The sequence below is a fragment of the Marinobacter sp. es.048 genome, from assembly GCF_900188435.1.
Lineage (GTDB): Bacteria > Pseudomonadota > Gammaproteobacteria > Pseudomonadales > Oleiphilaceae > Marinobacter.
Genome location: NZ_FYFA01000002.1, coordinates 345,514 through 401,768 on the forward strand (window position 1 = coordinate 345,514; position 56,255 = coordinate 401,768).

At 56.5% G+C, this 56,255-nt stretch carries 55 protein-coding genes, 3 tRNA genes and 1 riboswitch (2 of these 59 only partly in view); of the genes, 28 read left to right on the plus strand and 30 right to left on the minus strand.

Features of this window, described 5'->3' with window-relative positions; all coding sequences use genetic code 11:
- The 10 genes from CFT65_RS12625 to CFT65_RS12670 all read right to left on the minus strand — a co-directional run.
- Positions 1-440 carry the 5' portion of an SOUL family heme-binding protein gene (locus CFT65_RS12625; RefSeq protein ID WP_088828490.1) on the minus strand. It extends 139 nt beyond the left edge of the window, so only the first 440 of its 579 coding nucleotides appear in the window; its start codon is at positions 438-440; the stop codon falls past the left edge of the window.
- Between the two features lie 183 nt (positions 441-623).
- Positions 624-1,970: a DUF3883 domain-containing protein gene (locus tag CFT65_RS12630; RefSeq protein WP_088828491.1), complete on the minus strand. Its 1,347-nt coding sequence runs from the start codon at positions 1,968-1,970 to the stop codon at positions 624-626.
- Positions 1,928-2,323: an HIT family protein gene (locus CFT65_RS12635; RefSeq protein ID WP_088828492.1), complete on the minus strand. Its 396-nt coding sequence runs from the start codon at positions 2,321-2,323 to the stop codon at positions 1,928-1,930. Before CFT65_RS12635 ends, CFT65_RS12630 begins: the two co-directional genes overlap by 43 nt.
- Entirely contained in the window at positions 2,313-4,958 is a 2,646-nt protein-coding gene (locus CFT65_RS12640; protein ID WP_088828493.1) for an AAA family ATPase, read from the minus strand. Before CFT65_RS12640 ends, CFT65_RS12635 begins: the two co-directional genes overlap by 11 nt.
- The gene (locus CFT65_RS12645; RefSeq protein ID WP_088828494.1) at positions 4,955-6,079 is read right to left on the minus strand and encodes a metallophosphoesterase family protein; all 1,125 of its coding nucleotides are present in this window, start codon (positions 6,077-6,079) and stop codon (positions 4,955-4,957) included. Before CFT65_RS12645 ends, CFT65_RS12640 begins: the two co-directional genes overlap by 4 nt.
- A 115-nt stretch (positions 6,080-6,194) precedes the next feature.
- Complete coding sequence (gene fdhF / locus CFT65_RS12650; RefSeq protein WP_088828495.1) at positions 6,195-9,080, minus strand: formate dehydrogenase subunit alpha; 2,886 nt, start codon at positions 9,078-9,080, stop codon at positions 6,195-6,197.
- 10 nt (positions 9,081-9,090) lie between these two features.
- Positions 9,091-10,806, minus strand: a complete 1,716-nt coding sequence (locus CFT65_RS12655; RefSeq protein ID WP_088828496.1) for an NADH-ubiquinone oxidoreductase-F iron-sulfur binding region domain-containing protein — start codon at positions 10,804-10,806, stop codon at positions 9,091-9,093.
- A 242-nt stretch (positions 10,807-11,048) separates the two neighbouring features.
- Positions 11,049-12,743, minus strand: coding sequence for a S8 family serine peptidase (locus CFT65_RS12660; protein WP_088828497.1), 1,695 nt, complete (start codon positions 12,741-12,743; stop codon positions 11,049-11,051).
- A gap of 9 nt (positions 12,744-12,752) precedes the next feature.
- On the minus strand, positions 12,753-13,625 hold the full coding sequence (locus CFT65_RS12665) for a hypothetical protein (protein WP_088828498.1): 873 nt from the start codon (positions 13,623-13,625) through the stop codon (positions 12,753-12,755).
- 69 nt (positions 13,626-13,694) lie between these two features.
- Positions 13,695-14,165, minus strand: coding sequence for an outer membrane protein assembly factor BamE (locus tag CFT65_RS12670; protein WP_088828499.1), 471 nt, complete (start codon positions 14,163-14,165; stop codon positions 13,695-13,697).
- 683 nt (positions 14,166-14,848) lie between these two features.
- Here CFT65_RS12670 and CFT65_RS19060 point away from each other — a divergent pair.
- Positions 14,849-14,989, plus strand: coding sequence for a hypothetical protein (locus CFT65_RS19060; protein ID WP_172408493.1), 141 nt, complete (start codon positions 14,849-14,851; stop codon positions 14,987-14,989).
- A 155-nt stretch (positions 14,990-15,144) separates the two neighbouring features.
- Here the strand turns inward: CFT65_RS19060 and CFT65_RS12675 are convergent.
- Both CFT65_RS12675 and CFT65_RS12680 read right to left on the minus strand, forming a co-directional pair.
- Positions 15,145-15,218, minus strand: a tRNA-Cys gene (locus CFT65_RS12675).
- Positions 15,219-15,278: 60 nt separating this feature from the next.
- Positions 15,279-15,354: transfer RNA gene (locus tag CFT65_RS12680), tRNA-Gly, on the minus strand.
- 134 nt (positions 15,355-15,488) lie between these two features.
- Positions 15,489-15,590, plus strand: a riboswitch (TPP riboswitch).
- 47 nt (positions 15,591-15,637) lie between these two features.
- Between CFT65_RS12680 and thiB the strand changes: the two genes are divergently transcribed.
- The 7 genes from thiB to CFT65_RS12715 are packed head-to-tail and all read left to right on the plus strand — an operon-like array spanning position 15,638 to position 22,560.
- Complete coding sequence (gene thiB / locus CFT65_RS12685; RefSeq protein WP_088828500.1) at positions 15,638-16,642, plus strand: thiamine ABC transporter substrate binding subunit; 1,005 nt, start codon at positions 15,638-15,640, stop codon at positions 16,640-16,642.
- Complete coding sequence (gene thiP, locus CFT65_RS12690) at positions 16,642-18,309, plus strand: thiamine/thiamine pyrophosphate ABC transporter permease (protein ID WP_088828501.1); 1,668 nt, start codon at positions 16,642-16,644, stop codon at positions 18,307-18,309. Before thiB ends, thiP begins: the two co-directional genes overlap by 1 nt.
- The gene (locus CFT65_RS12695; protein ID WP_088828502.1) at positions 18,302-18,916 is read left to right on the plus strand and encodes an ATP-binding cassette domain-containing protein; all 615 of its coding nucleotides are present in this window, start codon (positions 18,302-18,304) and stop codon (positions 18,914-18,916) included. The genes thiP and CFT65_RS12695 overlap by 8 nt, the downstream gene beginning before the upstream one ends.
- Before the next feature lie 53 nt (positions 18,917-18,969).
- Positions 18,970-20,133, plus strand: a complete 1,164-nt coding sequence (locus CFT65_RS12700) for an MlaE family ABC transporter permease (RefSeq protein ID WP_088828503.1) — start codon at positions 18,970-18,972, stop codon at positions 20,131-20,133.
- Between the two features lie 11 nt (positions 20,134-20,144).
- Complete coding sequence (locus CFT65_RS12705) at positions 20,145-20,969, plus strand: ABC transporter ATP-binding protein (protein WP_088829551.1); 825 nt, start codon at positions 20,145-20,147, stop codon at positions 20,967-20,969.
- Positions 20,970-20,971: 2 nt separating this feature from the next.
- Positions 20,972-21,910: an MlaD family protein gene (locus CFT65_RS12710; RefSeq protein ID WP_088828504.1), complete on the plus strand. Its 939-nt coding sequence runs from the start codon at positions 20,972-20,974 to the stop codon at positions 21,908-21,910.
- Entirely contained in the window at positions 21,907-22,560 is a 654-nt protein-coding gene (locus CFT65_RS12715; RefSeq protein ID WP_141103820.1) for an ABC-type transport auxiliary lipoprotein family protein, read from the plus strand. The genes CFT65_RS12710 and CFT65_RS12715 overlap by 4 nt, the downstream gene beginning before the upstream one ends.
- Here the strand turns inward: CFT65_RS12715 and pgsA are convergent.
- From pgsA to CFT65_RS12735, 4 genes are all read right to left on the minus strand, one after another.
- A complete protein-coding gene (gene pgsA / locus CFT65_RS12720; RefSeq protein WP_088828506.1) occupies positions 22,493-23,071 on the minus strand; it encodes a CDP-diacylglycerol--glycerol-3-phosphate 3-phosphatidyltransferase in 579 nt (192 codons plus the stop codon). The two genes, CFT65_RS12715 and pgsA, sit on opposite strands and share 68 nt — an antisense overlap.
- 7 nt (positions 23,072-23,078) lie before the next feature.
- Positions 23,079-24,941 (minus strand): excinuclease ABC subunit UvrC, encoded by a 1,863-nt coding sequence (uvrC, locus tag CFT65_RS12725; protein ID WP_088828507.1) that lies wholly within the window; start codon positions 24,939-24,941, stop codon positions 23,079-23,081.
- Positions 24,925-25,587 carry a UvrY/SirA/GacA family response regulator transcription factor gene (gene uvrY / locus CFT65_RS12730; RefSeq protein WP_088828508.1) on the minus strand — a complete coding sequence of 221 codons (663 nt, stop codon included), beginning with the start codon at positions 25,585-25,587 and terminating at the stop codon, positions 24,925-24,927. The genes uvrC and uvrY overlap by 17 nt, the downstream gene beginning before the upstream one ends.
- A gap of 100 nt (positions 25,588-25,687) precedes the next feature.
- Complete coding sequence (locus CFT65_RS12735; RefSeq protein WP_088828509.1) at positions 25,688-25,939, minus strand: hypothetical protein; 252 nt, start codon at positions 25,937-25,939, stop codon at positions 25,688-25,690.
- Between the two features lie 147 nt (positions 25,940-26,086).
- On the opposite strand from CFT65_RS12735, the gene CFT65_RS12740 reads away from it, so the two are divergent.
- Complete coding sequence (locus CFT65_RS12740) at positions 26,087-26,791, plus strand: AzlC family ABC transporter permease (protein ID WP_088828510.1); 705 nt, start codon at positions 26,087-26,089, stop codon at positions 26,789-26,791.
- Positions 26,784-27,113, plus strand: a complete 330-nt coding sequence (locus CFT65_RS12745; RefSeq protein WP_088828511.1) for a branched-chain amino acid transporter permease — start codon at positions 26,784-26,786, stop codon at positions 27,111-27,113. Before CFT65_RS12740 ends, CFT65_RS12745 begins: the two co-directional genes overlap by 8 nt.
- 11 nt (positions 27,114-27,124) lie before the next feature.
- Here the strand turns inward: CFT65_RS12745 and CFT65_RS12750 are convergent, their stop codons facing one another.
- A complete protein-coding gene (locus CFT65_RS12750) occupies positions 27,125-27,529 on the minus strand; it encodes a DUF1330 domain-containing protein (protein ID WP_088828512.1) in 405 nt (134 codons plus the stop codon).
- Positions 27,530-27,690: 161 nt separating this feature from the next.
- Between CFT65_RS12750 and CFT65_RS12755 the strand changes: the two genes are divergently transcribed.
- The 3 genes from CFT65_RS12755 (at position 27,691) to CFT65_RS12765 (ending at position 31,579) form a co-directional block, all read left to right on the plus strand.
- Positions 27,691-28,152 carry a (2Fe-2S)-binding protein gene (locus tag CFT65_RS12755; protein ID WP_088828513.1) on the plus strand — a complete coding sequence of 154 codons (462 nt, stop codon included), beginning with the start codon at positions 27,691-27,693 and terminating at the stop codon, positions 28,150-28,152.
- On the plus strand, positions 28,149-30,482 hold the full coding sequence (locus CFT65_RS12760; RefSeq protein WP_088828514.1) for a xanthine dehydrogenase family protein molybdopterin-binding subunit: 2,334 nt from the start codon (positions 28,149-28,151) through the stop codon (positions 30,480-30,482). Before CFT65_RS12755 ends, CFT65_RS12760 begins: the two co-directional genes overlap by 4 nt.
- 149 nt (positions 30,483-30,631) lie before the next feature.
- Positions 30,632-31,579 carry an AEC family transporter gene (locus CFT65_RS12765; RefSeq protein WP_088828515.1) on the plus strand — a complete coding sequence of 316 codons (948 nt, stop codon included), beginning with the start codon at positions 30,632-30,634 and terminating at the stop codon, positions 31,577-31,579.
- Here the strand turns inward: CFT65_RS12765 and CFT65_RS12770 are convergent.
- On the minus strand, positions 31,576-32,349 hold the full coding sequence (locus CFT65_RS12770; RefSeq protein WP_088828516.1) for a fructosamine kinase family protein: 774 nt from the start codon (positions 32,347-32,349) through the stop codon (positions 31,576-31,578). The genes CFT65_RS12765 and CFT65_RS12770 overlap by 4 nt on opposite strands.
- Before the next feature lie 85 nt (positions 32,350-32,434).
- On the opposite strand from CFT65_RS12770, the gene CFT65_RS12775 reads away from it, so the two are divergent.
- Both CFT65_RS12775 and CFT65_RS12780 read left to right on the plus strand, forming a co-directional pair.
- Complete coding sequence (locus tag CFT65_RS12775) at positions 32,435-32,710, plus strand: acylphosphatase (RefSeq protein WP_088828517.1); 276 nt, start codon at positions 32,435-32,437, stop codon at positions 32,708-32,710.
- Between the two features lie 111 nt (positions 32,711-32,821).
- Complete coding sequence (locus CFT65_RS12780) at positions 32,822-33,427, plus strand: DUF938 domain-containing protein (protein WP_088829552.1); 606 nt, start codon at positions 32,822-32,824, stop codon at positions 33,425-33,427.
- Positions 33,428-33,512: 85 nt separating this feature from the next.
- On the opposite strand, the gene CFT65_RS12785 is transcribed toward CFT65_RS12780, so the two are convergent.
- The 4 genes from CFT65_RS12785 to CFT65_RS12800 form a co-directional block, all read right to left on the minus strand.
- Positions 33,513-34,943: a peroxidase family protein gene (locus tag CFT65_RS12785; protein ID WP_216360441.1), complete on the minus strand. Its 1,431-nt coding sequence runs from the start codon at positions 34,941-34,943 to the stop codon at positions 33,513-33,515.
- A gap of 176 nt (positions 34,944-35,119) precedes the next feature.
- A complete protein-coding gene (locus CFT65_RS12790) occupies positions 35,120-35,722 on the minus strand; it encodes a cytochrome b/b6 domain-containing protein (protein WP_088828518.1) in 603 nt (200 codons plus the stop codon).
- The gene (locus tag CFT65_RS12795; RefSeq protein ID WP_228705851.1) at positions 35,719-37,482 is read right to left on the minus strand and encodes a tetrathionate reductase family octaheme c-type cytochrome; all 1,764 of its coding nucleotides are present in this window, start codon (positions 37,480-37,482) and stop codon (positions 35,719-35,721) included. Before CFT65_RS12795 ends, CFT65_RS12790 begins: the two co-directional genes overlap by 4 nt.
- A gap of 139 nt (positions 37,483-37,621) precedes the next feature.
- On the minus strand, positions 37,622-38,248 hold the full coding sequence (locus tag CFT65_RS12800) for a peroxiredoxin (protein ID WP_008176637.1): 627 nt from the start codon (positions 38,246-38,248) through the stop codon (positions 37,622-37,624).
- 334 nt (positions 38,249-38,582) lie between these two features.
- Between CFT65_RS12800 and CFT65_RS12810 the strand changes: the two genes are divergently transcribed.
- Together CFT65_RS12810 and CFT65_RS12815 are read left to right on the plus strand one after the other, a co-directional pair.
- Positions 38,583-39,230: a c-type cytochrome gene (locus CFT65_RS12810; RefSeq protein WP_216360442.1), complete on the plus strand. Its 648-nt coding sequence runs from the start codon at positions 38,583-38,585 to the stop codon at positions 39,228-39,230.
- A 14-nt stretch (positions 39,231-39,244) separates the two neighbouring features.
- Positions 39,245-40,270 carry a c-type cytochrome gene (locus CFT65_RS12815; protein WP_088828520.1) on the plus strand — a complete coding sequence of 342 codons (1,026 nt, stop codon included), beginning with the start codon at positions 39,245-39,247 and terminating at the stop codon, positions 40,268-40,270.
- Positions 40,271-40,333: 63 nt separating this feature from the next.
- Here CFT65_RS12815 and CFT65_RS12820 read toward each other — a convergent pair whose 3' ends face one another.
- Positions 40,334-40,645 (minus strand): NifB/NifX family molybdenum-iron cluster-binding protein, encoded by a 312-nt coding sequence (locus CFT65_RS12820; RefSeq protein WP_088828521.1) that lies wholly within the window; start codon positions 40,643-40,645, stop codon positions 40,334-40,336.
- A 277-nt stretch (positions 40,646-40,922) separates the two neighbouring features.
- On the opposite strand from CFT65_RS12820, the gene CFT65_RS12825 reads away from it, so the two are divergent.
- The 7 genes from CFT65_RS12825 (at position 40,923) to CFT65_RS12855 (ending at position 48,244) form a co-directional block, all read left to right on the plus strand.
- The gene (locus CFT65_RS12825; RefSeq protein ID WP_088828522.1) at positions 40,923-41,789 is read left to right on the plus strand and encodes an MBL fold metallo-hydrolase; all 867 of its coding nucleotides are present in this window, start codon (positions 40,923-40,925) and stop codon (positions 41,787-41,789) included.
- A gap of 13 nt (positions 41,790-41,802) precedes the next feature.
- Positions 41,803-42,219: a TIGR01244 family sulfur transferase gene (locus tag CFT65_RS19295; protein WP_088828523.1), complete on the plus strand. Its 417-nt coding sequence runs from the start codon at positions 41,803-41,805 to the stop codon at positions 42,217-42,219.
- 63 nt (positions 42,220-42,282) lie between these two features.
- Complete coding sequence (locus CFT65_RS12835) at positions 42,283-43,545, plus strand: NAD(P)/FAD-dependent oxidoreductase (RefSeq protein ID WP_088828524.1); 1,263 nt, start codon at positions 42,283-42,285, stop codon at positions 43,543-43,545.
- A 12-nt stretch (positions 43,546-43,557) separates the two neighbouring features.
- Positions 43,558-45,318, plus strand: coding sequence for a SulP family inorganic anion transporter (locus CFT65_RS12840; protein ID WP_088828525.1), 1,761 nt, complete (start codon positions 43,558-43,560; stop codon positions 45,316-45,318).
- A gap of 34 nt (positions 45,319-45,352) precedes the next feature.
- A complete protein-coding gene (locus CFT65_RS12845) occupies positions 45,353-46,786 on the plus strand; it encodes a cytochrome ubiquinol oxidase subunit I (protein WP_088828526.1) in 1,434 nt (477 codons plus the stop codon).
- Between the two features lie 2 nt (positions 46,787-46,788).
- Entirely contained in the window at positions 46,789-47,790 is a 1,002-nt protein-coding gene (gene cydB, locus CFT65_RS12850) for a cytochrome d ubiquinol oxidase subunit II (RefSeq protein ID WP_088828527.1), read from the plus strand.
- 73 nt (positions 47,791-47,863) lie between these two features.
- Complete coding sequence (locus CFT65_RS12855; RefSeq protein WP_088828528.1) at positions 47,864-48,244, plus strand: cupin domain-containing protein; 381 nt, start codon at positions 47,864-47,866, stop codon at positions 48,242-48,244.
- A gap of 216 nt (positions 48,245-48,460) precedes the next feature.
- Here CFT65_RS12855 and CFT65_RS12860 read toward each other — a convergent pair.
- Positions 48,461-48,551: transfer RNA gene (locus CFT65_RS12860), tRNA-Ser, on the minus strand.
- A 205-nt stretch (positions 48,552-48,756) separates the two neighbouring features.
- Between CFT65_RS12860 and CFT65_RS12865 the strand changes: the two genes are divergently transcribed.
- Together CFT65_RS12865 and CFT65_RS12870 are read left to right on the plus strand one after the other, a co-directional pair.
- Positions 48,757-49,287, plus strand: coding sequence for an isochorismatase family protein (locus CFT65_RS12865; RefSeq protein ID WP_088828529.1), 531 nt, complete (start codon positions 48,757-48,759; stop codon positions 49,285-49,287).
- Between the two features lie 66 nt (positions 49,288-49,353).
- Positions 49,354-50,013, plus strand: coding sequence for a cupin domain-containing protein (locus CFT65_RS12870; RefSeq protein ID WP_088828530.1), 660 nt, complete (start codon positions 49,354-49,356; stop codon positions 50,011-50,013).
- Positions 50,014-50,041: 28 nt separating this feature from the next.
- Here the strand turns inward: CFT65_RS12870 and CFT65_RS12875 are convergent, their stop codons facing one another.
- From CFT65_RS12875 to CFT65_RS12900, 6 genes are all read right to left on the minus strand, one after another.
- Positions 50,042-50,407: a DUF7352 domain-containing protein gene (locus CFT65_RS12875; RefSeq protein ID WP_088828531.1), complete on the minus strand. Its 366-nt coding sequence runs from the start codon at positions 50,405-50,407 to the stop codon at positions 50,042-50,044.
- Between the two features lie 110 nt (positions 50,408-50,517).
- Positions 50,518-51,417 carry a LysR family transcriptional regulator gene (locus CFT65_RS12880; protein WP_088828532.1) on the minus strand — a complete coding sequence of 300 codons (900 nt, stop codon included), beginning with the start codon at positions 51,415-51,417 and terminating at the stop codon, positions 50,518-50,520.
- Between the two features lie 19 nt (positions 51,418-51,436).
- A complete protein-coding gene (locus CFT65_RS12885) occupies positions 51,437-52,054 on the minus strand; it encodes a flavin reductase family protein (protein WP_088828533.1) in 618 nt (205 codons plus the stop codon).
- A complete protein-coding gene (locus CFT65_RS12890) occupies positions 52,054-53,250 on the minus strand; it encodes an MFS transporter (protein ID WP_088828534.1) in 1,197 nt (398 codons plus the stop codon). Before CFT65_RS12890 ends, CFT65_RS12885 begins: the two co-directional genes overlap by 1 nt.
- A gap of 3 nt (positions 53,251-53,253) precedes the next feature.
- The gene (locus CFT65_RS12895) at positions 53,254-54,081 is read right to left on the minus strand and encodes a CheR family methyltransferase (protein ID WP_088828535.1); all 828 of its coding nucleotides are present in this window, start codon (positions 54,079-54,081) and stop codon (positions 53,254-53,256) included.
- 37 nt (positions 54,082-54,118) lie between these two features.
- Entirely contained in the window at positions 54,119-55,048 is a 930-nt protein-coding gene (locus tag CFT65_RS12900; protein WP_088828536.1) for a chemotaxis protein CheV, read from the minus strand.
- A 188-nt stretch (positions 55,049-55,236) separates the two neighbouring features.
- Between CFT65_RS12900 and flgA the strand changes: the two genes are divergently transcribed.
- Positions 55,237-55,938 carry a flagellar basal body P-ring formation chaperone FlgA gene (flgA, locus tag CFT65_RS12905; protein ID WP_088828537.1) on the plus strand — a complete coding sequence of 234 codons (702 nt, stop codon included), beginning with the start codon at positions 55,237-55,239 and terminating at the stop codon, positions 55,936-55,938.
- Between the two features lie 175 nt (positions 55,939-56,113).
- A protein-coding gene (gene flgM / locus CFT65_RS12910; protein ID WP_064228116.1) for a flagellar biosynthesis anti-sigma factor FlgM crosses the window boundary here: on the plus strand, positions 56,114-56,255 show its 5' end (the start). It continues 185 nt past the right edge of the window; the window shows 142 of its 327 coding nt (coding positions 1-142); the start codon lies at positions 56,114-56,116; the stop codon falls past the right edge of the window.

Here is a 56,255-nt window from a genome sequence, read left to right on the forward strand (position 1 = left end):
TTGTTCTTTTCATAGCCTGATTTGCTCCAAAACCCGGAGTACTCGATGGCTGCCATAGTCCGTTCTGGCACCTGGCGTATGGTGATCCTCTCGTCCCTGGGTGTCGGAGTAGTCTGCATCGTAAATGATCCCGGCATCATAAAACTGACGACCCATTTTCCATCAACCTGGGTCTGCCCTACCGGTGCCGTCATGTCGATTTCCTGCCCCTCAATTTCCTGACCCCCAGCCACCTGGCCAACGGGCGCGGTCATGGCGATTTCCTCTTGGGATTGGTTATTGCCGGAAATGTATTTAAACAAACGACCAAACGCTTCACTGCCCGCGTCTTCGAATTCTTTGTCAACGACTGTCTCTGCAACAATATGCGGCTCGTAAAGACGTACTTCCAGGTTCTCCTCCTTCAGGAGGACTGTGTATTCCGCTTTTTCTGTCGCCATGGTGGTTGCCGATATGAAGATTGAGCAAAGGGAGATTAAGAGCGCTGCGTTCCGTCTAAGCATAATGTTTCCTTTCATATTTGCCTTCAGGATCGAGGTCTATCTGTAACTATTCCTTTGGAATCAGCACATGGCTAATAGACTTTTCTATCTTCGAATAAAGCGACCGGAAAATGTCTCGCATTAAAACCGAGCTCTGTAATTTTGCGGCAACAAATGCACATGCTGTTCGATTGCTCCCGGCAAAATGAAAAATCTCGGGGCGGTGGTAAATTCGTAGACGCGGTACAAGCGGAACGCGTCTGAATAGTCATTGGAAAACGCCCGCTCGTTTTCACTAATAAAAAACGGCAGATACTTCCCAGAGTTAGTCGCCTTCACCTCAAGAAAGCGCTCTTCATCGCCAGTCGAGTCAAAAGAGCGAATATCAAAGCCCAACCCGTCGCCCCGATCCTTACTGGACCACTCAACCGCTGCGGCCAAATCAGGCCGGCCTTGAGCAGTAAGCCTCTGCCGTTCCATGCGAAGAACAAATTCCTCAGCGCGCTCCCCCAACTGACGATTGCGCCGTTCCCTTTCCGAGAAGTCGATGCGTTTTGCCAAGTAGCTCGGTCTGCTCTCGGCCACATGAGGAATTCGCTCTGGCGGTTCCGGATCAAACACCGAATCCCAAGCCCGATCACTATGATCCGGCTCTTCGGCGACCTTATCCGCAACGAGATTAACGTCGTCCACGACCTTCTGATGGCCTGCAAGATAAGACAGAACTACCTGTCTGAGTTGTTGCTGATAGTTGAAAGCAGGTTTGTAGCCGGGGATGTATGGAAGTCCCAATTCCAAGAGCACAGCGCTGACGTTCTGGTGCTTGTATTCGATCGATCCCTCGGAGCGATTATTCAAACGCGGCTGCAGTGCCCTGCGGTGTGCTGCCTTACTGTAGGGAGCGCCGACAAGGCGTTTCTCCAACATCGTCACGTAATCATTGACCAGGAACTCACATTCCAACCAGTCCCAGCCGCCGCGTTCAGGTTGAAGAAGGTCAAGGATCGACTTATCGTCGAGGCTAGTCAGCAGCGCAGATCTTAGAAGCTCTCGGGCAATCCGGTTCCCGAGCAGTTCGAACAGCTCATCGTCCAGAAACGCGTAATCAATGTGAGCATCAATGGCGCCCTGCGATGTTGCCTTTGTCAGTTGCTGATATTGCTCTTGCTGACCAGGCCTGACTTTGTGGTGCCAAAATCCTTCGCTTCGAAGATGGAAGAACGGTAAGTGGGGATTGTTCCGATCCGAGGGAGACGCCAGTTCTTGAAAACGTTTGGTGAAATGGCCCTTGAGATCATCGTCAAAATAAAACCGATTATTCGTAACTTCTCCCAACTCAACGAGGTCCATCACAGCCTGCAACATGGCCACTTTGTGAGGGCTCTTATTAGCACCACCACTGTTCACTCGAAGCGTCGAGAAGCGCTTCTCGTAATCAAGCAAACTCACCGGCCACTCCAGTAATTCGCTTTCTCCGGGATGACCCATCGCACACCACCACGAGGATCTGGCTGATCGCCCGCATACCTCGGGATCAGGTGACAATGCATGTGCATAACCGTCTGACCTGCTGCTGCTCCACAGTTCATACCGATATTATAGCCATCCGGCTGGTAACGCTCTTCAAGCCATTGTTTGCCTTGTTCGACAAGCTCCATGATGGCTTGTTGTTCAGGAGCGCTTAGGTCAAACCATTCGGCGGCATGACGATTGGGTACGATCAATAAATGGCCTTGAGAAACTGGAAAACCATCCAAGCGAATATGGGCCAACGCATTGGATGGCATGGGACCATGCTCTGAATCCTGATTGACGGCGCAAAATGGGCAGTCACGTTCCATTATGATTTCCCTTCGATGCCTGAATATCCACAGGCGGCACACCCAGATCTTGCCACTTCTCCGGATGGCAGGTAAACAGCAGTATCTGATGGCGGCTGGCCGCATCGAACAGAATGCGCTTCATATCTTCCAGGCGCCCGCTGTCACTATGCACCAGGGTGTCATCCAGTATCACCAGCGTCGGTCTTCCGGCTTCCCGAAGCAGATCGGCATAGGCCAGGCGGCTGATCAGTCCCATCTGTTCCCTGGCACCAAAACTCAGTTCGGTGACCTGCCCCAGTTCGCTGCCCCGGCTGAAGGTGCCAGGCCGTAGCTGTTCGTCGACTTCCAGGGAGGCTTCCGGGAACAGCACCGACAGGTAATGGTTGAGGTGCTTTTGCAGCGGTGCCTGCAGGCGGCGAGTGAGGGCCTGGCGTTTTTCGGTGAGCAGGTTGAGCAGCAGATCCAGTGCCTGGGCGCGTCGGTGGAGTTCCTGGTAGCGGCGATTGCACTGGTCTAGCTCCGCCTCTTTCTCGTTGAGCTGTTCTTCCAGCCCTTCGGCACCCCAGGCCTCCAGCCGGACTTTGATATCGCGGAGTTCACGCCCGCGATTCTCCTGGGTCTGGCGCAGGTGATTGACCGCATTCTGGTAGCGTTCGATGTCCTGCTTGAGAAAGTCCGGGCGGGCTTCGCGGATCTCCCGTTCGCGGCGCTCGAGGCTGGCTTGCAGTTGGGTCTGTTGTTTCTCGAGGTTCGCCAGGTCGGTGGTGATTTGCTGAAGTTGCTGCTGTCGTTCCGGGCTCTTTTCTTCATCCGCCAGCCGCTGCCATTCGGTTCTGGCGTTATCCCGGGCCTGTTTTAGTGCCGACAGCGTCGCCTGATGCTCACGTTCGTCCGATTCCGCCTTATCCAGCGCGGTGCCGGCCTGAACAAAAGCGGCCTCCGCCTCTTCGAGGGCGGGTACGTTCTCCTTCTGGTCCGGTTCTGGCGTGGCCTGCAACTGGCTTTTGGCTTTCTCCAGTTCGCTTTTCGCCTCGCTCTGCTGGGAAACCAGTTGCTCAATGCCGGCCGGTGCCACGGATTTCAGCAAATCTTCCGCGTGCTTCTGGGCTCTTCCGGCACTTTCAAAGGCTGAGAGCCGGTCTTCGGCCTGTTCCACGGATGCCACGCCTAGAGTCTTCAGCTGTTCTGCAAAGCTGTCCTCAAGGGTTTTGAGCTTCCGGCGGGTGCTGGCCAGCTCTTCGCCGCCGGGGGTTATGCCAAGGGTGCCCATGCCCGGGATAACCAGGGTGGATTCTTCCAGGAGTTGCTGCTCGCCTTGCCCGGTCAGTTGCTCGTTGTTCAGCGTTAACGACGCGCTGGCTTCCAGCTGCCAATTCAACCGGGTCGCAATGGTTCGTGAACGGATGGTTTCTTCGTTCAGCTGGTTCGCGGTGGCTTTCAGGTTTTTGACTGCGGCGGAATCAATCCGGTTGTCTCTGGCCTGCTGTCTGGCCTGCTCCAACTGCTGGTGGTATTCCTTTGCTTTGGCAAGATTCTGGGTTAGAACCTGTTTCTGTTGCTCAAGCCGCCGGACATCCTGCTCCAGCCGTTCCCGGGTTTGCAGCAAACCGGCAAGCTTGCGTTGCTTTTCAGCCTGCTCGTAGGCAGTTCTGGCTTCCTGCAAACGGCCTGTAATCATCGGCGTTTGCGCTTGTGCGGTGGCGAGGTCTCGCTCCGCACGGTCCAGTTCGGCTTTTCGGCCCTCGAGCTGGCGGCTCAGGCCTTCCAGGTGTTCCTTGTTCTGTTGCAACAATCGGTAATTCTGCTGCAGCTGGGCGAGCGTGGCCTTCTCCTGGGCTTGCTGCTGCTCCAGGCGTTCTACCTGCTGATACTGCGCCCGGGCTTGCTCCAGTTGTCGCTGGGCCTCTTCCCAAGGGCGCTCGGCCTCCGCCTGATCATAGTCCTGGGCCAGTTTGCCCAGTCGGTCGACCTGCTCCTGGTATTTGTGCACCCGCTCCTTCAGCTCTTCGATTTCGGCCTCATACAAGGCGCGGTCTTTCTCCAGCTTCAGGTAGTCTCCCCGGGGCTTGCCGGTGCCGGTCAGCAGGGTGTCCCGCTGGCTGCGGACGGTCTCGATCAGGTCATCGCCGCCGGAACTGGCCACCTCTCCGACCATGGAGTTCAGGGCGGATTTGAGGTGGTCGCCGGCGTGTTCGATGGCCTGCTCGATGTCCTGCCCGGTGCCCTGCTCCACCCACAGCAATCCCGGTATGCCCCAGTGCTCGGCTTTGCTGGCGCCGCGTTTCGGGTACTGGTAGCCCAGCAACTCGGCCAGTTTTTCTTCGGCGTCGTCTTCGCTGTAGGTCTCGGTGCCGACTTTCAGGTCACAGCGTTTTCGTTGCAGGAAGCTCTTGGTGAGATGCCAGGAACGGCCCTCGTGCTCGAAATCCAGTTCAATGGTGGGCGCCGCGGCGGAGTCGCCCCAGGGGCGAAGGTCGTCAACGGCGGTTGAGCGATAGCGCTCGAAAAAGGCCGCCCGGATCGAGCGCACCAGGGTGCTTTTGCCGGATTCGTTGGGGCCGTGAATCAGGTTGAGGCCGGGTTGCAGGTTGTCCAGAACAAAGGGTTTGCAGAACTGGCGTAGCTGCTCAATGCGCATGCGCTGCAGTTTCATTGGCTGGCCTCCTGTTCCCGCTCTCTGAGCATGCCCGCAAGAATGGCCAGCGCGTCTCGGGCGGCGTCATCCTGCGCGCCCTCTTGTTGACGCTCGCGCAGGCTCTCGACGACTTCGCCCACGTATCCGTCCGCTTTCAGGGCGGCGATGTCCTCGTCGGTCGGCGCAAGCTGAAGCCCACTCCGTTCGCATCGCAGGCTACGGAATCGGGCTTCAGCCACCGAGAGCGCCTTCATGAGCGTTTCCTCCCCGGCGAGTGTTATCGAACCCTCAAGCCGAAGGTCTACAACGGCGGATTCGGGCAAGGCGTTCAATCGATCCAGCAGTTGGTCCAGATCAGACTGCACTGCCAGGGTTTCCCGCCACTGGTGCCACTGATACCGGCCGGTGGGTAGTCGGGTTACCGTCGGCGTTACCCCTGCCTCGGGCACTTCAACGATCAGGGCGTTGCCGGCTTCGTTGTTACGGAAGCGTTCCGGCTCGGGGGTTCCGCTGTACCAGGTGCGCTCATCAATCTGTTTGGTGCCGTGCCAGTCACCCAGCGCCAGGTAATCGAGCCTGCTGGCTTCGGCACGGTTCGGCGCTATGGGGTTGGTGGAATCAATCTCGTCCGGCAACAGGCCCTGGACACTCCCGTGGGCCAGGCCGATCCGGAGGAAACCTTCCGGTGACTCGTAGCCGCTGAACGGCTCGGTGAGATCGCCATAGGTATGGCGCTGAGTCAGCGGTGCGCAAAGTATGCTCAGGCGCTGGGGTTCCAGATCAATGACGCGGGGCTGAAGCGCAAGGTGTACGTTCTCGGGCACCGCACCCAGGCGTTGGGCTCGCGTCCAGACACTCTCTGCCAGGGCGGCATCATGGTTGCCGGGCAGCATCACCCAGGGGCCGGTAAAGCCCTTGGTGGCGTTGAATACCCTGCGAATGGTGCGGTCGGAGACCGTTTGTGCATCGAAGACATCACCGGCCACCAGTACTGCATCGCACTGGTGTTCGTTGGCCAGTTGAGCCAGCTTTTCGATGGCTTCAAACCGGGCCTCGACGAGCGCCGCACCGTCTTCGGTTTCAAAACGGGTAAACGCCCGGCCCATTTGCCAGTCTGCCGTATGCAATAACTTTGGCATTTTATGTCCCTGAGAGATCTGGAAATTTTGGCGTTATTCTAGACTACACGCCAAGACTTTACAGACGCGATGCGACAATGAACGTCGTTCTGGAGGAGATGCTTTACTCGGGACGCTATACAGAGCTCAGCCGGCACGCTGCGTACTTGAACTCCGGAATCTTCCCGTAGGGGTCCAGGGCCGGGTTGGTGAGCAGGTTGGCCGCCGCCTCGGCAAAGGCGAAGGGTATGAACACCATACCCTCGGGCATGGCCTGATCGGCCCTCGCTGTGAGGGTGATGCTGCCACGCCGGGTGGCAACCTGGATGGCATCACCGGGCGCGACGCCCAAATGAGCCAGCTCGGCGGGTGCCAAGTAGGCAGCCGCTTCGGGCTCTCGCTCATCCAGTACTTTGCTGCGACGGGTCATGGCGCCGGTGTGCCAGTGTTCCAGCAGTCGCCCGGTGGTTAGCACCATCGGGTAGGCGTCATCCACTGGCTCATCCGGTGGCAGCGGCCGGGTTGGCGATAATTTCGCACGTCCCCCGGCCCGGGGGAAAGCATCGGAGAAGACCACGTCGTGCCCTGGCGCGTCGTCGGCCGGGCATGGATAGGTCACGGACCCTTCGCGTTCCAGTCGGGACCAGGAGATATGATCGAGTGAATGCATGCCCTGCTTCATCTCGGCGAACACTTGCTCGGGGCCGGCGTAGTCCCAACCCAGACCGAAACGCCGGGCGATTTCCTGAATGATCCACCAGTCGGGCTTTGCCTGCCCCGGCGGCGCCAATGCGGCGCGACCCATTTGCACCTGGCGGTTGGTGTTGGTAACGGTGCCGAATTTTTCCGACCAGGCGGCGGCCGGCAAGAGGACGTCAGCAAACTGGGCGGTCTCGGTAACGAACAGGTCCTGGACCACCAGGTGTTCCAGCGCGCCAAGGGCGGCCCGGGCGTGGGTCAGGTCCGGGTCGGACATGGCGGGGTTTTCGCCAAGGATGTACATGCCCTTGATGGTGCCTGCGGTGATGGCGTCCATAATCTCCACAACCGTAAGCCCAGGCTCGGGATCCAGCTCGGTGCTCCAGAGTTCTTCGAAGGCGGCGCGCAGCTGAGAATCTCCTACCGGTTGGTAGTCGGGCAATACCATGGGAATCAGGCCAGCGTCGGAGGCGCCCTGAACGTTATTCTGGCCACGCAACGGATGCAGGCCAGTGCCTGGGCGGCCGGTGTGGCCGCAGGTCAGGGCCATGGAGATCAGGCAGCGGGCGTTGTCGGTGCCGTGCACGTGTTGGGAGATGCCCATGCCCCAGAAAATCATCGCGCTTTCGGCACCGGCGTAGGCCCGGGCCACTTCGCGGATGGTGTCTGGTTCAACGCCGCAGATCGGGCTCATTGCCTCTGGCGTCATATCCGCGACACTGGCGGCCAGCGCCTCAAAGCCTTCGGTGTGGGCATCAATGTAGGCCTGATCGTAGAGACCTTCGCTGATGATCACGTTGAGCATGGCGTTGAAGAGCGACACGTCGCCACCCGGCGAGAAGCGAAGGCTGCGCCAGGCATAGGCGTCCAGAGCCTGGCCCCGGGGATCGATGATGATCAGCCTGGTGCCGTTGCGGGCCGCCTGTTTGAAGTAGGTGGCGGCGACCGGGTGGTTCACGGCCGGATTGCAGCCGGTAAGGATGACCACATCGGCCTGAAGCGCTTGCATGAACGAGGCAGTCACCGCGCCGGAGCCCAGGCATTCCATCAGTGCCGCCACTGAACTGGCGTGGCAGAGCCGAGTGCAGTGGTCCACATGGTTGGAGCCAAAACCGGTGCGAACCAGTTTCTGGAACAGCCAGGCTTCTTCGTTGGAGCACTTGGCGCTGCCAAAGCCGGCGAGCGCACTTGGGCCGTGTTGGCCTTTGAGTTCCGTCAGCCCGGTGGCGGCAAATTCCAGTGCTTCTTCCCAGCTTGCCTCGCGAAAATGCGTTAAGGGATTGGCCGGATCAAAGTCGGGGTCGATGCCCTTGGATACGCCCTCCTTGCGGATGAGCGGCCGTGTAAGCCGTGCCGGGTGCGAAGGATAATCGAAGCCGAAGCGGCCCTTTACACAAAGCCGGCCCTGGTTGGAGGGGCCGTCTTTGCCTTCCACGAAAAGAATACGCCCCTGCTGTTTCCCTGCCCCGTTGTGGGTCGGTTCGTCTTTGACGTGATAGGTGAGCTGGCAGCCCACGCCACAATAGGGGCAGACGGAATCCACAGTGCGGTCGGCTTGGGCGGAATCGCCACGACCTTCCGCATCAATCAGGTTGGCAGGCATCAGCGCCCCTGTGGGGCAGGCCTGCACGCATTCGCCACAGGCAACGCAGGTGCTGTCGCCCATGGGGTCGTCGAAGTCGAAGACAACTTTGGATTCGGCGCCACGGTGGGCCAGGCCGATCACATCATTGCCCTGCACTTCGCGGCAGGCCCGCTCGCACAGCCCGCAGGTGATGCAGGCATCCAGGTTGACGTTCATGGCAGAGTGACTGGCGTCATGGCCCCGGGCGTGGGCCAACGAATCAGACCGAGGCTCGACATGGTGCACCGTAGGCTCATTACGTTCTGAATGAGCCGGGAGGCGCTGGCGCACGGCACTGGCATCAATGGCCAGTTGATCCGCCGTTTGCCACAGATGGCTGGACTGGTCCGGGCTGTTATCTCGCTCAGGCTGATCGGCCAGCAGCAATTCGAGTACGCCTTTGCGGGCCGCCTGAACACGTGACGAGCCTGCGCTGCGAACAACCATGCCGGGCGCGGCCTCGCGAATACAGCTTGCGGCGAGTACCCGCTCACCCTCCACTTCCACCATGCAGGCCCGGCAATTGCCATCCGAGCGATAGCCTGGGGCGTCTTTGAAACAAAGGTGAGGGATGGTCTCACCGGCGCGTTTAGCGACCTGCCACAGGGTTTCGCCGGGGTAGGCCTGAACTTCGACATCGTCCAGGGTCAGGGTAAAGCTGGCGGTTGCATCGTTCATGGCTCTTTTTGAATGGCTCATGGCTGCCTCCCTACCCTTTGGCGATCAGGTTTTGGCTCGCAAGTTCACTACGGAAGTCCCGCAGCAGGCTCAGCACCGGATTGGGTGCAGCCTGGCCCAGGCCGCAGATGGAAGCATCCATCATCACACCCGCCAGCTGTTGGAGCGTTTCCTCATCCCAGGTACCCCGTTCCAGCAACGTCAGCATTTTCTCGGTGCCGACACGGCACGGGGTGCACTGCCCGCAGGACTCATCCGCGAAGAAGCCTAAAAGGTTTGCGGCGGCGGCTTGCAAATCGTCCTGATCAGACAGGACGATCACCGCGGCGGAGCCGATAAAACAGCCGTGCTCCTGCAGGGTATCGAAGTCCAGGGGAATGTCGGCTTTACTAGCCGGCAATATCCCGCCCGAGGCCCCGCCGGGCAGATAAGCCAGCAGGCGATGCCCTTCGGCCATGCCGCCGCAATATTCTCCAATTAGCTCATTGAGGGTGATGCCCGCAGGCGCAACGTGCACACCGGGCCGGGCGACCCGCCCGGACACCGAAAAGCTGCGAAGCCCCTTACGACCATGGCGCCCCTGGCTGGCGAACCATTCCGCACCCTGGGCGTGGATGCGCGGGATCCAGTAAACGGTCTCGACGTTGTTAACCAGGGTGGGCTGGCCAAACAATCCTTTCTGCGCAACGAATGGCGGGCGATGGCGTGGCTTGCCGGGCTTGCCTTCCAGAGACTCAATCAGGGCGGATTCCTCACCGCAGATATAGGCTCCAGCGCCACGGCGCAGGATGATAAAACCCGGCTCGACGATGTCGGCCGCTTCCAGCTCGGCCATGGCCTCTTTCAGAACACTGTGCAGGCCGGGATACTCATCCCGGAGGTAGATGTAGAGGGCTTGAGCCTCGACAGCCCAGGCACTGACCAGGGCCCCCTCCAGGAAAACATGGGGTTCTCGCTCAAGGTAGTAACGGTCCTTAAAGGTGCCCGGCTCGCCTTCGTCGGCATTGATTACCGCATACCGGGGCCCCGTCTCGGCTCGCACGGCCTGCCACTTGCGGAAGGTGGGGAATCCGGCGCCGCCGAGACCGCGCAGGCCGGCGAGCTCCAGTTCCTTGGCCAGCGATTCGACGCTCACCCAGCCTTCGCGGCAATCCTTCAGTAACTGATAACCACCGGCTGAGTTGTAATCCGCAAGTCCTTGCCAGTGGATTTCTTCCGGCTGAATCTGCCCCTGCTCTACCGCCGCACCCACAGCCTGGGCATTGGCATGGCAAACGTGATGATGGCCGACTTCTACCACTGGCGCCGTGTCGCAGCGCCCCATGCAGGGTGCTCGCCTCACACGCACCTGGGCGGGATCCGCTCCGTCAGATAGCGCCTGATGCAGCGCCTCTGCTCCGGCCAGTTGGCACGAAAGCGAATCACACACCCGCAAGGTTATTGCCGGTGGTGGCGTTTGTTCGTCGTGAATGACGTCGAAATGGGCGTAAAAGGTGGCCGTTTCATAAATAGCGGCCATGGGCAGATTCATGAAAGACGCGAGGGCCCGGAGGCGAGGCATGGAGAGGTAGCCGTAGGCATCCTGAATCAAATGCAGATGCTCGATCAGGCGATCGCGGTGTCGCAATGACGAATCAACGCGTTCGTCACCGATCAGGTCCCGAAGCTCCGACAGTACAGCGGGTTCCAGCTGTCGGCCACGAAGGCCGGAACGACGGCGTTTGACCACTTCTCCTTCTGTATTCATTGTTTTTGACCAGGCGCCGAGGGTCCAGATACAGCCTTATTGGCTGGCTTGACTGCTTTCGAGTCATTGAAGCATATCCAGACGGGGTGGCGCCAGCATGTGCCGAAGCCAAAGCACCAGCAATCGAAAATGCAGAAGCCCATTAGATGAAGCTCATCGACACGCTATTTTCCTGAGCTGTTATGAAAAAGCCGGAAGCGATCAATGATCACCTCCGGCTGCAAACTCACCGAGGAGTTAAATCAATTGCAGTAAACGCTCGTAAACGCCTTTTCTGCGTTCAGGTTCACTGGAATGGGCGATCCACAATGGCTATTGTCCGTGTTGCAGACAGCGAGCCCGTAGTCGCTAACACTTGGATCGATGTTCTTCAGAAGAACACGAGAGCCCTGGCTACTGGCCACCTCAACACCATTGGCAACTTCAAAGCGAGCACTGTCTGACACCTCAAACACCTTGAAGAACTTGTCTTCAACAGGAATCTGATCCTCTTCGTTCTCAAAAATCTTGTTAGAGCGATCAATGTCCAGCTTTGTCGTGTCGACCTCATAGAGGTTGCATACGTGCAGGCCAGCCGCAGGCTGAGTGTATGCTTGGGTATTCGGCCGATCTTCGTTGAGCAAGGCATGGCTCAGTGGCCTGGCAACATAAGTCTCACCAGAGACGGCCTTCGCCAGCTCCAGGCTATCAATAATGCCCTTGTCGAGTACCTGGGTGGATTCACCGGTCAAGCCGTCGTTCTTCGTGCCGGTAAGGAGGCGGATGATTCGACGCTCATCGGCTTCGGGTTCAGCAGCTTTGATCAACGCAGCGTGCCCAGACACGATCGGCGCTGAAAAGGAAGTCCCATACACATATCTATAGTCCTCAACATCGTTCGTAGTGAAGACGGAGCTACCGGTCGCATAGATGTCAACAAGCTCCCCAAAGTTGGAGAAGCCTGACTTCTGCCCATCCAGCATGTTGGCACCGACAGACACGACACCCTCGCAGTTAGTGGGGTAGGTGTTGGAAGCATCCATATTTTCGTTACCTGCTGCACCGACAACTAGGATGCGTTTGGATCGAGCGATGTTGAGTGCGTCCTGCAAGTAGCGTGGACACGTGGTTATCGCACCAAGAGACAGATTGATTACATCCACAGGCTCACTTAGCGTTGCTACCCCCTCAACGGGCTCGCCAGCCAACCACAAAATGGCATCGGCAACGTCGGTGGTAAAGCCACTGCCAGTGCACCAAAGTGCACGTGCTGCGATAATGTCAGCATCGACGATACCGGCCATGCCTTTGCCATTATTAGTTGTTGCCGCAGTTATATGCGCACCATGGGTGCCGTGACGGTACTCGCAGGTGGGGTCCAGGACATTCTCACGAAACTCAGGACCACGCTCCCCAGTAACGACATTGGCGCCAGATGAGTAGGTAATGTCGCCGGTTTCTGCAAAGCCACTATCAACGAAGCCGATACGCATACGCTCTGATCGATCGTAGATGGCCTGAGCCCGGTTAATGTTCAGGCGACCGGGTGTGGTCTCAGAAGAATCATCCCAGATTCTTTGGTCAATAAGCCTCGGGTCATTGTAAACCTGATCGCCAACCGCGCTTCCGCGTACAGTAGATGGTACCGGAATTTCTTTGACCGGCTTGATGTTCTCTATTTTTCGGGCGATCTCAATGTCACCAATGGTGGCATCGTTCTCCAGTCGCTCTATGGTTTCCTCAACCTCATCTCCGGATACGACAAGACGCTTCCAACGATATTCCAAAGTATCACCTTGAGTTGAGCCTTCCTCGCTACCAATAACCTTGTAGACAATGATGGCTTTTTCGCTGTCCGAAGATTCCGGAACAGATTTCATGGGAGTTGGCTCATCAGCAAGGGCCAGACAGTGAGCGCTGACGAAAAACGCTGCTGCGAGTACATTCTTGATCGACATAGCCGCTCCTTAAAGACCGGTCAGGGGGGTCAGAATTTCGAATCCGGCAACGTAGTACACTTGCCCTGTTTCTGGATCAGTTTTCAGCATTGAGTCTGCGAAGTAACGGCTGAAACGAGCCTGGGACTCAACATATTCAAGACCGGAATTGGGCAGAGTCGACATCACAGCACTCGATGTAGCGTCCAATTTACGAATCATCCCGTAACCGTAGTCGTCGTGACTAGCCACCTCAGAAAGCGCGGTGTTGAGATAGCTTTGAAGAGCGCTCTCGCCAATGATGCCAGCCTGGTAGTCATCATAAGCCTGGGAAAGCTGCTTGAAACTCGATCGAGCCGATGCGTATGTGGGCTGACCCGTTGCATCGAAATCATCAATTAATTCGTCCCGCTGGGCCGGGGTCAGATCTTCACGCAGATACCCAAGGTCGATCAGGTATTCGTAGACCTTTCTGTCTTCCGACAGGGCGAGAATCTCGTCAGCATTTTGCTGGATATTAAAAGCCCGGGACTCGACTGCCTGTGCAGACGTATTGATGCCCATGATTTCATAGCGTTGGATCAGAGTGTCATTACCCTTTGACATATACACGTCGTAAGTGCCCAGAACCGGCTGCTCTAATTCGGAAGCAACGATAGAGATATCGGAACCAGTGAAAGATAGAGTAAAGCTTTCACTGGGCTGAACCGGCTCGATTCTATCGATGGTGTTGCGAGCAGGGACACTGTCAGTTGTGTCCTCCGCGATAGAAAATTCAACTTTTTCGTTAATACGGACAGTCTGCGGTTTGTCACTGCCACTGCCACTGCCACCGCCACCGCCACAACCTGTGGCGAAAAGCGCTACTGCTATGCATGATGCAAACGCTTTGCTAGATCTCATTCAATTTCCTTATTTTGCGAACTCTTCATCTGCTAATGCTTTTTGGTAACTTTTTTGTTCAGCAACTTTTTAATTAACGCCATTGGAGGCATCTACGAGGGGGTTCCCAGTGGGGCTATTTCGAGAATTGGTTTTGTATGCCTTGACTAATTCCCCGTTGGTATCGAAGCGGACAATGGTTGTTTCGTTCGTATTTCCACCAAAATGACGGATTTCTGTATACGGGTAGGACCAAATTTCTTGGCCATTGCTCTCATTGATTTCGGGCGGGAATCCCAGAATTTGCTCAACTTCAGCCGAAGTCATGCCAGACTGCAGGCGATCCAGATCTTGATCGGACACTTTCACTCCGTTCGTATACGGCTGGAACAACCCACCTACGGCATTGCCAACACCTTCCGCAACGGCCCCAACCCCCTCCTTTACACCTTCTGCGGCATTCGAAAATGCGCTCTGGTTTCCACCAGAGGTTGCACAACCAGAGAGCGCAATAGAAGCCAAAACGACCGCGCAAAAAAGCTTTACGTGTTTCTCATTCACTTTGAGATCCTTTTATTTGGTTCCATGAAAAAAACCCAGCAAAGAGGAGCCGGGCTAAGAATAGGAACCTATCACTTCCCTCCCTAAGAAGCTGTACAGTGTTTAGTCAAATGGACCAAAAAAACTCCGTTTAACAACCTTTTACACATATCATGATCATAACCCCCTCTTTGACTGATGTTGCTCGCACAGAGAACCGTTCTTTTGAATTGCAGGCCAAAACGCACAGATCACTCTTGAACAAAATGGCCCGGATACCTTCTACAATCTACAACTATCGGAAGCTCGACGACGGAAAAGGGAGTACTGGAATGAAGGCGATTATCGGCGCTGCAGGTCGAATTCTTCCACTCGTGAATACAACCGCAAATACCACGTATACGGACAAGGGCTCGCTCAATACCTGTACTGACAACAGAGGCAACAACCATAGTTCGGCAACCAGACCTACGTGACATGGCACAGAGGCCGAAACCGATGCAGCAGGTCATGGAACCCGGCAAAGTAATGAGTCCAGGCGCTGCTAGCCGATTTACCGGACACGCTTGAGTCTGGAATTACGCCGTAGAATGGCCAAGCTAGTAAGACATCTATGCATGCATAGTATGTGGCAAGGGCCTATTAATCGGCCAGATACAAGGGTAACAATCTGTTGTGAGACCTGAGGATGAAGGGCTTAACTGATGAGTTATTGCTCCCGGGGTTGGAGCAAGAAAGATATGCACGAGAGCGAGGCAATTCGCAAACACTACCGTCTGGTGGTGCCACCGAAGCGGGCTCGATCCACGCTGACGTGCATCAACCAGTGCAAAGCCGAGTCGTAAGGTTCTCAAAATATGAGTATCGGAAGGGATAGGATCGAGGTTTTTGGTGCCCAGGAAGGGCCGTTTCAGGCCTCGAAAAGTTTTCTCAGAATTTTCTCGGTGCAGAATGCAACTATTTTGGTGTGCTGCAAACCGTTGGAATTACTGGGGAAAATTGGAGGCGCGGGTCGGAATCGAACCGGCGTACACGGAGTTGCAGTCCGCTGCATAACCACTCTGCCACCGCGCCGGAAAAGATCGAAGGGATCAGATCTTTGTGCTCTCAGGTGGGCATTGAGAGACTTGATATTGGAGCGGGAAACGAGATTCGAACTCGCGACCCCAACCTTGGCAAGGTTGTGCTCTACCAACTGAGCTATTCCCGCTCTTTGTTTCCGGGGCATTGCCTCGTCAACGGCTGGGTATTCTACGGATTACGCTTCTGCCGTCAATACTTTTTTTCAAGTTTATGTTTTATAGGGATTTGTTGGTTAAATAATGTTCGGGTCGGTATAATGCACATAACTCAACGGGGTGCCCGGTTTATTCATCAGGGGCTGAGACCATACCCGCGGAACCTGATCCGGCTCGTACCGGCGAAGGGATTGAGTGCTCACCGTACCGGTGACGCCGCGGCATGGTTCCCTGACCGACATAAGGACTCGAACCATGCCAAAGCTTATCCTCTTCCTGCTGGCGGGCGTTGCCCTGCCCCTCCTCGCGCATGCACAGGGCAACGAGACTCTGACCGTCTACACGCACCCATCCTTCGCGGCCGAATGGGGGCCTGGTCCGGGCGTTAAGGCGGCCTTCGAGCAACAGTGTGACTGCACTCTCGACTATGTAGTGCTGGAAAGCGGAGGTGACATACTTCAGAGGCTCCGTCTGGAAGGCAGTTCTACCGGGGCGGACGTTGTTCTTGGGCTGGATACGGGCACCATGGAGACCGCTCGCCAGACCGGTTTGCTTACCCCCCATAAAATCGGGCTTGATGCGCTCGATCTGCCGGTGGACTGGGACGACTCGCTTTTCGTTCCATATGACTGGGGCTACTTTGCCTTCGTCTACGATACCGAACAGCTGCCCAACCCGCCGGAAAGCCTGGAAGAACTGGTCAATTCGCCGGACGACGTCCAGATCATTATCCAGGACCCGCGCACAAGCACCCCGGGTCTCGGCCTGTTGCTCTGGATGAAAGCGGTCTACGGCGACCAGGCCGGCGAGAAATGGCAGGCGCTGAGCGACAACATCCTGACGACCACCAAGAGCTGGAGTGACGGCTACTTTTCGCTGTTTATGAACGGGGAGGCACCCATGATCCTCTCCTACTCAACTTCGCCCGCCTATCACATGGCCATCGATAAGACCGACCGGTATCAGGCGGCACAATTCAAGGAAGGTCATTATCTGCAGGTGGAAGTGGCTGCGCTGGTGGAACCCTCTGATCAGAAAGCGCTCGCGCGGGAGTTCCTTCAATTTATCCTGACACCGGACTTTCAGCGTCATATTCCGCTCAAGAATGTGATGTACCCGGCCATTGATCTCGGCGATGAGTTACCTGCGGTGTTTGATCGATTGATTCAGCCAGAGGCAACCCTGTTTATTGATCCGGCCGAGGTGGCCGAGCAACGCAAAGCCTGGCTCGATGAATGGCTCAACGCCATGATTCCGTGATGCAACGATCCTTATCGGCGCCACTCAGTCGCCCTGCCTGGCAGGTCGTGCCAGGCCTGATTATCGCGCTTGTTCTGCTGGCACTGACCCTGGCCGGTCTGGCGGCGCTGGTGTGGCGGGCTCCCTTGCCTGCGGTGTCCGAGCTCTGGGAGAATCGATACCTGGCCAACGTTATTCGATTCACTGTCTGGCAGGCCACGCTCTCGACCGTCATAAGCCTGAGCCTGGGGCTGGCAATCGCGCTGGCTCTGGTCCGGCAACCTCGGTTTCCGGGCCGTAGCCTGCTGTTGCGTATCATGGAACTGAGCCTGGTTTTGCCAACCATCGTGGCAGTATCGGGCCTGATTGGTATTTATGGCCGCCAGGGCTGGCTGACCACTCTGGTGGGCGACTGGACGTCCGCTAGCTGGAATCTTTACGGGCTGAAAGGGATCTTACTGGCACACGTCTTTTTTAATGCGCCACTGGCCGGCCGCATTCTGCTTCAGGCACTGGAATCAGTGCCGTCGACTCAGCGGCGCGTGGCCAGCCAACTGGGTCTCAGAGGCTGGTGGCTATGGCGAACGCTGGATTGGCCCGCGGTACGAAGCGTGTTACCAGCACTCTGTGCCCTTGTATTTACCCTGTGTTTTACCAGCTTCGCCATTGTTATGACGCTCGGAGGTGGGCCGGCATCCACCACACTTGAAGTGGCCATATACCAATCCCTCCGTTTCGAGTTCGATTTTGGCCGTGCCGCCCAGCTCGCCATGGTGCAATTGTCAATCTGTGGGGCACTTTGGTTACTTGTCGTGCGACGAGGCGTGACGCATGATTTCGCACCAAATCGAAGGTTCGCGGAAATGATCCGCCGTCCCGATTGCCGGGGTGCGACCCGGTTCAGGGACAGAGTTTTACTGTTCACTTTTTCCCTGTTTTTAATGCTACCACTGGCCGCAATCCTGCTTCGTGGCCTGCCTGGGTTGGCCACTGTCGCCCTCGAAGCTGGCAATCCGCTACTCGATCTGGCGAATGCGACGCTGCGCAGTTTTGCCATTGCCCTGCCTGCCGGTGTCTTTTCTGTGATGTCCGGCCTCTTGATTCTGACGCTTGCCAGCCGAGGCAAAACATTTTCAAAAATTTCCTCCATAGCGTCAGCGTTGCCCCTGATGGTGCCACCCATTGTTCTGGGGACGGGGCTGTTTCTGCTGCTTCGCCCGGCCCTTGGGCAACCCTCCGAGGGGTTGGCACTGGTGGCGCTGATAAACGGGCTGATGGCCCTGCCCTTTGTAACGCAGTTACTGAAAGGTCCTCTGACCGCACTGGATGAGAACACCGTGCGCCAGGCAGACCAGTTGGGATTGCTTGGCTGGTATCGCTGGCGCTGGCTGCACTGGCCGCGGCTGAAGCGCCCGATGGCCCTGGCAATGGCCTACGGAACCGCACTCTCTCTCGGGGATTTCGGCGTCATCGCCTTATTCGGAACGCCGGGCCAGCCTACCCTCCCGGTACTGCTATACCAGCAACTTGGCAGTTACCGTATGGAATTGGCGGCCGGCACTGCCCTATGGCTCATTGCGATGTTGTTACTGGTGTTTGCCGCCTTCAATCTTGCCAGCCACGAGCGCGGACACCGTAAACATTCGAAAAGTACCATCGAGACCCTCGCGGAGGCCCGTCATGCTTGAGGTAAAGGATCTGACCTTCCGCTATCCCGGCACGGATGCCTCCTGGAACTTTACGTTCCAGGTTAACCCATGCGAATGCATTGCCATTCAAGGTCCGAGCGGTTCGGGAAAATCCACGCTTCTGAACCTTCTGGCAGGGTTTCTGACGCCTGAATCCGGCTCTGTTCACTGGAACGGTGAGTGTCTGGAAGATCGCCCCCCATGGGATCGCCCCATCACCAGTCTGTTTCAGGAACATAATCTGTTCGAGCATCTGGATGTTCAGACCAATATCGGCCTGGGCATCCACCCCGGATTAAAACTCAGCACGGATCAAAAAAGGGCAATCTCCCGAGGGCTTGCCAACGTTGGCCTGGCGGGCTTCGAACGGCGGATGCCGGGCGATCTCTCCGGCGGTCAGCGCCAGCGAGTCGCCTTGCTGCGCGCGCTTCTTCGAGATCAACCCATCCTTCTGCTCGATGAACCTCTCACCGGGCTGGACGCCGAGGCACGAAATCAACTGCGTGAGTTACTGAAGAACCACAAGGCGAAAGGCAAAGTGCTGATACTTGCCAGCCATGACGCGGAAGACAGAAAGATACTGGCGGATAAGCAGCTGAATCTCTAAGCTGTCGTTAGCTTGATATTCAATAACTTCCCGAGTCCCGGACGCATCTGCAGATGGCATCACCCCCTTCCCAGTCCCAGGCATCTGAGCAGGCCGGTTCGCCAACCGGCAGGGTCCGATTCCATTCGGGCCGCCTGACCATTCAGGGTGATTGGACACTTGCGTGCTTTTATTCCCTGAAGCACCAATTGGCCGCACTCACTGACGATGCTCGTGCACCCGAAAACCTGGACCTAACAGGTCTGCAGAAGATTGATACAGCAGGCGCATCGCTGATCGGCTCCTTCCTGGGGCCCGATACCCTGAAACACCATGTGGCCAGTGATGACAGCCTCTCCAGGGAAAAGGCTGCCCTGCTTATGGCGGTTGCCGATTCTCTGACACGCGTGGCAAAACCCGAGAGACCCAAGGGTTCGTTAATACGCCGATCTCTTGGCAACACCGGCCAGAAAGTGGAATCAATTGCTCTTCTGCTGTGGGTGTTAACGGGATTTATCGGCCAGACACTCGGCACCCTGGCCTGGAACCTTCCGAGGCCCTGGCGCTGGCGCATGACCCCCTTCGTCGCGGCCGTTCATGATACGGGCCTGAATGCCCTGCCCATCGTGGCATTGCTCACATTCCTGGTGGGCGCTGTGGTGGCGTTTCTGGGGGCAACGGTTCTGGATGATTTTGGCGCGACCATTTATACGGTCAACCTGGTGGCATTCTCGTTCCTGCGGGAATTTGGCGTGCTTTTGGCCGCGATCCTTTTGGCGGGTCGGACTGCCAGCGCCTTTACCGCCCACATTGGCGCCATGAAGGTCAACGAAGAGCTTGATGCCATACGCACCCTGGGCCTGAATCCCATTGAACTGCTTGTTCTGCCCCGGGTAATGGCAATGATGGTGAGCCTGCCCATTCTCACCTTTGTGGGCATGATCTCGGGCATGGTTGGCGGCGCCATGGTCTGCGCCCTGGTGCTGGACATCTCCCCTACCCAGTTCACGGCCATAGTGCAGCGGGACATTGCTCTGCAGCATTTCTTCGTAGGCATCGTCAAGGCACCGATCTTTGCATTTCTGATTGCCGTGATTGGCTGCCTGGAGGGATTCAAGGTGGCTGGCAGTGCACAATCGGTGGGCGAGCACACCACCTCCAGCGTGGTTCAGTCCATCTTCATGGTAATTCTGCTGGATTCCATTGCTGCACTATTCTTTATGGAAATGGGCTGGTAAGCATGGCGGTTATGGCAGTATCCCCGAACCCTGAATCAAGAAACGAGCCGGTGATTTCCGTACGGGATCTTTGCAACCGCTTTGGCGAACACATTGTGCACGAAAACCTTGACCTGGATCTGCTTCGGGGGGAAATACTGGGTGTGGTTGGCGGGTCAGGAACCGGCAAAACCGTGCTTTTGCGCAGTATCGTCGGGCTGAACACGCCCGCCTCGGGCCATATCCGGGTGTTTGGCGAGGATCTTATCCAGCTTTCGGCGCGGGCACGTTCCCGCATAGAGCAACGCTTTGGTGTTTTGTTCCAGGGTGGCGCCCTGTTTACTTCGCTGAACCTGCAGGAGAATATCGCCGTTCCGCTGATAGAACACGCCGGCCTGAAGCGGCCCGAAGCGGAGCAGCTGGCTCGTATGAAGCTGGCTCTGACCGGCTTGCCCCCTGATGCGGCGGTACGCTATCCGTCTGAGCTTTCCGGCGGCATGGTAAAGCGGGCAGGCCTGGCCCGGGCCCTGGCCCTTGATCCGGAAATCCTGTTTCTGGATGAGCCCACAGCCGGACTGGACCCGATTGGCGCTGCCGCTTTCGACAGACTGCTCGTGACGCTTCGGGATGCTCTGGGACTCACCGTGTTTCTGGTCACCCATGATCTGGACACCCTTTACTCAACCTGTGACCGGGTTGCGGTACTGTCACAGCGCAAGGTTCTGGTTGCTGATACGCTGGAGGCAGTTGCCGCCACGGAGGACGAATGGATTCAGGACTACTTTAACGGGCTCCGTGGCCGGGCAGCCAGCTACGCATTCAGGGATCATTCGAACACACGGAATCAGGAGCAGTAACCATGGAGCCGAGGGCCCACCACCTGATCATTGGCCTGTTTACCATCCTGGCCTTTGCGGCAGCGCTGATCTTTTCCCTTTGGCTGGCGAAATCTTCCGCCGATCGGGAATGGGGCTATTACGAAATCCTGTTCGACCATGCCGTGGGTGGCCTGTCCGAAGGCAATCCTGTGCTCTACAGCGGCGTTCAGATTGGTGATGTGGTGGAGCTGAGTCTGGACCCGGACAATCCCGGCCACGTCCGGGTGCTGGTTCGAGTTGATCAGTCGGTTCCCATTCGCGAGAACACCAAAGCAGGCCTGGTGCTCGCGAACATCACCGGCAGCATGAGCGTTCAGTTCAGCGGTGGAAGTCCGGACCAGCCAGCGTTGAAGGGCGATCGTGATAACCCGTCGGTCATCGTTGCCGAGCCCTCGGCGTTCAATAGCCTGCTGGCCAACGGCGAACAACTCCTGGCCAAGGCGGACCAGCTGCTTACCAGCGCTACAGAGCTTTTATCCGGTGACAACATCGAGAACGCATCGGCCATCCTGCAAAACACGCGCGAAGCCACGGATGCACTCGTCGCCCGGCGTGACCAGCTTACCGCCCTACTCGACCAATTCGATGCCGCCGCTGTTCGCGCAGAGGAAGCCGCCATCAAAGTGTCCAGAGCTTCCGATAATGCCAACAAACTACTGCAAACCGATGGGCAACGGGTTCTGAAATCCATGGACAGAGCCCTCGCCGTTATAACCACCACCATGACGCGGATTGATGAGCTTACCCGCAACAATCAGGGGGCAATGGATGCAGGGCTTCAGGGCATGGGAGAGTTGGCACCCGCGCTGAGGGAACTGAGGGCCACCCTGCGCAGCCTGAATCAGTTTACTCACCGCCTGGAGCAAGATCCCACGGGCACTCTGTTCGGCAATGAAACGATGAAGGAGATGGCACAGTGACATTGAGGTCAATCAGAAATGTGACGCTTCTCCTCGGTGCTGCCTTTGCCAGCGGCTGCACGGTGTTTCCAAACCCGGAACCACCCAGGATTATGGACCTGGCTGTTGTCCAGGTGGTCCCGGAGGCCGAGCAACCAATTATGGCATCGCTTCGCGTAGACACGCCCTACGCCTCGGAGCCTTTTAACGGATCGCGGATTCTGGCCAAGCCCACACCTCACGAGTTCCGGGCCTACGAGGGGACCCGTTGGAGGGACACCGCGCCAGTGGTGGTCAGGGATACACTGGTCACTAGCCTTCGGAACAGTAACGCCTACACGAACGTGATTACGGATACCAACCCTGCGCAGGCTGAGTTGTCTCTGGTCACCGAACTCTCGGCGTTTCATTCGGAAACCCCTGCAAAAGGGCCGCAGGTGGTCATTGAGCTGCACCTGCAGATGATTCACAACCGTTCGCGGGCCCGACTGTGCACCCACATTGTGCGAATTGTGGAGCCGGCCTCAGGCACATCGGTTGACCAGATTGTTGAGGCCTTCGGAACCGCTGGCAGCAAGCTGGCTGCCAGGGTGATTGACTGGGCTACGACGTGTGACTATCCGTCTGGCCTGATGCCTTCTCAGGGAACAGATCAGCCCAGGCAGCCTTGAGGTAAAGCCCCATGGACCAGAGCGTCAGAATCGCGGCAATATAGAGCAGACCCAGAGCGACATTAGCCCAGAGCACGCCGGGAGGAAACGCCAGAAGGCCAACAATTGCGGCCATCTGCGCGGTGGTTTTGATCTTGCCAATGTAGGAAACCGCCACACTGTTGCGGCTGCCGATTTCCGCCATCCATTCCCGCAGTGCGGAAATGACTATTTCACGGCCGATGATCACAGTAGCCGGGATCGTCAGCAGAATCGCCGAGTGTTCCTCGATCAGGACAGCCAGCGCAACGGCCACCATGAGTTTGTCTGCCACCGGGTCGAGAAACGCGCCAAAGGGCGTGCTCTGGTCGAGTTTGCGGGCCAGGTAACCGTCGAGCCAGTCCGTGGCTGCCGCCAAACCGAAAATGGCCGCACTCACGAGGTAGCTCCACCCCACCGGCAGGTAAAAGATCACCACAAACACCGGAATCATTATGATGCGGGAGAGGGTGAGGATGTTTGGTAAATTCATGCTGTCCTTACTCGTCGTGCAATGCTGCGTATATGGTTTCGGCCAGTGATTTACTGATGCCCTGCACCTTGGCCATCTCATCAACCCCGGCCTTGCGGAGTTCCTGTATTCCGCCAAAGTAACGAATCAGGTCGCGACGCTTCTTCGGCCCCACGCCCTCAATGCCTTCCAGTGTAGACTGCCGCCGCTTTTTGTCCCTGCGGGCCCGGTGCCCGGTAATCGCGAAGCGGTGGGACTCATCCCGGATGTGCTGGATAAGGTGCAACGCTGGCGAATCCGTCGGCACCCGGAACACATCGCCGGTCATGGCGTCAATCAGCTGCTCCATGCCTGCACGTCGGGTCACGCCCTTGGCAACACCAATCAGCGGGATGTCTGAAATCTCAAGCTCATCAAAGACTTCCCGGGCAATGTTCAACTGCCCCTTACCACCGTCGATGAACACCAGATCCGGGCGCTTGCCCTCCCCGGCCACCATCCGCTTGTAGCGACGGGAAAGCACCTGACGCATGGCGGCGTAATCATCGCCGGCAGTGACGCCTTCGATATTGTACAGCCTGTAATCGCTCTTCAGGGGGCCATTCTCATCGAAAACCACACAGGATGCGACGGTATTTTCCCCGTGGCTGTGGCTGATGTCGAAACACTCCATGCGCGACGGGGTCTCAGCCAGCTCCAGCAGGTCGCGTAGGGCCAGTAACCGCCGGTACACCGTTTCCTTGCTGGCAAGGTGTGTGAGCAATGTCTGACGGGCGTTGGTCATGGCCAGTTCAAGCCAGCGACGTCGTTCACCCCGAACATTGCCGCGAATCCGGGTTTCCCGGTTCGCCGACTCCGTGAGTGCCTCGGCCAACAGTTCCTGACCTTCCACCTCAACCGGTACCAGGATATCCCGTGGAATCTCCCGGCGGGTGTTGCCACCAAAATAATACTGGCCAAGGAAGGCGCTGAGCAGTTCGCCTTCGGCCTGCTCGATGGAGTAGCGCGGGAAGTAGTCCTTGGTGCCCAGCACCCGGCCACCGCGCACAATGATCACCACGATGCAGACGATACCCGCATCCTGGGCAATGGCGATCACATCCGCGTCGCCGCCCTCGCCGTCTACCGACTGCTGCTCCTGAACATGGCGCAGATGGTTGATCTGGTCCCGGTAAGCCGCCGCTTTCTCGAACTCCAGATTCTTCGAGGCGGCTTCCATGGCATTCATCAGATCGTGGAGGATCGCCGGGTTCTTGCCCTCCAGAAACATGCTCGCATGGCGGATGTCCTGCTGGTATTCCTCTGGCGTAATATAGCCCACACAAGGTGCCGTGCAGCGGTTGATCTGGTATTGCAGGCACGGCCTTGTTCGATTCCTGAAAAAGCTTTCACTACAGTTTCTTATGCGGAAAATCTTCTGTAGTACATTAAGACTTTCCTTGACCGCGCCCGAGCTGGGAAACGGCCCGAACCAGGTGCCGCCACCTTTTTTGGTCCGTCCACGACGAAACGTAAGCGAGGGGTAATCACTGTGGGAAGACAGATAGATATAGGGGTAGGACTTATCGTCACGGAGCAGGATGTTATAGGGCGGCCGTAACGATTTGATCAGATTCTGTTCGAGCAGCAGCGCCTCGGTTTCACTGCCGGTAATCGTCACCTCAATAGAGGCAATCTTGCTTACCAGAGCTTCCGTTTTGGGTGCCAGGCCGGTCTTGCGGAAGTAGCTGCCAACCCGCTTTTTCAGGTTGCGGGCCTTGCCCACGTACAACACCGAACCACCCTCGTCGTACATTCGGTAGACGCCAGGCCGCTCGGTAAGCTGTTTCAGGAAGCTCTTGCTGTCAAACTCCCCGATGTGGGTACTCTCAGGGTCAGACCTTGTCGGCATCAAGCAACCCGAGCCGCACTGCCATCAGGGCCAATTCAACATCACTGGAAATTTCCAGCTTCTCGAAAATCCGGTAGCGGTAGCTGTTTACGGTCTTGGGGCTCAGGCAGAGTTTGTCCGAGATGTCCTGAACTTTCTGGCAGTCCACTACCATCATGGCAATTTGCATTTCCCGCTCGGAAAGCCGGTCGAACAGCGTTAGCTCGCCGTCTTCGTCCCGGTCGCCACCGCTGAGCTGTTTCAAGGCCATTTTCTGGGCAATTTCCGGACTGATGTAGCGCTGGCCAGTGTGGGCCATACGAATGGCGCGCACCATCTCTTTGATGTCAGCACCTTTGGTGATGTAAGCCGTGGCGCCGCTTTGCATGACGCGGGTCGGATAGGGATCGTCCGCGCAGGCGGTTACCACAATCACGCGAATGGAATCATCAATGCGGAGTATACGACGGGTTGCCTCGAGGCCCCCGATGCCCGGCATGCGGATATCCATGAGTACAATGTCCGGCCGCTCCTGGCGGACGAAATCAATGGCATCCTCTCCGGATGACGCCTGCCCGATGACTTCAATGTCCGGGTTGTCAGCCAGCATCCGGGTAATACCGGACCTCACCAGCTCATGGTCATCTACAACCAGTACCCTGATCAAAATTCACCTCGCACACGGCTTTCGGGAAAACAGCGCGATTGTAACGTTTAGTTCCGGTCCCGGGTAGGTGCAAACACAAATACCGTGACACACCCGACGCCTAAACCGGCACACCAAGCCCGGCGGTGTTTTCCACAGGGTCAAACCAGACCACCAGATCTCCCCGGCGCACCGCAGACATTACCCTGCTCTGTTCGCCCATGGGGTTTTCGGTGTCGTTCAGACCGTGGTATCGGGTGCAGTACTCTTCCACCAGGCCCTGAAGCTGATCTTCCGTCAGCAACTCGGTGTCAACGATGAATTTTTCCTGTCTGGGATCTTGCTCGGGCTGGTTTTCGGTGGTGTCAGTCATGCTATCTCCTGTGAAGTTCCATGGTACGGATAAACGCCGAGGGAATGAAGGTGACAAGCTTTTGAAAACCAAAGCTGACTTTCCGGCTGGCTTCAAAAAGCCTGACGAATTCTCTATGATCGCCGCTTTCTGACCGTTTGGATGCCAATGAACCAGTCCGTTTTCAGGCTCACGTTACCCATTCTGTTCGGCTATCTGCCGCTCGGCATGGCTTTTGGGGTGCTGTTTACAACACAGCTCGATTACGCCTGGTGGGCGGCACCTCTCATGGGCCTTGTGATCTACGCAGGGGCTGGCCAGATACTGGCCGTGAGCCTTCTGGCCGTCAACGCTGGCCTGCTGGAAGTATTTATCGCGATGTTTGTTCTGAACGCCCGCCATCTGTTCTACGGTCTTTCCCTGCTTGGCCAGTTCAAGGGCGCCGGTTGGCGCAAGCTCTACCTGATTTTCGGTTTAACGGATGAAACCTATTCCCTGCTTACGAGTCGCCCACGCGGACCTGACCGGGCTCATGAACAGGAGGTGGATTTCCGGATTACCGGCTTCAACCAGTGTTACTGGGTGGCGGGATGCGCGATCGGTGCACTGCTTGGCGAAAACGTGGCCTTTGACAGCACAGGTATTGAGTTCGCACTGGTCGCCCTGTTCATTGTTTTGACGCTGGAACAGTTCAAGGCCCTGGGCGAGGGCTTCCCGATCTGGCTTGGAGCCGCTGCGGCGGGTGTCGCTATGCTGATTCTGCCATCGGCACACCAGCTGATTGGCGCAATCGCCCTGGTGACCGCTGTCCTCTTGTTGGAATACCGGAAGAGTCGCGGGCAGACACCGCACAAGGAGAACAGCCATGGGTGAATCCGGCTATCTGGCAGCGTTCATTGCGGTAGCAGCAATCGCAACCTTTGCCACTCGGGTAATTCCGTTCCTGTTTTTCGAACGGCATACGGAACACCCGCTGGTCCGCCATCTCGGGCGCTACCTTCCTGCGGCGGTTATGGCTTTGCTGGCGACGGTGTTCCTGCAGCGTTCGGCGGACTGGTCTGGCTCATGGTTAGGGTTTGATGCCCTGCTTCCCGGCGCTCTGGTGATCATCGTTCACCTCTGGCGCAGGAATGCCCTGCTTTCCATCGCAGCCGGGACCATCAGCTACATGGCCATCCAGCAAGCCGGACTCTGACCCGGCTTAAACTACATCCTGTTTTCGAGATTGGCTACAAGCCGGGAATCCTGCAGGGCGGCGGTACGGTGTTTGACCACGCCTTTGTATTCCGGGCTTTCGATCATGGCCATGAAGGCATCGATTGAGGGGTAGCGAACCAGCAGCACCTGATCCCAGGATTCATCCGGGGGCGCAATAAGCGATCCGACGCTGCGACCAGACCAGATTACTTCCGCGCCCACTGACTTTACGCAGGCAGCCGCCTCCTCCATATACACCGTATAGGCTTCACGGCCAGTTCGCACCGGCGCCTCTTCCTTGTAGTTGGCCCGATCGCGGAAGCGCAGCAGATTCAGCATCACGACGGGCTGGTCTTTCGGGGTATCCGCAAGGACTTTTTGCAGCTGTTCGGGGGTGGGATTAACGGCGTCCATCCATATCCTCTTCTTCTCGTGGTTCCGGGCCTAACTATAGCCCAGCCCCAATATGTACACGCAAGCGATTTTATTACCTTTCATCCAGATTGCTCTTTTTACCTTCTGAGTTCGTAGGGCTACAGTGAAGGAAACGCATAATCCATAAACGAGAGGACGATATGGCTAGCCTCACGATTAACGGCGAGCGTTATGAGCTCGACGTGCCTGACAATATGCCCCTGCTCTGGGTCATCCGCGATGTTGTAGGCCTCAAAGGTACAAAATTTGGATGCGGTATGTCCCAGTGCGGTGCCTGCACCGTTCACCTCAACGGAACAGCGATCCGCTCCTGCGTAACACCGGTCTCTGCCGCCAGCGGCGATATCACCACCATTGAAGCCATGGCTGACGATCCGGTTGGCAGCAAGGTTCAGCAGGCTTGGCTCGATCTCGGGGTGGCCCAGTGTGGTTACTGCCAGGGTGGCCAGATCATGAACGCCACAGCCCTACTGAAAAAGACCCCAAATCCTGAAACCGGAGAAATTGTGGATGCCATGGCAGGAAACCTCTGCCGTTGTGGCACCTACAACCGCATCCTTGCAGCGATTGAGCGGGCTTCGGGTAAGGAGGGTGAAGCATGAGCGCCGATGACAACTTGATGATTGCCAACGTCAGCCGCCGCCGTTTCCTTATGGGCCTGGCTGGTGGCTCCGCTCTGGTGCTGGCGGCCCGTTGGGATGTGGCTCTGGGTGGCAATGAAAAAGCTCAATTTGGCGCCGGAGCAATGCCCGGCGGCTGGGTGGACGACCCCAACGTATTTATCCATATCGATGCTGATGGCCTTGTCACCATTGTGAACAACCGGTCCGAAATGGGTCAGGGTATCCGGACCAGTCTGGTGATGGTCGGTGCCGACGAGCTCGGCGCAGACTGGGACCAGGTGAGAGTCGAACAGGCCGAGGGCGATCACAGCAAATACGGCAACCAGAACACCGACGGTTCCCGAAGCATGCGCCATTGGTATCAACCCATGCGCCGCGCCGCAGCAGCGGCCAGGCAGATGCTGGAGCAGGCGGCCGCCAATGAATGGAGCGTGCCCGTCAGTGAAGTTCAGGCTGGTGTACACAGCATCGTCCACAAACCTTCGGGCAAGGAACTCGGCTTTGGTGAACTTGCCGCCAAAGCACGGGAGCTCGACGTTCCCGGACGCAATGACCTGGTGCTCAAGCGCGATGACGAGCTCCGATTCGTCGGTAAGGAAACCGGTCTGATCAACGGTGAGCTCAAGTCGGCTTACCCGAAAGCGATCGACGGCGAAGATATCGTGACCGGCCAGGCCGTGTATGGGGCTGATGTGCCATTTGAGAATCTGCTCTACGCCGTGATCGCGCGTCCACCGGTTTACGGGGCAACAGTCGCCGATTTCGACGATACCGAAGCTCTCAAGGTGCCCGGAGTTGAGAAAGTCCTGGAGGTCGAGGGCACCGGCCAACCAGCGGGCTTCAGCCCGCTCGGCGGGATTGCCGTTGTGGCGTCCAACACCTGGGCCGCCATGGAAGGTCGCAAGGCTCTGAAAATTGACTGGAATCTGGAGCCTGCTGGAGACAACGCCGGCTACACGTCGTCTGCCTATCGGGAATCCCTTGAGAAAGCGGCGCAGCAACCTGGCAAGGTGGTCCGCCAGCACGGCGATCTGGACACAGCTCTTGAGAACGCCAGCAAGCGGGTCTCCGCCACCTATTACATGCCCCACATGGCACAGGCTCCCATGGAGCCGCCGGTTGCGACAGTGCAAATCAAGGACGGCAAAGCCCAGGTGTGGGCACCGGTGCAGAATCCGCAGGCGACCCGCGATACGGTAGCCGGCCGACTGGGCATGGATGCGGAAAATGTCACCGTGCACGTTACCCTGCTCGGTGGGGGCTTCGGGCGCAAGTCGAAACCGGACTTTGCCATTGAAGCGGCCAGTATCGCCGAGACTTTCAAAGGTCGGCCTGTCAGGTTGCAGTGGTCAAGGGAAGACGATATTCACCACGCCTATTTCCATGCTGTCTCTGTCGATTACCTGGAGGCTGGACTGGATAACAACGGGCAGGCCACCGGCTGGCTGCACCGGACCCTGTCACCCAGTATCGGCTCGCTGTTTGCGCCCGACCCGAAACACAAGGGTGAGTTTGAACTGGGCATGGGCTTTAACACCATGCCGTTCTCGGTGCCGGCCCTGAGGCTGGAAAATCCGCCAGCGCCCGCGCATGTGCGCATCGGCTGGTTCCGCTCGGTCTACAACCTGCCCCATGCCTGGGCGATCCAGAGCTTTGCCCATGAGATGGCGGTGGCCGCCGGCAAGGACCATCGGGATTACGTTCTCGACCTGCTCGGCCCGGACCGGGAGATTCACAACCTGACGGTGGGCGATGGCTGGAATTATGGCGAAGATCCCGATCTCTACCCCATCGACATCGGGCGCATGCGTAACGTGATTGAGCGGGTAACCAAAGAGGCAGACTGGGGCAAATCCCTGGGCAAAAACCGCGGGCTTGGCCTGGCCTTTCACCACAGTTTTGTTTCCTACACCGCGATCGTGTTTGACGTGGAAGTGGATGACCAGGGTGAGCTTACCATCCACCGCGCAGACATCGCCTTCGATTGCGGACCGCAGGCCAACCCAGAGCGGATTCGTTCCCAGCTGGAAGGCGCCATCGTGATGGGTATTGGCATCGCGCTTCAAAGCGAGGTGACCTTTGAGGACGGCGTGGCGCAACAGGGCAACTTCGACAAGTTCCTGATCCCCCGCATGCCGGATGCACCCAAAACCCTGCGGGTTCATCTGGTGGACAACCCGGATGAGGCCATGGGCGGTGTGGGTGAGCCAGGACTGCCCCCGGTAGCGCCGGCACTGTGCAATGCAATCTATGCCGCAACCGGTAAACGCATCAGACGCTTGCCCGTTGGCGACCAACTGAAAGCCTGAAACTGATCAGGGCCCCTCGGGGCCCTGTTTTTATGCTGCTGCCCCTCTCCGCCCCATACCTTCGTGGTATTCCCATAGCATCCTAGCTTTCTCCCCGCTTATAATTCAGGTAAACCCAGTCACTCTCCTCGACCCAACGGCCACCCTTGATGACCCTGATCGATCTGTTCCTGCAAACCATGGAAACGACACTGCCCGTGTTTGCCATGGTCTTTATCGGCCTGGGACTTCGCCGGATTGGCTGGATCGACAATGCGTTTGTGAACACTGCCTCGGCGCTGGTGTTCAAGGCCACCCTGCCGACCCTGGTATTTTTAAGCATCATCCGGGCCGATCTGGATACCGCGTTCAATCCGGGCCTTCTGGTCTTTTACCTGGGCGCGACTCTGGGGAGTTTCGCCACCACCTGGCTCTGGGCCCGCTGGCGTGTGGTTCGGGAAGATCGCGGAGTTTACGTGCAGGGCGCGTTTCGCGGTAACTGCGGTATCGTCGGCCTGGCGCTGGCCGCCAATCTTTACGGAGACTTCGGCCTCTCCGCTGGTGGGATCCTGCTTGGCCTGGTGATCATCTCCTACAACATCCTTTCGGTGATCGTGCTGGTGGCCTACCAGCCAGGGCAAACAACGGACTGGACGAAGATTTTTCACGACATTATCCGCAACCCGCTCATTCTGGCAGTGTTTGTGGCTATTCCCTTCGCCGCCCTGGATATCACATTGCCTGGTTGGGTCATGACCAGCGGCGACTACTTTGCCTCGCTCACCCTGCCCCTGGCCCTGTTGTGCATCGGCGCCACCGTATCCCTGAGCGCGATCCGAAGCGACAGCAAAACAGCGCTTGGCTCAAGTCTGTTCAAGATGGTGATATTGCCCACACTATGTACGGGCGCGGCGTGGCTGGCAGGTTTTCGGGGTTCCGAGCTTGGCCTGATGTTCCTGTTCTTCGCCAGCCCGACGGCAGCCGCCAGTTTCGTGATGGTAAAGGCGTTGGGCGGCAATGACCGGTTGGCAGCCAATATCATCGCAGTGACTACACTGCTGGCGAGCATTACTGTCACTCTGGGGGTCTTTGTGCTTCGCAGCGCTGGCCTAATCTAGGCCTCGCCCCGCCCTATGGATTCGATAGCGTCCATGCCTGCCTGGCAGCCGCCAAGGTAACCACCACCGAACAGGTTGTAGTGGTTCAGATAGTGGTAAAGGTTGTAGACCTCCCGCTTGACATCATAAACCGATGTTCGCGGATAGTGCGTGTCGTAGGCCTGGTAGAACGCCTCGCCGAAGCCTCCAAACATTTCTGTCATGGCGATATCGGCTTCACGGTCACCGCAGTAAACGGCCGGATCAATCAGCCAGGGGCCGTCAGCATCATAGAGCACATTGCCGTTCCAGAGATCACCGTGGAGCACGCTCGGGTGATCACAGTGGGCGTTCAGCCATTCCGTCAGCGCACTCCGGTGCTCATCCAATAGCTTTTGAAACCGACTTCTCTGGCTGGTGTCACGAATGCGTGAGACCTGATAGCCAAGACGGTCCCGAACAAAAAACTCACCCCAGTTGTCACACCAGCGATTGGGTTGCGGTGAGAGACCAATGTAATTATCCCGTCCCCAGCCGTAGGCCTTCTGACGCAGACCGTGCATTCTGGCCAGCCCCTCACCCAGCACCGCACGCGCCCGATCTGAGCGACCTGAAGACCGGATGGCGGTGATTTCGAGTTCGGTTTCATTGACCAGGTAAACATTCGGAACCCCGATTCCAGTCACACCAGCCTCATCAAGCGCTCTGGCAAGGCGCTCCAACCCCTCCGCTTCACAAATCAGGGCATCGGAATAACCAGTCGCATTGTGTTTCACATGGGTATTGGCCATCGGATTTGGCGCTCCTTGAAGTTGTCCTGCCAGAACCGGTAGATTGAAATAAAGCCTGACACGACAGAACGAGCGGGAGCAAACCATGGACACCAAACGCTGGAAACTTCTGGTATCCGGACGAGTACAGGGAGTTTACTACCGCGCCTCCACGGAGCAGAGGGCATCCTCCCTGGGCCTCACGGGTTTCGCCCGCAACCTGCCCGATGGTCGGGTCGAGATTATCGCCGAAGGGCCGGAAGACCGATTGAATCAACTGAAAACCTGGTGCGCGGAAGGGCCACCGGATGCCAGGGTGGACACCGTCGATATTGCGCCGGAATCGCCAACCGGGGAATTTCGCGATTTCAGCGTTCGCTAGTCAATTCGCCGTAGCCAGAAGGCCATGGGCTTGGCGTATGGTTTAATCTGGTCACCGCTGAGCCAGCGTATTGAAACCGCCATAAACTACTCCCTGTCGAAAGGTCGGAGCATGCAAAAAGACAAGCCGTTTTCCCAAGCCTGCGAAAACAATAAGGCGCCGATTCTGGAAAAACTGACGGCGCTTTTCAAACAGCCGGGCACTATTCTGGAAATCGGCACGGGCACCGGTCAGCACGCAGTGCACTTTGCCAGCCACTTACCTCATCTGGTTTGGCAGCCCACGGATCACCCTCAGAACGCCCAGCTCTCTCTGGCGTGGATCGACGACTCAGATCTTGCAAATATCCGCCCACCCATTGCCCTGGATGTGCTGAAAGGAGACTGGTCCGGGCTGCCGGCCATCGAAGGCGCATTTTCCGCCAATACGGCGCATATCATGGCCTGGGAAGAAGTGCAGGCGATGTTTCGTGGTGTTGCTGCGTCCTTGCCCAGGGACGCAATCTTCTGCCTGTATGGGCCCTTCCGCTATAGCGGGCGGCACACCAGTGAGAGCAATGAGCGGTTTGACCTTTCGCTCAGAACACAGGCGCCGCACATGGGGATTCGGGATATGGAGGATCTCAAGGCGCTCGGTGAGGAAACCGGGCTGGCGCTTGAAGAGGATTTTGAGATGCCGGCTAATAATCGGTTGTTGGTTTGGCGGCGAATTCAGTAAGGGAGCGCAAGATCAAAACTGGTCCGCCAGTGTTCCGGTCATTTTCGGGTCACAGCGACGGACCAGAGTTCCTTATGGCTGCTGGCTACAGCAGGTCAGAATTTACTGAAGACAGCATCTTGCCAACCGTATCGTAGGCATTCGAGGGCATCCAGTTACGATTCGAGCCCAGGTAACTTTCCGGGTCAAGCTCGAGGAGTCCGATAAGCACCTCAGCAACGATCCTGGCGCCTACCGGCCCCAGCCCCTCGCCCGGCTCAAAATTGCCGGGAGACGATTCTCTGCCAACAACCTCCGCCTCTGCCAATATGTATAGCCACAGGGGCGCCCCAGACGTTACCTCGCCGTTCGACATAGCGTTTATCCTGGCCATGACAGCGCCGACTTCGGCCTCCGCCCGACCCATTTCCCGAGCGATCGTATCACCCCCGGGAAGTCTGAAGCTGTTGCCCCTGAGCAGATTCCTTGTCGCCAGGGACTTTTCACCGCCATCTGGCACGAAGGGGAGCTCCAGAAGGTCACCTGCCATTAATGTGTCGAGCTTTTCAGCTCTTTGAACAACGCGATTTTCAGACGTGAAAAACAGCTCATGCCAATCAACCACGGCCCGGGTATCACCCACCGGGGAAAACCCGCGGCCGAGAATCTGTCCGAAGAACTCGAAAGCCGTATCGCCTTTCTGGACCTGGATCTTCATCGGCACCATGGAATGGCCAAAGCGATATGCAGCAACAGCAAACTCGATGGGAATGAACGGTACGCTGCACTTATAAAAGAGGCGTCCCTGGCTCAACACATCATCCACAACCGCCTTGCCGCACATGGCAACCAGAAAGTCATTCACAACCACCCATTGGTAATGCCATGTGACCTCGCGACGGGCCTCTTCAAAAAGCTCTTCTCCCTTCAGGTCATGACCATCAGCTGCGGCCTCAGCACGGAGTTTGTCGCAGATCGCGTTATGAAACTTGATGAAGCCTAGCTGCATCTGGCTGATGATTCGGTTTTCATCGTTCCGGGGGTCACCAATAATGGCACTCCCTGTTGGAACTCTTAATAGATCATTTTTGCGCCGGTCATCAGCGCCAACTTCATCGGCACCCGTGAGCAATTTGGCGTTGTTGAAAGGAGCGGTTTGATTGTAAAGATAGGGCTGCGCTTCCGGACCGTTGCCGTAGATCGAGTCCAGATCCAGGGTCGGTGTGCGGACATTTGCAGTTTCATTGGGATGATTCACTGAAGCGAAGCTGGAACTGGTATCCAGCGTTATATCGTGATCAATAAACTGCCCAAAAATAACCATCCCGACAGGCACCGTTGACGTCCGATCGCTCGCTCCGCCATTGTCCATCGGGCCGCCGACCTTGCCGATGCTCTGCAAAACAGTTGGTGAAACGTAAGAATGCGCCAGATGAGGAAACATCCATCCAAAACGGTCTTCCCGGGAAGGCTGGTAATCTACCCTGCAATGCTCGGGCAGCCCGCTAAGATCTTGCATACCATGGTAATGGCTCATTGTCTCTCCCTCGATAATCATCAGATAAGGCGTGGAGACACCCTACTAGCCCCAATTGCTGTCCTTTGCATATTGACCAATCGGTAATTCAAGGTATCTGACAACGAAACGGTAGCTCTTTAAATGGTTAGCATCAAGAACTAAAGAACGGGGTGCTTTTGGCATAGCCACAAACTCTACCGATGTTCTTCAAGATCTTCGTAGCCAGTAACCATGGGTTTGATCAGGCTGGTCAGCTTCGTTCCCATGGTTGCCATATACACATGCGCAATGATGAAAATCAGCATGGCAAAAGCCGCTGCGGTATGAACCAGAGCCACCGTTTCCAGCTCCAGTGCGCCTGACAGGGTTACGGGCCAGTCGTTATAGAACAGATAGAGAAGCCCGCTAAGCCAGATCACCGGTGTAATCATCAGTTTGAAAAACAAATAGGCCAAACGCTGCAGCGGATTGTGCTTGGCTCTGGTGGTTTTCCGGTAGGGGTGCGGCTCACCAGTAAAAGTCCCGATCAGGTAGTAGCGCATGACCGCAAACAGCCCGTTCCTTGTGGGAATGTACTGGCGCCATTCGCCGGTGGTGATGTGCCAGAAGATGGCAAACAGCCACAGCACAATCAGCGCCCAGGCAGCCAGGGTATGTAGCCGGGTCGCCTCGCCGAAACCAATCACCGAGTAGCTGCCGTGAATTTCGAAGCCGGTAAACAGCAGCGTGAAGATCAACAGTGCCTGGAACCAGTGCCAGAAACGCTCGAAACGTTTGTAGATCATTACCCGGCTCATGACTTCACCCTCCCCTTCAGAAGAATCCTGGCCAGACCATGCAGCACAACGCCTATCAGGGTCATGGCCACCAATAACCAGCCGATACGGTCCAGCCAGATGTTACTGCTATGGCCAGGCATATAGATGCCTGGAAGACCGGCCAGACGACTGTTGCTGGCGTGACAGGAGGCACAATTCAGCGCCATTTCCGCCGGTGGCACCATGTGAGTGATAGGCCAGTGCATGGTGGTTTCGATGAAGTCGTAGCTGCCGCTGAAGGGCATCCCGGACAACTCGCTGCCTGCCTTGAGTGCCTTGGGCCAGCTGAAATTGCTCCACAATGAACTGTCATCGGCACCAAACACGTGGGTGGCCAACAGGGTTTTCCGTTCAGTGTCGTAGGGCTGTTTGCCCTGCATCACTTTGAAAGGCCATATGCGGGAGCCAGGATCCTCCGGACTGCCTTCAATGCGGTTGATTTCAACCGGAGGATGGGCCACGTCGAGTTCTTCATCCACCAGGGTGTATTTCACGGTGCCGTTAAACCAGGCGTAGGTTGGCACGACATTTTCGCCGTGCCGGAAGTCCCCTTTTTCGCTCAGATAGCTGGGATGGCCATGCTCGTCGTATTCGGTAATCGGCTGACCGTGCTCATCCAGCCGGCCGGCGGTGGACCAGTCCCACCACACTTTGGTGGGGACGCCACCTCGCGCGAACTCGGGCACATGGCAGGTCTGGCACGCCAGTGTGTCCACATGATCGTTCAGCTTCTGCTGCGGGTGCGGTGAATCGCCGTGGCAGGACTGACAGCTTGCGCGGCTGAGATCGGTGTGGCCCGGCACATCAATACCCTGGGTATCGGCTGCGTTTACCTGATAGCGGCTGCCAGCCACCTGATGGCCCCAGCTGGTGTGGCAGTCGGCACAGGCAAAGTCCAGTCCATCCGGCGACATATGCACATCCAGGGAGCTGGGCGGGTCCACCAGGGAGGAGTCCAAGTCACCGTGTTTCACTCCGTCCGCGCCACCACCATAGAAGTGGCAGCTACCGCAGTTGGCCCGGCCACTGGCGCCAACATTCTGGGCAATCATTTCAAGATCCGGTGGCTGAACCATGTTGCCGCTGCCCTTGGGCCATTCCCGGGGTGTATAGGTGGGATGCCCGGCCAGGGTGGGAAACTTCCAGTAATCACCGGTGGTGTCGTGGCACACCAGACAGTCAACGGCGTTGTCCGCGGTGGGAGGTGGCTGTTTCATGTCTTCCCAGCCGTAGCCCACGTGGCACGAGGTGCAACGGGGCTCGTTGGTGATGGCCATGCCGCAGAAGCTGTTGATCACCTTGCTCTTGCCCAGGGTCTGGCCAGTTTCCGGGTGCTCGTAAGTCCAGGTCCAGTGGGTGGTTGCGCGGACCTGCTCGCCAGCTTCGGTATGGCAGCCCAGGCAGGCTTCGGTTACTGCTTGAGCATTTTCAAAGGGGCCCTGAAGCGCTTCGAATTTGCTGTGGTCAGCGGTGGCGGGTGGGCGTTCAGTCCCAGAAGTAGAAAAAGCTGAGCATGCCAGCGCTCCTGCTAGTGCCGCGTGGGCAGCGAGCCTTCCAAAACGACTGATGAAACGGTCCAATGCCAAAATCTTCACGTCTCTCACTCCCTGGCCCTGCTCAAGGGCCATAAAAAACTTCAGAGACTCCCTGCTGACGCCACTGCCCTGAAATCCTTGGTCAATGTCCTTCATATTGGTGAAATACCGCAGCATCAGGTATTCCGCGCTCGGGTGGCTCATGTTCTGTTTTTAACATACGCCTGTATGACCGCCGCCCTCAATAGAGTTATAAGCATGTAAGCGTTGGCTTGATCGAGATCAAACCGCAAAAAGGGGGCCCGCCAAACGGCAAGCCCCCTTTGTTTACCCGCGAACCAGATTAAAGCTTGGTGGTGCGGAGGTACGGACGGATCTCGTTCCAACCCTGCGGGAACAGGCCTTTCGCTTCCTCGTTGGAAATGGAGGGCGGAATGATCACATCGTCACCCTTGCGCCAGTCGGCCGGCAGGGCAACCTTGTTGGCATCGCCAGTTTGCAGGGCATCGATAACCCGGAGGATCTCGTCAAAGTTACGGCCTACGGCCATCGGGTAGGTCATGGTCAAACGGATCTTCTTGTCCGGGTCGATGATGAACACACTTCGCACGGCTGCGGTTTCGCTCTCACCCGCGTGGATCATTTCATACAGCTCGGCCACTTTGTGATCGGCGTCGGCCACGATCGGGAACTGCAGGTCACAGTTCTGGGTGTCGTTGACGTCTTCAATCCACTTGACGTGCTCTTCCACGGTATCGGTGGACAGACCCAGGGGCTTCACGTTGCGGGCTTCGAATTCTTTCGCCAGCTGAGCCGTGCGACCCATCTCAGTGGTGCACACCGGGGTAAAGTCGGCCGGGTGGCTGAAGAAGAATACCCAGGAATCACCTGCCCAGTCGTGGAAGTTGATCTGGCCGGCGGTGCTGTCGATGGTGAAGTTCGGGGCGGTAGAACCAAGCAATAAACTCATGATGAATCTCCTGTCGGGTTTTGCTGGAGGCGGGTTGCCTCGTGATGTCAGATTAACAATAACCCGTCTCAAACCCGTTAGCCAATATAGTTATATCTATAGAACATATAGGCTTAAAAAATTAGAGGCCATACAAGCTCAAGACCAGATCAAGGACAAGTTACGACATGGAACTCACGCGTCTCAGCTGCGGCCCCTCGAGATATTCCATTTGGGAATTATGATATAATTGAAATAAATCCTCAGAGCATCTGTCGTAAAACTGAAAATTTTGCGGCTGCTGAGCCACTCAAACTTACCGCATGATATCTCATACGGATACCCAGGAGAGAACGTGAAACAGATACCGATCACGCTCGCCACGCTGGGGATGTTGGCTTTTTCGCCTTTCATCCAGTCAGCAGCCGCAGGTGACCCCGCGAAGGGCGCAACGGCAGCGGCCACATGCATTGGATGTCACCAGGCTGATGGTGGCGGCAAACATATTGAAGGTGGCGAATCCTGGCCTCGACTGGCCGGACTGGATGCAGAGTACATTGCCAAACAAATTCACGACTTCAAAAATGGCACCAGGAAAAATGCTTCCATGACGGTGTTCGCGAATATGCTTACTGATCAGCAGGTCTTGGATGTTGCTGCCTATTACGCCCAGTTAAAGCCAACAGAGGGCGAAGGCGGGGAAAAAGCATCCGCAGCCATTCTTGAACGCGGTGAGCAAATCGCAAATAGAGGGGACTGGTCACAATACATCGTCTCCTGCAAAAGCTGTCACGGACCAGGAAATCGAGGGGCCGGCAGTGATTTCCCCGGTATTGCTGGTCAGCATGCGGGTTACATCGAGGCCCAACTCAAAGCATGGCAAGAAGGAACCCGCAAAAACGATCCCCAAAACCTGATGGGCACAATAGCCAAGCGGATGAGCGAAGAGGATATTCACGCGGTTGCTGTTTGGCTGGCCAATCAAAGCCCTACGGCAAAATGAGGGAGTGTTAGAACATGAATCGCCGATTATTAAGTATTGCCCTCGCAGGAATTACTCTGTTTTCTGCCCCCCTCGCTGCCGATGAACTATCGCGGGATGCTGAGATTCAACAGTACATCGATACGCTCACGGAAATGGGGTTTCCAGAGCCAGACGAGACCCAGCTTTTACATATTCCGCCAACGATGCAAGATCTTGATGATGCCAAAATTCACCCCGAACTGAAAAAAGTAATTCGTCGGGGTTACGACCTTTTCACCAACACTCAACAACTGCGTGGTGAAAACGTATTTAACAATATGAATTGTTCCAGTTGTCATCTGGGTGAAGGCCGTATGCCCTTCAGCGCACCTATCTGGCCTGCGGCTGTCACGCTGCCGAACTATCGTGGCAAGAACGACCACGTCAATAATCTTGAAGAGCGCATTGCAGGATGCTTTACATACTCTATGAATGGTAAGCCGCCCGAATATGGGAGCGATAATATGGTTGCCCTCTCTGCATACCATGCATGGCTCGCCACCGGGGTTGAAATGTATCCCACCGAGCCAATCTACGGTCGCGGTTTTCCCGCGCCGGATAGGCCCGAGAAGCTCAGTTACGCTCGCGGCAAAGAACTCTATAACGAGAATTGCGCAGTTTGCCATCAAACGGACGGCTCTGGCCTTCGCGTTGATGGACATACTGTGTTCCCAGCTCCGTGGGGGGATATGTCCAATAATTGGGGGGCAGGCATTGTTCGGCTTCATACAGCTGCGGGCTTTATCAAGAACAACATGCCGTTAGGCCAGCCTAATTCGTTGTCTGACCAGGAAGCATGGGATATCGCCTTCTACATGGACAGTCAGGAGCGGCCACAAGATCCTCGTTATACCGGCGATGTTCAAGAAACCCTTGGACTCTATGGTCCAACTTTCCACAAGCACTCACTGTATGGCCAAATTCGCGAGCATGATGGGAAGCGATTGGCGGACCATGACAACACGGGTGAAAAAGACTTCCTGAAACCTGACACCGTCCGTTCCCGAAATTTTGAGTAGATCAAACGTTTAATCAGGGCCTCCTGATAGGGGGCCCTGATCCCAAATCAACGCGGAAATGGACTAAAGGGCATTCAGATACCTGTGAACTGCCGCTTCAGGGTCCTCCTCTTCGGTAGTGACACTATCAATACCTTTTTCTTGGAGCCGCTTTGCCAACCCCAAGCCCATCCCCCTGGTAATCAGAACGTCAACGTCATCCAACGGATGAGGCGAATGAGACGAACTTTCACGGAATGATTGTTCCTTGGGGAGTTCAAGGAGCTTTTTCTCGATCACCTGCCCTTCTTGAATGTGGAATATAAAGAGCTTTCTGCATCGCCCGGCATGCTGCGTGACAGTTTTTCGATTCTGGCTTGTTACGGCTATTTTCATCAGATCCTCACCAGTTGGATGTCGATCAATCAATAGCGATCGACAGAATCCATAACCCTATCGCTCACAAATGGCCTGTTCAGCGGCAAAGTCACTTTGATTCGCCGCCCCCGCCCCTCGCTGAAAAATAATACGTTAAATCAGTGCATTAATGAGCAATCGCTCAACTCTATAGGATCAATTAATATTGATATACTTTTTGGTCCTATCGTTATAACCATTAATTTGTTACCTTTTGCTTCACGGTTCAACAAGCCCCTTAGTGGAGGTCAAGACCATGAAGCACCCCTTAGTCACGCATTTCTTCGACGAACCAACCAACACGTTCAGTTACATCGTTCAGGATCCGGACAGTTCGGCCTGCGCCATCATCGATTCCGTTCTGGATTTCGACTACGCCGCCGGGCGAACCGATGTCCGCTCCGCTGACGAGATTATTGAATATGTCAGGCACAACCATCTGACTGTTGAATGGATTCTAGAAACCCATGTGCACGCCGACCACCTCTCAGCAGCGCCCTATCTGCACGAACAGCTTGGTGGCAAAACAGGCATCGGCGAGAAGATCGTCGAGGTCCAGGAAGTCTTCGGTAAAGCTTTCAATGCCGGAACGGAGTTCGCCCGCGACGGGAGTCAGTTTGATCACTTGTTCAAGGAAGGCGATAGGTTCCAGATTGGCGGTCTCGACGCCAGGATATTACACACCCCTGGCCATACTCCGGCTTGTTTGACCTACGTGATCGGCGACGCGGCTTTTGTTGGCGACACCATTTTTGCACCAGATTCCGGAACGGCCCGCTGTGATTTTCCCGGAGGCGATGCGCATACCCTGTATCAGTCGATCCAGAAAGTGCTGGCGCTACCGGGAGAGACACGCATTTTCCTCTGCCATGACTACAAGGCGGCGGGTCGTAATGAGTTTGTGCACGAAACGACCGTGGCTGAGCAACGGGCTAATAATATCCACGTTGGTGAGGGCATGAGCGAGCAGGATTTTGTCGTTCTCCGTTCAGAACGAGATGCCACCCTGAACATGCCTCGCCTGATCCTGCCATCTGTTCAGGTCAATATGCGAGCGGGTGAAATGCCGGCTCCTGAAGCAAACGGCCAAGTCTATCTGAAGGTCCCCATTAACCTGTTTTAAACGGAGTACCGATATGAAAATCCATTTTCTTGAACCCGAGTTCGCCGTTGCGGACGCGGTTTATCCGGATGACATGCGCGAAGTCAAAGACCAGGGATTCCGGACCATCATCTGCAATCGCAGGGAGAGTGAAGAGGATTACGAGGGTGAACGGGCATATGCCGAAGCAGCGAAGGCGCACGGCCTCGAATGGGTGAGCATTCCCGTCGCATCGGGGGAGTATCCGCAACGCGATATCGACGCATTTGGAAAAGCCCTGGATACCTCAGCCACGCCTATTCTAGCTTTCTGCAGAACCGGCCGCAGAGCGGTCCACATGTGGGCTCAGAGCCGCGCAACGAGCCCTCAGTGCAACATCCCGGATCTTCTGAAAGCGGCCCATGAAGCCGGACATGATCCGCAGCCTATCAAGGATCTTCTCGGGCAATGATGCCAGTCATGACTTACTAATGCGGACATGGAGGTCCTCGAAGCGAACGGAGATTAACCTGACATGTCTTTTTCCAAACCCGAGTCTGCAACAGTTCACAGACACCACGATGTTGTCATTATTGGTGCGGGAGCAGGCGGCATTGCGACCGCATCCAGCCTGCTAAAACGCCAGGGCGACCTGGATATCGCGGTTATTGATCCCCGCGAAACTCACGATTATCAGCCAGGCTGGACCATGGTCGGCGGTGGCGTTTTTTCTGCTGAAAGCACTCGTCGAACGGCAGAATCGGTCATACCGAAGAGCTGCAGCTGGTATCAGGCCTCTGCCAAATTCGTTCAACCCAACACACAAACAGTCTTGCTTTCGGACGGTAACTCCGTCGGTTACAGTCGCCTGGTTATCGCACCCGGCCTGGTTCTCAACTGGGGCGCCATTGAAGGCCTTGAGGACACCCTTGGTCAACACGGTGTCACCTCTAACTACCGTTATGATCTCGCTCCCTATACCTGGTCGTTGGTGCAAGAGCTGGAGAAAGGTAACGCTGTTTTCGTTCAGCCGCCGATGCCCATCAAATGCGCCGGTGCACCACAGAAGGCCATGTATTTGTCGGCGGATCACTGGCGCCGTAACCATCGATTGGACAGTATCAAAGTTTCTTATCGTTCGGCCGGGAAGGTACTTTTTGGTGTCGAGGACTACGTCCCCGAGCTACAACGATACATCGACCTTTACGGGATCGATCTTTGCTTTGACGAGCGGTTACTGAGCGTTGATGGCCCGAACCGAATTGCCCGATTCCTGAAAACTACCGCCCAAGAACAGCGCCAAATCGAGGTTCCGTTCGACATGCTCCATGTTGTACCTCCTCAATGTGCTCCCTCGTTTATCGAGCAATCAGGTCTGGCGAATCCAGAAGGCTGGTTAGACCTCGATTCGGAAACACTTCAGCATAAACGGTTTCCGACGATTTTCGGCCTCGGAGACGCAAGCGGCACACCCAATTCCAAGACCATGGCGGCAGTGAGAAAACAAGCGCCGGTTGTTGCCCAGAATCTGGTGAATTCTCTTCATGATCGCCCGCTAACTGCTGCTTACCTCGGTTATGGGTCCTGCCCGCTGACCGTTGAGAGGGGACGCATTGTTCTGGCGGAATTTGGCTACGGTGGCACGCTCCAGCCCAGCTTTCCCAAATGGATCAATGACGGCACCAAGGCGACCAGGATGGCGTGGTTTCTGAAAGCCAAACAGCTTCCCTGGCTGTATTGGAACGGGATGCTCAAGGGTCGCGAATGGATGGCTAAACCAGCCATCCGTGAAGCTTAAGGGAGGTAAACTGTGAAAAATCCTGGTGCCTACCTGCCAATCATCAACTGGCTGAAAGGGTATCGTGCAGATGTGTTGATCAGCGATGGCCTTGCGGCGATCATCGTAACGCTCATGCTCGTCCCTCAGGCCCTGGCCTATGCCCTGTTGGCTGGATTGCCACCCGAGGTTGGCCTCTATGCCAGCATGATTCCCCTCGTGGTCTATGCTGTATTTGGAACCAGCGCAACCCTCGCGGTGGGCCCCGTGGCGGTCGCGTCTCTTATGACAGCTTCAGCGCTCGGAGGAATTGCGGCAGTTGGATCGCCCGAATACGTTGGAGCGGCATTGGTTCTGGCCACGCTATCCGGACTGATCCTTTTTGCCATGGGCCTGTTGAGGCTCGGGTTCCTGGCCAACTTTCTGAGTCATCCGGTGATTTCCGGTTTTGTAACGGCATCAGGCATCCTCATTGCCGGTAGTCAGCTTGGCCACATTCTGGGCATCCAGGGTGGCGGGCATAATCTCATTGAAATGGTGAGCGGTCTGCTGACAGATTTGCCTGCAACCAACCCTACAACGCTGGCAATCGGCGGAGGCACTCTGCTCTATCTCTTCCTTTGCCGGAAATACCTCAAGCGCACTCTCTCGGGGTTCGGCATGTCCACGCGGGCTGCGGATTTGATTGCGAAAGCGGCACCTGTTTCTGCCGTTATCGTAACGACCGCCCTGGCCTGGCAATTCAAACTCGGGAGTGCCGGTGTAAACCTGGTTGGCAAGGTGCCAAGCGGGCTTCCCGAAATCAGCCTCCCGCCGCTGGAATTCGAAATCTGGACCACGCTGGTTCCGGCCGCCATTTTGATCAGCCTGGTCGGGTTTGTGGAATCTGTTTCCGTCGCGCAGACGTTGGCCGCAAAAAGACGCCAGCGAATTGATCCTAACTCCGAGCTGATTGCACTGGGATTGGCTAATGTGGGTGCGGGCGTCAGCGGTGGCTCGCCGGTTTCCGGTGGTTTTTCACGTTCTGTGGTGAACTTTGAGGCGGGTGCACAAACACCGCTGGCCGGCATGTTCACGGCTATCGGCATCGCCCTGGCTACCCTGACGCTCACGGGTGTGCTCGCTTTCCTGCCCAAGGCGACGCTGGCAGCCACCATCATGATTGCGGTGAGCACCCTGATTGACTTCGGGGCTATCCGTCGAACCTTTGACTACTCGAAAGCCGACTTTGTGGCGATGTTCGCAACGATCCTGCTCACTCTGGTTGAAGGGGTTGAAGCCGGCATCCTTGCCGGTGTCGGGCTCTCTATTGGCCTGTACCTGTATCGTACCAGCCGCCCGCACAGTGCCGTGGTTGGTCTTGTGCCAGGTACCGAACATTTCCGGAATGTTCAGCGCCACAAGGTCGAGACGGACGATGAAACGGTTGTTCTTCGTGTCGATGAAAGTCTTTACTTCGCTAATGCCCGCTATCTAGAAGAAACCATTCTGGAGCTCATTGCCAACAATCCAGCAATGAAAAATCTGGTCCTCACGTGCCAGGCCGTGAACGTGATTGACGCATCCGCTCTGGAGAGCCTGGAGGCAATCAACAAACGGATGAAGGACTCGGGCATCGTACTTCACCTTGCTGAAGTAAAGGGGCCGGTTATGGACAGCCTGAACCGAACGCATTTCTGCGAAGAGTTGTCTGGACAGATCTTTATGAGTACATACCACGCGTGGAAAGCACTCGCCAATTCACCATATTTGGGTCGAGACAAGCTAAACGTCGCTGCAACCTCAACCCAATAGTCTGACCACCTATGTGTCTACTGGAGTACCCGCAATGGAATTAGATCCCCTGATTCTTTCAAGAATCCAGTTCGCGTTTGTCGTATCGTTTCACGCTATTTTTCCAGTGTTCACCATCGGCCTTGCTTCCTACATCGCGGTACTCGAAGGCCTGGCCTTCAAAACCGAGAATCCGGTGTGGGTGAAGCTCTCTGCCTTCTGGACCAAAGTATTCGCGGTGGTGTTCGGCATGGGGGTGGTGTCTGGCATCGTGATGTCGTTCCAGTTCGGAACCAACTGGAGTAACTTCGCCCAGGCCTCTGCCAACTTCCTTGGCCCTGTTCTGAGTTATGAGGTGGTGACGGCTTTCTTCCTTGAAGCGGCATTCCTCGGCGTGCTCCTGTTCGGTCGCGACAAGGTGCCTGCAGGTGTTCACCTGTTTGCCGCTATCATGGTTGCAACCGGCACCTTCATTTCGTCGTTCTGGATTCTCTCGGCCAATAGTTGGATGCAGACTCCGGCTGGCACCGAGCTCCGTGATGGGGTGTTCTATGTGACTTCCTGGAGCGAGGCTCTGTTTAACCCTTCATTCCCCTATCGTTTTGCCCACATGGGTCTGGCATCTTTCCTGACTGGCGGCTTCGTGGTGGCCGGTGTGAGCGCCTGGTACTTGCTTCGCGGACGGGAGGTTGAGGCGAACAAGAAAGCCTTGTCCATGTGCCTGTGGCTGCTGCTGTTCATTGCCCCCGCCCAGGCAGTACTGGGTGATTTCCACGGCCTGAACACTCTGGAACATCAGCCCACCAAAGTGGCCGCAATGGAGGGTAACTGGGAAACGTCCCGCAATGTGCCGTTGTTGCTGTTTGCCATTCCCGACCAGGAAAACCAGCGAAACCTTTTCGAAATTGGTATTCCCAGCCTGGCCAGTTTCATCCTGACCCACGAATGGGATGGTGAGGTGCCGGGCGTGAGCGCCGTTCCTGTGGAAGAACAGCCACCCGTGGCGATCGTGTTCTGGTCCTTCCGGATCATGGTCGGCATTGGCTTTCTGATGATTGCCTTTGCAGTCGCCGGCCTGGTCCTGCGTGCCGGCGGTCGGTACTGGCGCACCAACTGGTTCCTGCAGGGCATGCGTTTTATGAGCATTGCCCCCTTCTTCGCGGTGCTGACCGGCTGGTTTGTAACCGAGGTGGGCCGGGCGCCCTGGCTGGTCTACGGCCAGATGACTCAGGCAGAGGCCCTGACCCCGTCCCTGACCGGCGGTATGGCTCTGTTCACACTCATCGGCTATGTCGTGGTGTACGCTCTGGTGTTCTCCGCCGGCGTGTACTATCTGATGCGAGTACTCTACGTCGGTCTTGAGGATCGTCACGACGAAGATGAGCACGAAGCGGAACGTCCCAAGCGACCCTTCTCTGCCGCTCATGTACCTCTCGAACCAGAAGAGAACGAAATTCCAGGTAACACCACGGGACAGGGAGCGCACTGACTATGGAACTTTTCGATCTGCCCCTTATCTGGGCCTTCATTATCGGCTTCGGCATCATCATGTATGTGCTGATGGACGGATTCGACCTGGGCGTGGGGATTCTTTTCCCCTTCGCCCCGAACGAGGAAAGCCGGGACACCATGATGAACTCGGTGGCCCCGGTGTGGGACGGTAACGAAACCTGGCTGGTGCTCGGTGGCGCCGGCCTTCTGGCGGCCTTCCCGATGGTGTATTCCATCTTCCTGCCCGCACTCTATATTGGTGTGTTCCTGCTGCTGGCCGGGCTGATTTTCCGGGGCGTGGCGTTCGAGTTCCGGTTCAAGGCCCGGACTTCCCGGTATCTTTGGAATTGGGCCTTTGCCGGCGGTTCTACCGTCGCCTCCTTCGCCCAGGGTGCCGTAGTTGGTGCGTACATCCAGGGATTTGAAACCGCCAACGGAGTCTACGTCGGCGGCGCGTTGGACTGGCTCACGCCGTTCACGGTGCTGACGGGCCTGGGCATGCTGGCCGGCTACGCCCTGCTGGGTTCCACCTGGCTGATCATGAAAACCGAGGGTTATCTGCAGCAGTGGGCCTACAAGATCACCCTGCCGCTACTTCTCGCTGTTCTTGTGGTCTTCGGCATCATTGGCGTCTGGACGCCCTTTGTGGATGACATGGTTCGTGAGCGCTGGTTCTCCAACCTGAGCATTATCTGGGTTCTGCCGGTTCTGACATTGCTGTGCGCTATCCAGATCTATCGTTCGGTTCGTGATCGCCGGGACGGCATGCCGTTCGTGGCCACCATGGGGCTGTTCATCACCACCTACTTCGGCCTGGTGGTCAGCCGTTGGCCGTATGTGGTGCCGCCGGAATACACGCTCTGGGAGGCCGCCTCCGCCTATGAATCCCAGCTGTTCCTGCTGTTGGGGCTGCTGTTCGTGATCCCGATCGTGCTGGCCTACACTGCGTGGACCTACTGGGTCTTCCGGGGCAAGGTCCGCGCCGGCGAGGGTTACCACTGATGAGGCCTAAAGATTAAATTTACTGCGATTCGTCAAAACATCGAATCATCAATCTCAATCGGGAGCCAAAATCATGAAAGAAACTAAACAAACCACTCTTCCTATCTTGGAAATGGCAAAGGAAAACGAAGAATTCCGGCAGGTACTTTGGACAGGAGAAAAGACTCAACTCGTACTGATGGCAATCCCGTCGGGAGGAGAAATCGGTGGAGAAGTTCACGAGGGGCATGACCAACTACTTTACTTTGTTGAGGGCAACGGCGAAGCAAACATCGGAGAAACGAAGGTGGATGTGAAAACTGGTGATGTCAGCATCGTGCCGTCCGGGGTTTACCACAATTTCCGCAACACAGGCAGTGAAATGCTCAAGCTCTATACGACCTACTGCCCTCCTGAACATGCGCCAGGAACTGAGCATGAAACCAAAGGGGAGGCGGATGCAGAGGAGTCGTAGCTGACCGTCCAATACAAAACCCCAGCAATGCTGGGGTTTCGTATTGGCGGAGAGGGAGGGATTATTCGGGCCTTCGGCCCTCACCCCTTCGGGGCCGTCGTCGCTTTGCTCCGACGTTCCTCAGCCTGCTTCGCAGGCTTCGGTCGAACCCGCGAGGGTTCTTTCTACCCTTCCAATCGGCCAATAAAAAACCCCAGCAATGCTGGGGTTTCGTATTGGCGGAGAGGGAGGGATTCGAACCCTCGAAACGCTATTAACGTTTACACACTTTCCAGGCGTGCGCCTTCAGCCACTCGGCCACCTCTCCAATAAACTGTTTCAAATCAGCAACGTCGTCGCTCATTTGAGGGCGCAAACTTTAATGGTTTTACGGCCGCTTGGCAACTCCCCCGGGGAAAATCGTCAAAAAAATTCGGGCGATACCGGTTTTCTCTTTAACGGTTGGGCAGATTCAGGGCTATCGTTAGTACAAGGCTGAGTATAATGATCGGTTTTGCGGGGAGAAAATAACAATGCTGATGAAAGCCGAACAATCGACTTTGCTGCTCATCGATGTTCAGGAAAAGCTGATGCCGGCCATAAGCCACGGCGAAGACGTGATAGACAGTTGCATCGTTCTCGCCACCATTGCCGGGCTTATGGAGGTTCCTGTGCTGGGTACCGAACAGTTGCCGGACAAGCTTGGGCACAACGTGGAGGCGGTTCGAGAGCTGTGTAACCAGACTCTCGCCAAGCATCATTTTGATGCCTGCCCGGATGGCCTCGTTGACCAGTTGCCCGAGGGCCGACAGCACATTGTGATAGGGGGATGCGAGACCCATGTCTGTATGATGCAGACGGCACTGAGCCTGGTTGATGCCGGCTACAAGGTCTGGGTGGTGGCGGATGCCACCGGGTCCCGTAACGAATTTGATCGCGATGTAGCGCTGGATCGCTTGAGCGAAAGCGGCGCCCGGATCGTAACGCTTGAGATGGTGGCGTTCGAGTGGATGCGCCACTGCAAGCATCCGCAGTTCCGGAACATCCAGGCCCTGATTAAATAGAGGCATCCGCTGGGCTGGTGCCCGCGTAATTAGACACTCCAATCACAGCTGGTTTTGAGGTTCGCAATGCTCAACATGGACTTTTCCAAGAAGGTCATCATCCGCACCGAAGAGCAGGAGTGGGTTACCAGCCCTGCCGGCGGGGTTCTGAGGAAGCCCCTTGCCCGTGAGGAAGCGGAGCGTGGTCATGCTACCAGTGTGGTCCGGTACGAGCCTGGCGCGTCCTTCAATCGACATGAGCATCCCCTGGGCGAGGAGATCCTGGTTCTGGACGGGGTATTTTCCGACGAGACCGGCGACTACCCGGCCGGCACCTACTTGCGTAATCCGCCAGGCAGCGGGCACGCTCCGTACAGCAAGGAGGGCTGCACCTTGTTGGTCAAGCTCCATCAGTTCGATGAGCGTGATAAGGCAACGGTATGCATCGACACAAAGCATACGGCTTGGCTACCAGGTATTGGCGGTCTTGAGGTGATGCCATTGCATGAGTTCGAGCACGAACATGTGGCCCTGGTGAAATGGCCGGCCAACGAAGTTTTTCAGCCTCATCGGCACTTCGGAGGTGAGGAAATTTTCGTGCTGTCCGGAGAATTCTGCGACGAGCATGGCCGCTACCCCGCCGGCACCTGGATTCGCAGCCCGCATTTGAGTCAGCATCATCCATTCGTGGATCAGGAAACAATCATCTGGGTAAAAACCGGTCATCTACCGATCGAGGCGAAATAAAAAAGGGCCCCGAAGGGCCCTGAAGTGGCTAAGAGATCGCTGTGGGTTGCCAGTTCTGCCTGCTGAACGCGTCATTGCTTGCGCCTTCTGATACCGGGCTGAAGAGTGCTTCTTCGTCCGCGGGGACCGCAAACACGTGGTACGCCTCAGGGCCAAATGGATCCAGCGCAGTATCGAGATGCTCGAAGCTGTCGGGCACGGGTTCTCCCGAGAAAGTGACTCGAAACTGGCGCTCAAGGGTCGGTGTGGTGACGCTCAGGGGCTGCTCTACCCAAAGGTAAACAGCTTTGTGGGGCACGATGTATTCGCTGCGCACCACCCTGTAACCCTCTTTGAGCGTGAGCGTGGTCGGCTCTTTGCCCGGTTCCAGACGGAATTTGTGGATGGTTTTCATAGCTGCTGCTCCTCTTTGGGTTGCTGCCTTTCACAACGCCATAATGGACAGGAACAGAGTTCGATAAAATAAGCTTTTGTCATCTTTTACCATCGATAAATTCGATGCTTTCAGACTTGCTCGTTGACTGCATGAGCTTCAACAATGACACGAACGCCCTCATGGGCGGTTTTTCGGCCCCGGGTGATGGCAAACAGTTCATCCATCACCTCGTCGATTGAGGCTATCTGTTCAACCTCATACTGACGACAGACCTCCTCGCGGATTGATGTCGGCGCAGCAAAAACGCCATAGCCCTGGCTACCGAACACTTTAATGAGAGCGCTGTCGTCCACCCGGGCAACGAGCTTCATGCGAACCCCGTTCAGGGAAAACCAGTTCATCAGTCGCTCGAAATACGGCGCATCGGTGGCATTGGCCAATAGTGGCTGACCATTAAGGGATTCCGGAAAACCCTTCTTAAGTTTTCTCGCCAGCTCCGGTGCAGCAAACAGGCTCATGCTGGAACCGGCCAGCGGGTGTACCGTCAGGTTGCCATCCTCTTGCAGCTTCGGCATGCGGTCTGTCAGCACCAGGTCCAGCTCTTTGCGTTTCAGGCTCAGCACCAGATCTTCGGTGCGGCCCGTCTGGCATTCGAGCTGAACTGAGCGCTCGCCAGCCATGGCGGGCTGCAGCAGGTAGTAGGCAATCAATTTGTGAATGGATGCAGATACGCCGGCCCGCAGCGTCAGAGGGCGCTCGGACGGATCAAGCCGCAGGGTTTCAGCAAGCTCGCCAGTCAGGGCGAAAATATCATCAGCGTAGCCAAGGATCAGCCGCCCAAGGTCCGTAAGGATCAGCTTGCGCCTTTCCCGCGAAAAAAGACGACCACCCACAGAGGCTTCAAACGTGGCTAATTGGCCACTAAGGGTCTGCGGCGCCAGCTCCAGCACCTCGCTGGCCCGAGCGATTGAGCCCTCCCGGCTGATCACCCAGAAATAGTACAGGTGGCGAAGATTCAGCTGTTCCATTGCTTTACCCTACCCCGGCTCAGGATGGCCGTGGAACCTTGAGAACCTCACCGAAGGTGACGTATTCGCTTCCACCCAGACGGCCAATCGGATCAATTGCGGCGCCATTGAAGGTCAGGCGATTCTTGTCATCGTAGCGGGCCGCCTCATCCGATACCCAGACCCGGGTGACTTTCCCGAATACCAGTGATTGGGGCCCAGCACCAATTTCCTTGATATCGTAGAGTTCACAGGCAAAAGCGACATGACAGTCCTTGAGCCGAGGCAGATTCGAACCTTCGAAATCCACAAGTTCCAGATCAAGATTTTTCAGTTCAGATTCGCCATGGGGCAAGGTTCGTGAAGATTCAGTGACCGCCGCGGCGAGATCCCGATGAGCGATATGAACGACGAAATGCTTTCTCGCTTCAATGTTAACCCGGGTGTCCTTCGAAACGCCCTCCGCCGGCTTTTTACCAACGGAAATCATCAGCAAAGGGGGATTGCTGGTGATGGGCGTAAAAAACGAGAATGGCGCCAGATTGAAGTCCCCTTCGGGGTTTTCACTCAACACCCAGGCGACCGGCCTCGGAATCACCGTCTGAGTCAGGATGTGGTAGGCGTCCTTCGGATCCATTCCGTCGAAATCTATGAGCATTACTCTCTCCCGTTAACTGCAGCTTCGGGCGTTCGTTCCCGCAACAGCCACAACGTCATCAACAACCCGTGAAGTATCAGGAAGGGTACGGCAACCATGACCAGGCCGCCCCAGCCCAGCCAGCTCAAAATGGCGCCGGCTGACAGTGCCGCGGTCGCCTGGGAACCGAAGACCATGATGTCGTTCAGGCCTTGCACACGGAAACGTTCCGCATCCCGGTAGCCCCGGGGCAACAGCGTTGTGCCGCCAACGAAGAGGAAATTCCAGCCGACACCGAGCAACAACAAGGCGGAAAGATAGTGGTGGAAACTCACGCCACTGGCCGCCAGCGCAATACAGCCCAGATACGCCAGTAACCCTGCCGCCATCATTAAAGGTATGCCAACAACACGAGTCAGCCAGCCGCTGATTAGCGAAGGTAGATACATGGCCATGATGTGGAGCTGGATCACGCGCTTGGCATCGTCCAGGTCATGCCCAGCCACCCCGGTCATACTCAGCGGCGTCGCCGTCATAATGAAGCTCATCACCGCATAGCCAATGGCGGCAGCACTGATTGCGGTCCAAACCAATGGGTTCACGAGAATTTCCCGCAGGGGACGTCCTCCGCCCGGACGTGATTCCTGAACCCGCTCAGCGCCTGCCCGGTAGCCAGCACCAAGAATCAACAGCGCGGCGCCCTGCACAACCGCCAGCGCAACCCAGCTGATCAGAAACGGATACTGCTCATCGGCGCCGCTGCCCAAGCCCGCAACTTCCGGCCCGAGCCAGGCAGCCACCAGACCACCCAGCAGTACACGAGCGGCGGCCGAGCCGGCCATACCCGGTGCCACGGATTCCATCGCAGCAAATCGGTACTGGTGAACAACGGCAAGGCCGGTCCCACCGACGACTGCCGCCAGACACAACAATGAGAACAGACCGGACCAGGATGCCAACGCACCCAACAGACCCGCCACAATACCCATGATCGCGCCGAGCAGCATTACACGCTTGCGTCCGATGCGTTCCATCAACCAGGTTGCTGGCTTTATCGCCAGCACAGTACCGACCACCACCAGACCCACGGGAAGCGTTGCGTATTCAGGCGCCGGAGCGAGCATTCGGCCCTGGATGCTGCCGATAAAAACAATAAAAGGCGCTGTGCACATGGCCAGCGCCTGAGCGGCAACCAGGACCCAGACATTGAGGGGCATGGGTTACTTTTTCCTGTAGATGATTCCGGGATGGCACTGCACCATCTCGTAGAGATGGGGCAAGCCGTTGAGCGACTCCGAGGCTCCCAGAACCAGGTATCCGCCCGGGTTCAGGGTAGCGTGCATCCGGGTAAGAATGTCTTTTTTCAGGTCCGCCGAAAAATAGATCAGGACGTTCCGGCACATCACAATATCGAACTTGCCCAGCATATAACGCTCAAGCAGGTTCAACTCCTTGAACTCCACCATGCTCTTGATCTGGGGTTTGATCTGCCAGCCACCGTTCTGGGACGGCGTGAAAAACTGCTTCTGGCGCTCTGGCGAGAGCCCCCGCCCAATGGCAAGCATCTCGTACTCGCCCTTGCGAGCCACATCAAGAACGCTTTTGGAGATATCCGTCGCGGTGATCTTTACATCCCGGAGCTTCCCGGGCCTCGCCCGACGAAACTCCTCAACGATCATGGCAATCGAGTAAGGCTCCTGACCGGTTGAGCAGGCCGCAGACCAGATACGCAAAGGCTGCGTTGAGTTGCGCTCTGCGAATTCGGGAAGCAGCTTCTCCTGGAGAATCCTGAAAGGGTGATTGTCACGGAACCACAGGGTTTCATTGGTTGTCATCGCATCGATGACCGTCTCTTTAAGACCTCCCCGCCCGGGGCGTTTGAGTCGGTCAAGGAGTTCACCCAGCGTATTCAGGTTGTTCTCTTCGAGAATCCTGCGCAACCGGCTCTTTACCAGGTACTGTTTGTTTTCGCCCAGTAAAATCCCACAGGCATCCTGCAGGAACGATTTGAAGGCTTCATACTCCTGTGGCGTTATTTCCGCTTTCATTGGGTCTCTGTTCTGAGTGAATCTTTGAGCGGTTCCATCAACCCTGGTCGATGATTTCCATTACTCGCTCTGCCAGCTCGTCCGGACTGAACTTTGCCATAAAGTCGTCGGCTCCGACCTTCTTCACCATGGCCTGGTTGAACACACCACTGAGTGAGGTGTGCAGCATAACAAACATATCCGAAAGCGCCGGGTCATCTTTCACCTTGGTGACGAGGGTGTAGCCATCCATTTCCGGCATCTCGACATCCGAGATGATCAAAGAGAAGTGATCTTTGGCCCGGGAGCCATCCGCAGTTATTTCCTGTAAATATTCAAATGCCTGCTTACCGTCGTTTTTCAGAACCACTTCCATGCCAATTGCGGTGAGACACCGCTGTATCTGGCGCCGGGCCACGGACGAATCATCCACCACCAACACCGGCAGATGCCCGGGCACCCGCTCCGCGCTCTTGCTCAGAACGGCTTCGGTTACGTCCTCCCCAAGCGGAGAAACTTCTGAAAGAATCTTCTCTACGTCAATGATTTCAATAAGCTTATCATCTATTTTTGTGACAGCGGTAAGATAGACATCCTTGCCGGCCCCTTTGGGTGGAGGCAGGATTTCTTCCCAGTTCATATTCATGATCCGTTCGACGCCGCTCACCAGAAAACCCTGCGTTTTGCGATTGTATTCAGTGATGATGACGAAACTGGTGGAGAGCTCTTCCTGGGGGATACCGGGCAGACCAATCGCCATGCTCAGATCAATAATGGGGATGGTCTCACCCCGGCTATGAGCGACGCCTCGAACAACCGGTTGGCTGTTGGGCAGGGAGAACAGCTTCGGACATTGCAGAACCTCTTTCACCTTGAACACGTTGATCCCGTAGATCTGACGGCCCCTGAGACGGAAAAGGAGCAACTCGAGACGGTTCTTTCCGACCATCTGAGTGCGCTGGTTAACACTGTCCAAAACCCCTGCCATTTCGATTCTCCTGGCTTGCCGGAATTACAACGGCATATATCTTGCTGATCGCTGAATAATAGCCTGATCGACGGAAACCCGTCATATCAGCGGTGGATTAGCCAATTTAACGGCCACTTTTCTCGAATCATTAGCCTGATTCGGGCTTTTCTGCCCTGTTGTTGACAGCATAGGACAAACTGATACGTATGCGCATCACCAATTTCGCTCTACTACTGCTAATGTCTGGCCTGAGCGGCCCGCTCCTGGCTGAGACGACCGCTGAACAGATTCGGAAAGCGACCCTGGAATTTCTCGAGAACTTCGCGGCCGAACAGGCCGTGGAAGGCTATACCGTCTCCTTCGAACCCGGCTCGATCGACAACCGCCTTGCCCTTGCCGAATGCGAAAAGCCTTTGAGTGTCGAATTCAGCGGTGACCCCTGGAAAAGCACCAGCCCATCTATACTCGTAGCCTGCGAAGGAGCTCGCCCATGGCGGATGTTCGTCACGGCTTCGGTCTCTATCCATGGACCGGCCCTGGTGGCGGCTCGGCCGCTCACGCGGGGAGAACGGATAACAGAAGGCCTACTGACAAAACAGTCGGTTGAAATCAACGCGTCCAGGCGGGGCGTTATTACAGACTCGCAACAAGCCATTGGCATGGAGGTGCGACGGGCAGTCAACGCGGGCTCGCGGGTTACGCCGGACATGCTTTCGGCCCCGAATGCGGTCGAACGGGGCGATCATGTTATCATTACCGCCAAAACAGGCGGATTTTCAGTACGTTCCCGGGGCAAAGCCCTGGCAAGCGCCAGCGTTGGCGAGCAGGTTCTGGTAGAGAATCTGCGATCGTCCCGCACAATAAAGGCCAGCGTTGTTGCGCCCGGCCACGTCGAAATTCCGATGTAGGTCGGGCTCGGCAGAGGCTTGCCGGAGCGGCAAACCTCTGCCGCAAACCCGGCAGTAAAAATAGACAAAAAAACGACTGAAAATTACTAAAGGTTTTCGCGGCGCCGCCGTTAAGAAGACATAAACTCGAGTAAGCGCCGCATTCTCGTGGCGCGACAGGCAAGCAGGTACAGATATGTCAGTTGACTTAAATGGAATTGGCCCCGGCCAGGTCAACACCCAGAGAACCACGGCCGACAAGAGCTCCGGCACTCAGAATACCCAGCCGGCAACCAACGAACAGGCGAAAACCCAGGCCCAGGGCGCCCGGGGTGAGA

Excerpts from the sequence above, each read along its gene's own strand:
- CFT65_RS12630 (WP_088828491.1), bottom strand. The coding sequence starts at position 1,970 with ATGGGTCATCCCGGAGAAAGCGAATTACTGGAGTGGCCGGTGAGTTTG.
- CFT65_RS12635 (WP_088828492.1), bottom strand. The coding sequence starts at position 2,323 with ATGGAACGTGACTGCCCATTTTGCGCCGTCAATCAGGATTCAGAGCAT.
- CFT65_RS12640 (WP_088828493.1), bottom strand. The coding sequence starts at position 4,958 with ATGAAACTGCAGCGCATGCGCATTGAGCAGCTACGCCAGTTCTGCAAA.
- CFT65_RS12645 (WP_088828494.1), bottom strand. The coding sequence starts at position 6,079 with ATGCCAAAGTTATTGCATACGGCAGACTGGCAAATGGGCCGGGCGTTT.
- fdhF (WP_088828495.1), bottom strand. The coding sequence starts at position 9,080 with ATGAGCCATTCAAAAAGAGCCATGAACGATGCAACCGCCAGCTTTACC.
- CFT65_RS12655 (WP_088828496.1), bottom strand. The coding sequence starts at position 10,806 with ATGAATACAGAAGGAGAAGTGGTCAAACGCCGTCGTTCCGGCCTTCGT.
- CFT65_RS12660 (WP_088828497.1), bottom strand. The coding sequence starts at position 12,743 with ATGTCGATCAAGAATGTACTCGCAGCAGCGTTTTTCGTCAGCGCTCAC.
- CFT65_RS12665 (WP_088828498.1), bottom strand. The coding sequence starts at position 13,625 with ATGAGATCTAGCAAAGCGTTTGCATCATGCATAGCAGTAGCGCTTTTC.
- CFT65_RS19060 (WP_172408493.1), top strand. The coding sequence starts at position 14,849 with ATGAGTTATTGCTCCCGGGGTTGGAGCAAGAAAGATATGCACGAGAGC.
- thiB (WP_088828500.1), top strand. The coding sequence starts at position 15,638 with ATGCCAAAGCTTATCCTCTTCCTGCTGGCGGGCGTTGCCCTGCCCCTC.
- thiP (WP_088828501.1), top strand. The coding sequence starts at position 16,642 with ATGCAACGATCCTTATCGGCGCCACTCAGTCGCCCTGCCTGGCAGGTC.
- CFT65_RS12695 (WP_088828502.1), top strand. The coding sequence starts at position 18,302 with ATGCTTGAGGTAAAGGATCTGACCTTCCGCTATCCCGGCACGGATGCC.
- CFT65_RS12700 (WP_088828503.1), top strand. The coding sequence starts at position 18,970 with ATGGCATCACCCCCTTCCCAGTCCCAGGCATCTGAGCAGGCCGGTTCG.
- CFT65_RS12705 (WP_088829551.1), top strand. The coding sequence starts at position 20,145 with ATGGCAGTATCCCCGAACCCTGAATCAAGAAACGAGCCGGTGATTTCC.
- CFT65_RS12710 (WP_088828504.1), top strand. The coding sequence starts at position 20,972 with ATGGAGCCGAGGGCCCACCACCTGATCATTGGCCTGTTTACCATCCTG.
- pgsA (WP_088828506.1), bottom strand. The coding sequence starts at position 23,071 with ATGAATTTACCAAACATCCTCACCCTCTCCCGCATCATAATGATTCCG.
- uvrC (WP_088828507.1), bottom strand. The coding sequence starts at position 24,941 with ATGCCGACAAGGTCTGACCCTGAGAGTACCCACATCGGGGAGTTTGAC.
- CFT65_RS12735 (WP_088828509.1), bottom strand. The coding sequence starts at position 25,939 with ATGACTGACACCACCGAAAACCAGCCCGAGCAAGATCCCAGACAGGAA.
- CFT65_RS12740 (WP_088828510.1), top strand. The coding sequence starts at position 26,087 with ATGAACCAGTCCGTTTTCAGGCTCACGTTACCCATTCTGTTCGGCTAT.
- CFT65_RS12745 (WP_088828511.1), top strand. The coding sequence starts at position 26,784 with ATGGGTGAATCCGGCTATCTGGCAGCGTTCATTGCGGTAGCAGCAATC.
- CFT65_RS12750 (WP_088828512.1), bottom strand. The coding sequence starts at position 27,529 with ATGGACGCCGTTAATCCCACCCCCGAACAGCTGCAAAAAGTCCTTGCG.
- CFT65_RS12755 (WP_088828513.1), top strand. The coding sequence starts at position 27,691 with ATGGCTAGCCTCACGATTAACGGCGAGCGTTATGAGCTCGACGTGCCT.
- CFT65_RS12760 (WP_088828514.1), top strand. The coding sequence starts at position 28,149 with ATGAGCGCCGATGACAACTTGATGATTGCCAACGTCAGCCGCCGCCGT.
- CFT65_RS12765 (WP_088828515.1), top strand. The coding sequence starts at position 30,632 with ATGACCCTGATCGATCTGTTCCTGCAAACCATGGAAACGACACTGCCC.
- CFT65_RS12770 (WP_088828516.1), bottom strand. The coding sequence starts at position 32,349 with ATGGCCAATACCCATGTGAAACACAATGCGACTGGTTATTCCGATGCC.
- CFT65_RS12775 (WP_088828517.1), top strand. The coding sequence starts at position 32,435 with ATGGACACCAAACGCTGGAAACTTCTGGTATCCGGACGAGTACAGGGA.
- CFT65_RS12780 (WP_088829552.1), top strand. The coding sequence starts at position 32,822 with ATGCAAAAAGACAAGCCGTTTTCCCAAGCCTGCGAAAACAATAAGGCG.
- CFT65_RS12785 (WP_216360441.1), bottom strand. The coding sequence starts at position 34,943 with ATGAGCCATTACCATGGTATGCAAGATCTTAGCGGGCTGCCCGAGCAT.
- CFT65_RS12790 (WP_088828518.1), bottom strand. The coding sequence starts at position 35,722 with ATGAGCCGGGTAATGATCTACAAACGTTTCGAGCGTTTCTGGCACTGG.
- CFT65_RS12795 (WP_228705851.1), bottom strand. The coding sequence starts at position 37,482 with ATGAGCCACCCGAGCGCGGAATACCTGATGCTGCGGTATTTCACCAAT.
- CFT65_RS12800 (WP_008176637.1), bottom strand. The coding sequence starts at position 38,248 with ATGAGTTTATTGCTTGGTTCTACCGCCCCGAACTTCACCATCGACAGC.
- CFT65_RS12815 (WP_088828520.1), top strand. The coding sequence starts at position 39,245 with ATGAATCGCCGATTATTAAGTATTGCCCTCGCAGGAATTACTCTGTTT.
- CFT65_RS12820 (WP_088828521.1), bottom strand. The coding sequence starts at position 40,645 with ATGAAAATAGCCGTAACAAGCCAGAATCGAAAAACTGTCACGCAGCAT.
- CFT65_RS12825 (WP_088828522.1), top strand. The coding sequence starts at position 40,923 with ATGAAGCACCCCTTAGTCACGCATTTCTTCGACGAACCAACCAACACG.
- CFT65_RS19295 (WP_088828523.1), top strand. The coding sequence starts at position 41,803 with ATGAAAATCCATTTTCTTGAACCCGAGTTCGCCGTTGCGGACGCGGTT.
- CFT65_RS12835 (WP_088828524.1), top strand. The coding sequence starts at position 42,283 with ATGTCTTTTTCCAAACCCGAGTCTGCAACAGTTCACAGACACCACGAT.
- CFT65_RS12845 (WP_088828526.1), top strand. The coding sequence starts at position 45,353 with ATGGAATTAGATCCCCTGATTCTTTCAAGAATCCAGTTCGCGTTTGTC.
- cydB (WP_088828527.1), top strand. The coding sequence starts at position 46,789 with ATGGAACTTTTCGATCTGCCCCTTATCTGGGCCTTCATTATCGGCTTC.
- CFT65_RS12855 (WP_088828528.1), top strand. The coding sequence starts at position 47,864 with ATGAAAGAAACTAAACAAACCACTCTTCCTATCTTGGAAATGGCAAAG.
- CFT65_RS12865 (WP_088828529.1), top strand. The coding sequence starts at position 48,757 with ATGCTGATGAAAGCCGAACAATCGACTTTGCTGCTCATCGATGTTCAG.
- CFT65_RS12870 (WP_088828530.1), top strand. The coding sequence starts at position 49,354 with ATGCTCAACATGGACTTTTCCAAGAAGGTCATCATCCGCACCGAAGAG.
- CFT65_RS12875 (WP_088828531.1), bottom strand. The coding sequence starts at position 50,407 with ATGAAAACCATCCACAAATTCCGTCTGGAACCGGGCAAAGAGCCGACC.
- CFT65_RS12880 (WP_088828532.1), bottom strand. The coding sequence starts at position 51,417 with ATGGAACAGCTGAATCTTCGCCACCTGTACTATTTCTGGGTGATCAGC.
- CFT65_RS12885 (WP_088828533.1), bottom strand. The coding sequence starts at position 52,054 with ATGCTCATAGATTTCGACGGAATGGATCCGAAGGACGCCTACCACATC.
- CFT65_RS12890 (WP_088828534.1), bottom strand. The coding sequence starts at position 53,250 with ATGCCCCTCAATGTCTGGGTCCTGGTTGCCGCTCAGGCGCTGGCCATG.
- CFT65_RS12895 (WP_088828535.1), bottom strand. The coding sequence starts at position 54,081 with ATGAAAGCGGAAATAACGCCACAGGAGTATGAAGCCTTCAAATCGTTC.
- CFT65_RS12900 (WP_088828536.1), bottom strand. The coding sequence starts at position 55,048 with ATGGCAGGGGTTTTGGACAGTGTTAACCAGCGCACTCAGATGGTCGGA.
- flgA (WP_088828537.1), top strand. The coding sequence starts at position 55,237 with ATGCGCATCACCAATTTCGCTCTACTACTGCTAATGTCTGGCCTGAGC.